The 57671-nt window shown below is 40.3% G+C and carries 45 protein-coding genes (2 of these 45 cut by a window edge); 20 read left to right on the forward strand and 25 right to left on the reverse strand.

What is annotated here, in order from left to right:
• Positions 1 to 2942, forward strand: partial view of a PAS-domain containing protein gene (locus H5120_RS06945; protein ID WP_182673954.1) — the 3' portion only. 499 nt of this gene lie to the left of the window's left edge; the window shows 2942 of its 3441 coding nt (coding positions 500-3441); its start codon lies off the left edge, out of view; the stop codon is at positions 2940 to 2942.
• Positions 2943 to 3059: 117 nt separating this feature from the next.
• Here H5120_RS06945 and H5120_RS06950 read toward each other — a convergent pair whose 3' ends face one another.
• The 4 genes from H5120_RS06950 to H5120_RS06965 all read right to left on the reverse strand — a co-directional run bounded on the left by H5120_RS06950 (position 3060) and on the right by H5120_RS06965 (position 8945).
• Positions 3060 to 5705, reverse strand: a complete 2646-nt coding sequence (locus tag H5120_RS06950; RefSeq protein WP_182673955.1) for a DUF2339 domain-containing protein — start codon at positions 5703 to 5705, stop codon at positions 3060 to 3062.
• Positions 5706 to 5831: 126 nt separating this feature from the next.
• Positions 5832 to 7193 (reverse strand): hypothetical protein, encoded by a 1362-nt coding sequence (locus H5120_RS06955; RefSeq protein ID WP_182672785.1) that lies wholly within the window; start codon positions 7191 to 7193, stop codon positions 5832 to 5834.
• A gap of 217 nt (positions 7194 to 7410) precedes the next feature.
• Complete coding sequence (locus tag H5120_RS06960) at positions 7411 to 8262, reverse strand: GGDEF domain-containing protein (RefSeq protein WP_182673956.1); 852 nt, start codon at positions 8260 to 8262, stop codon at positions 7411 to 7413.
• Between the two features lie 98 nt (positions 8263 to 8360).
• Entirely contained in the window at positions 8361 to 8945 is a 585-nt protein-coding gene (locus H5120_RS06965; RefSeq protein WP_002961545.1) for a YqaA family protein, read from the reverse strand.
• A gap of 194 nt (positions 8946 to 9139) precedes the next feature.
• On the opposite strand from H5120_RS06965, the gene H5120_RS06970 reads away from it, so the two are divergent.
• Complete coding sequence (locus tag H5120_RS06970) at positions 9140 to 10375, forward strand: TMEM143 family protein (protein WP_182673957.1); 1236 nt, start codon at positions 9140 to 9142, stop codon at positions 10373 to 10375.
• A gap of 77 nt (positions 10376 to 10452) precedes the next feature.
• Here H5120_RS06970 and H5120_RS06975 read toward each other — a convergent pair whose 3' ends face one another.
• The 5 genes from H5120_RS06975 to H5120_RS06995 all read right to left on the reverse strand — a co-directional run bounded on the left by H5120_RS06975 (position 10453) and on the right by H5120_RS06995 (position 17464).
• Complete coding sequence (locus H5120_RS06975; protein ID WP_182673958.1) at positions 10453 to 13590, reverse strand: efflux RND transporter permease subunit; 3138 nt, start codon at positions 13588 to 13590, stop codon at positions 10453 to 10455.
• A gap of 8 nt (positions 13591 to 13598) precedes the next feature.
• Positions 13599 to 14846 carry an efflux RND transporter periplasmic adaptor subunit gene (locus tag H5120_RS06980; protein WP_182673959.1) on the reverse strand — a complete coding sequence of 416 codons (1248 nt, stop codon included), beginning with the start codon at positions 14844 to 14846 and terminating at the stop codon, positions 13599 to 13601.
• Positions 14843 to 16105, reverse strand: a complete 1263-nt coding sequence (locus tag H5120_RS06985) for a TolC family protein (RefSeq protein WP_182673960.1) — start codon at positions 16103 to 16105, stop codon at positions 14843 to 14845. Before H5120_RS06985 ends, H5120_RS06980 begins: the two co-directional genes overlap by 4 nt.
• 150 nt (positions 16106 to 16255) lie before the next feature.
• Entirely contained in the window at positions 16256 to 16564 is a 309-nt protein-coding gene (locus H5120_RS06990; protein ID WP_182672791.1) for a hypothetical protein, read from the reverse strand.
• 81 nt (positions 16565 to 16645) lie between these two features.
• Positions 16646 to 17464, reverse strand: coding sequence for an AraC family transcriptional regulator (locus H5120_RS06995; RefSeq protein ID WP_182672792.1), 819 nt, complete (start codon positions 17462 to 17464; stop codon positions 16646 to 16648).
• Between the two features lie 112 nt (positions 17465 to 17576).
• On the opposite strand from H5120_RS06995, the gene H5120_RS07000 reads away from it, so the two are divergent.
• Positions 17577 to 20663, forward strand: coding sequence for a beta-galactosidase (locus H5120_RS07000; RefSeq protein ID WP_182673961.1), 3087 nt, complete (start codon positions 17577 to 17579; stop codon positions 20661 to 20663).
• Positions 20664 to 20715: 52 nt separating this feature from the next.
• Here H5120_RS07000 and H5120_RS07005 read toward each other — a convergent pair whose 3' ends face one another.
• Both H5120_RS07005 and H5120_RS07010 read right to left on the reverse strand, forming a co-directional pair.
• On the reverse strand, positions 20716 to 21162 hold the full coding sequence (locus tag H5120_RS07005) for a DoxX family protein (protein WP_039490309.1): 447 nt from the start codon (positions 21160 to 21162) through the stop codon (positions 20716 to 20718).
• A gap of 217 nt (positions 21163 to 21379) precedes the next feature.
• A complete protein-coding gene (locus tag H5120_RS07010) occupies positions 21380 to 22525 on the reverse strand; it encodes an iron-containing alcohol dehydrogenase (protein ID WP_002962851.1) in 1146 nt (381 codons plus the stop codon).
• A 185-nt stretch (positions 22526 to 22710) separates the two neighbouring features.
• On the opposite strand from H5120_RS07010, the gene H5120_RS07015 reads away from it, so the two are divergent.
• On the forward strand, positions 22711 to 23607 hold the full coding sequence (locus H5120_RS07015) for an AraC family transcriptional regulator (protein ID WP_182673962.1): 897 nt from the start codon (positions 22711 to 22713) through the stop codon (positions 23605 to 23607).
• A 75-nt stretch (positions 23608 to 23682) separates the two neighbouring features.
• Positions 23683 to 25287 carry a diguanylate cyclase gene (locus H5120_RS07020; protein WP_182671558.1) on the forward strand — a complete coding sequence of 535 codons (1605 nt, stop codon included), beginning with the start codon at positions 23683 to 23685 and terminating at the stop codon, positions 25285 to 25287.
• Between the two features lie 96 nt (positions 25288 to 25383).
• Here the strand turns inward: H5120_RS07020 and H5120_RS20210 are convergent, their stop codons facing one another.
• The 3 genes from H5120_RS20210 to H5120_RS07030 all read right to left on the reverse strand — a co-directional run bounded on the left by H5120_RS20210 (position 25384) and on the right by H5120_RS07030 (position 26559).
• A complete protein-coding gene (locus H5120_RS20210; protein ID WP_259397830.1) occupies positions 25384 to 25509 on the reverse strand; it encodes a hypothetical protein in 126 nt (41 codons plus the stop codon).
• Positions 25506 to 25703, reverse strand: coding sequence for a hypothetical protein (locus H5120_RS20215; protein ID WP_259396325.1), 198 nt, complete (start codon positions 25701 to 25703; stop codon positions 25506 to 25508). Before H5120_RS20215 ends, H5120_RS20210 begins: the two co-directional genes overlap by 4 nt.
• Before the next feature lie 436 nt (positions 25704 to 26139).
• Positions 26140 to 26559 (reverse strand): VOC family protein, encoded by a 420-nt coding sequence (locus H5120_RS07030; RefSeq protein WP_010554617.1) that lies wholly within the window; start codon positions 26557 to 26559, stop codon positions 26140 to 26142.
• 273 nt (positions 26560 to 26832) lie between these two features.
• Between H5120_RS07030 and H5120_RS07035 the strand changes: the two genes are divergently transcribed.
• From H5120_RS07035 to H5120_RS07060, 6 genes are all read left to right on the forward strand, one after another.
• Positions 26833 to 27138 carry a hypothetical protein gene (locus H5120_RS07035; protein WP_182674027.1) on the forward strand — a complete coding sequence of 102 codons (306 nt, stop codon included), beginning with the start codon at positions 26833 to 26835 and terminating at the stop codon, positions 27136 to 27138.
• Positions 27135 to 27524, forward strand: coding sequence for a hypothetical protein (locus tag H5120_RS07040; RefSeq protein WP_182673963.1), 390 nt, complete (start codon positions 27135 to 27137; stop codon positions 27522 to 27524). Before H5120_RS07035 ends, H5120_RS07040 begins: the two co-directional genes overlap by 4 nt.
• A 170-nt stretch (positions 27525 to 27694) precedes the next feature.
• Positions 27695 to 28177, forward strand: a complete 483-nt coding sequence (locus H5120_RS07045; protein ID WP_002962856.1) for a DUF3015 domain-containing protein — start codon at positions 27695 to 27697, stop codon at positions 28175 to 28177.
• 79 nt (positions 28178 to 28256) lie between these two features.
• A complete protein-coding gene (locus tag H5120_RS07050; protein ID WP_182673964.1) occupies positions 28257 to 30095 on the forward strand; it encodes a DUF4105 domain-containing protein in 1839 nt (612 codons plus the stop codon).
• Between the two features lie 206 nt (positions 30096 to 30301).
• The gene (locus H5120_RS07055; protein WP_182673965.1) at positions 30302 to 31066 is read left to right on the forward strand and encodes an ABC transporter substrate-binding protein; all 765 of its coding nucleotides are present in this window, start codon (positions 30302 to 30304) and stop codon (positions 31064 to 31066) included.
• Between the two features lie 252 nt (positions 31067 to 31318).
• Entirely contained in the window at positions 31319 to 32416 is a 1098-nt protein-coding gene (locus H5120_RS07060) for a polysaccharide lyase family 7 protein (RefSeq protein ID WP_039490305.1), read from the forward strand.
• On the opposite strand, the gene H5120_RS07065 is transcribed toward H5120_RS07060, so the two are convergent.
• The gene (locus H5120_RS07065; protein ID WP_182673966.1) at positions 32417 to 32818 is read right to left on the reverse strand and encodes an NUDIX hydrolase; all 402 of its coding nucleotides are present in this window, start codon (positions 32816 to 32818) and stop codon (positions 32417 to 32419) included.
• Between the two features lie 186 nt (positions 32819 to 33004).
• Between H5120_RS07065 and H5120_RS07070 the strand changes: the two genes are divergently transcribed.
• Both H5120_RS07070 and H5120_RS07075 read left to right on the forward strand, forming a co-directional pair.
• Positions 33005 to 34888 carry a propionyl-CoA synthetase gene (locus tag H5120_RS07070; RefSeq protein ID WP_182673967.1) on the forward strand — a complete coding sequence of 628 codons (1884 nt, stop codon included), beginning with the start codon at positions 33005 to 33007 and terminating at the stop codon, positions 34886 to 34888.
• 175 nt (positions 34889 to 35063) lie between these two features.
• Positions 35064 to 35921, forward strand: coding sequence for an MBL fold metallo-hydrolase (locus H5120_RS07075; protein WP_182673968.1), 858 nt, complete (start codon positions 35064 to 35066; stop codon positions 35919 to 35921).
• Positions 35922 to 36190: 269 nt separating this feature from the next.
• Here the strand turns inward: H5120_RS07075 and H5120_RS07080 are convergent, their stop codons facing one another.
• The 7 genes from H5120_RS07080 to H5120_RS07110 form a co-directional block, all read right to left on the reverse strand.
• Positions 36191 to 36535, reverse strand: a complete 345-nt coding sequence (locus tag H5120_RS07080; protein WP_182673969.1) for a PDZ domain-containing protein — start codon at positions 36533 to 36535, stop codon at positions 36191 to 36193.
• 77 nt (positions 36536 to 36612) lie between these two features.
• Positions 36613 to 37071 (reverse strand): hypothetical protein, encoded by a 459-nt coding sequence (locus H5120_RS07085; RefSeq protein WP_165725761.1) that lies wholly within the window; start codon positions 37069 to 37071, stop codon positions 36613 to 36615.
• Between the two features lie 211 nt (positions 37072 to 37282).
• Positions 37283 to 38575, reverse strand: a complete 1293-nt coding sequence (locus tag H5120_RS07090) for a HAMP domain-containing sensor histidine kinase (protein ID WP_182673970.1) — start codon at positions 38573 to 38575, stop codon at positions 37283 to 37285.
• Complete coding sequence (locus H5120_RS07095) at positions 38572 to 39255, reverse strand: response regulator transcription factor (protein ID WP_182673971.1); 684 nt, start codon at positions 39253 to 39255, stop codon at positions 38572 to 38574. The genes H5120_RS07090 and H5120_RS07095 overlap by 4 nt, the downstream gene beginning before the upstream one ends.
• On the reverse strand, positions 39255 to 42443 hold the full coding sequence (locus tag H5120_RS07100; RefSeq protein WP_182673972.1) for an efflux RND transporter permease subunit: 3189 nt from the start codon (positions 42441 to 42443) through the stop codon (positions 39255 to 39257). The genes H5120_RS07095 and H5120_RS07100 overlap by 1 nt, the downstream gene beginning before the upstream one ends.
• Positions 42443 to 43588 (reverse strand): efflux RND transporter periplasmic adaptor subunit, encoded by a 1146-nt coding sequence (locus H5120_RS07105; protein WP_182673973.1) that lies wholly within the window; start codon positions 43586 to 43588, stop codon positions 42443 to 42445. Before H5120_RS07105 ends, H5120_RS07100 begins: the two co-directional genes overlap by 1 nt.
• Positions 43585 to 44946, reverse strand: coding sequence for a TolC family protein (locus tag H5120_RS07110; RefSeq protein ID WP_182673974.1), 1362 nt, complete (start codon positions 44944 to 44946; stop codon positions 43585 to 43587). Before H5120_RS07110 ends, H5120_RS07105 begins: the two co-directional genes overlap by 4 nt.
• A gap of 153 nt (positions 44947 to 45099) precedes the next feature.
• Here H5120_RS07110 and H5120_RS07115 point away from each other — a divergent pair, with 153 nt between their 5' ends.
• The 4 genes from H5120_RS07115 (at position 45100) to H5120_RS07130 (ending at position 52489) form a co-directional block, all read left to right on the forward strand.
• Positions 45100 to 45792, forward strand: coding sequence for a hypothetical protein (locus tag H5120_RS07115; protein WP_259397748.1), 693 nt, complete (start codon positions 45100 to 45102; stop codon positions 45790 to 45792).
• A 197-nt stretch (positions 45793 to 45989) separates the two neighbouring features.
• The gene (locus tag H5120_RS07120; RefSeq protein ID WP_182673975.1) at positions 45990 to 48734 is read left to right on the forward strand and encodes a cadherin-like domain-containing protein; all 2745 of its coding nucleotides are present in this window, start codon (positions 45990 to 45992) and stop codon (positions 48732 to 48734) included.
• 16 nt (positions 48735 to 48750) lie between these two features.
• Positions 48751 to 51429 carry a TonB-dependent receptor plug domain-containing protein gene (locus H5120_RS07125; RefSeq protein ID WP_182673976.1) on the forward strand — a complete coding sequence of 893 codons (2679 nt, stop codon included), beginning with the start codon at positions 48751 to 48753 and terminating at the stop codon, positions 51427 to 51429.
• Positions 51422 to 52489, forward strand: coding sequence for a cytochrome-c peroxidase (locus tag H5120_RS07130; RefSeq protein WP_182673977.1), 1068 nt, complete (start codon positions 51422 to 51424; stop codon positions 52487 to 52489). Before H5120_RS07125 ends, H5120_RS07130 begins: the two co-directional genes overlap by 8 nt.
• Here the strand turns inward: H5120_RS07130 and H5120_RS07135 are convergent.
• Entirely contained in the window at positions 52484 to 53401 is a 918-nt protein-coding gene (locus tag H5120_RS07135; protein WP_220487057.1) for a LysR family transcriptional regulator, read from the reverse strand. The two genes, H5120_RS07130 and H5120_RS07135, sit on opposite strands and share 6 nt — an antisense overlap.
• A gap of 80 nt (positions 53402 to 53481) precedes the next feature.
• Between H5120_RS07135 and H5120_RS07140 the strand changes: the two genes are divergently transcribed.
• From H5120_RS07140 to H5120_RS07150, 3 genes are all read left to right on the forward strand, one after another.
• On the forward strand, positions 53482 to 54621 hold the full coding sequence (locus H5120_RS07140) for an alkene reductase (RefSeq protein ID WP_182673978.1): 1140 nt from the start codon (positions 53482 to 53484) through the stop codon (positions 54619 to 54621).
• Positions 54622 to 54866: 245 nt separating this feature from the next.
• Positions 54867 to 55631 (forward strand): DUF6515 family protein, encoded by a 765-nt coding sequence (locus H5120_RS07145; protein WP_182673979.1) that lies wholly within the window; start codon positions 54867 to 54869, stop codon positions 55629 to 55631.
• 170 nt (positions 55632 to 55801) lie between these two features.
• Entirely contained in the window at positions 55802 to 56302 is a 501-nt protein-coding gene (locus H5120_RS07150; protein WP_002962012.1) for an RDD family protein, read from the forward strand.
• Between the two features lie 80 nt (positions 56303 to 56382).
• On the opposite strand, the gene lptG is transcribed toward H5120_RS07150, so the two are convergent.
• Both lptG and lptF read right to left on the reverse strand, forming a co-directional pair.
• Positions 56383 to 57450, reverse strand: a complete 1068-nt coding sequence (gene lptG / locus H5120_RS07155) for an LPS export ABC transporter permease LptG (RefSeq protein ID WP_024603537.1) — start codon at positions 57448 to 57450, stop codon at positions 56383 to 56385.
• Positions 57447 to 57671: the 3' end of an LPS export ABC transporter permease LptF gene (lptF, locus tag H5120_RS07160; RefSeq protein WP_138489600.1), read on the reverse strand. Its footprint extends 888 nt past the window's final position; 225 of the gene's 1113 nt are visible here — the last part of the coding sequence; its start codon lies beyond the right edge, outside the window — the gene reads right to left on this strand; its stop codon occupies positions 57447 to 57449. Before lptF ends, lptG begins: the two co-directional genes overlap by 4 nt.

Consider the following 57671-nt stretch of genomic DNA (forward strand, 5'->3'; position numbering starts at 1 on the left):
CTATATTTTTTGGTACTCGCAAAGTTGATGTAACTGAATATCGCTCTGGGTTAATGCTCGCTGTTGCATTTGAATCTATGATTAAACTTATTGCTCTTATTGCCGTTGCGGGGCTTGCAGTATTTACACTTTTTAATTTACCTGAAGCCACCACGAACAAAGTAACTGAGTCTATTTGGGGTCACTGGAGCGATTTTAACTTTTTTAGCTTTAACTTTATTGGCCAGTCTTTAATGGCTGCAGCGGCTATTATATGTTTGCCTCGCCAGTTTCATGTAACCGTGGTCGACAACCAAAACAAACGCCACTTACTTACCGCTCGCTGGGCTTTTCCGCTGTATTTACTACTAACAGCCGCAATGATTTTACCTATCGCGACGGCGGCCATTCATCCTGAAATTGGCAGCGGCTATTCACCCGACAGCTTTGTACTTGCCCTACCGCTAATTAACGACAACGCTTTTTTAACCACCTTTGTATTTATAGGTGGACTATCGGCCGCCACCGCAATGATAGTGGTAGCAACGCTTACATTAAGCACGATGATCTCAAACGATGTGGTACTGCCGTTAATGCTGCGTAGAAAGTTTAAACGTAACTTAATTACCAGCAGTTATAAGTCTCGTATATTACTTGTAAGGCGCTTTGCTATTGCAGGCATATTAATTTTGGCCTATTTCTATCAGCAATGGTTTGGCCATAGTAGCGCACTGGCCAGTATGGGCTTGGTGGCGTTTTCACTTGTTACCCAATTGCTGCCCTCTATTGTGGGTGGTTTATACTGGCGAAAAGGTCATGCTTATGGGGTATATGCGGGTTTAGTAGCAGGCTTTATTTGCTGGATACTATTTTTAATGCTGCCAATACTCGATGCCGGTACAACCCTTGATAGCGAGCTGCAACAAACGCTTATAACGCGTGGAACCTTGATAGCTTTGTTTGCCAATATTGGTTGTTATATTAGTTTTTCACTCGGGGCTGAGGAACGCTTAATTGATAAAATTCAGGCCGCTGCTTTTGTTAACCCTAAAGATCAGGCTATTTTATCAAGGCGCTTAAATAAAGACGTAAAAGCCACCGTTTACGACTTTAAAATACTACTGCAAACCTTTCTAGGTATTCAGCGCAGCCAACAAGTATTGGCCCATTACGCACTCGCCCATCATTTAAGCGATAACAACGCACACCCAGAGCCTGAATTTATAGCTTACTGCGAGCGCGCATTAACGGGCGTGCTTGGTGCATCGTCAGCGCAAGCATTAATACATACGGTATCGTCGGGTAAACGTATGGCGTTTGAAGAAGTAGTAAACTTTTTTGACGAAACCACACAAGCGCTGCAATTTAATCAAAACCTGTTATTTACCTCACTCGAAAATTTAAGCCACGGTATTTCAGTTGTTGATAAAGATTTAAAACTCGTTGCATGGAACAAACGCTACAATGAAATGTTTGGCTACCCTGAAGGCTTTTTAGAAGTAGGCCAACCTATAGAAGACATTATTAGATACAACGCTAACCGTGGTGAATGTGGCCCCGGTGAAATAGAACGCCAAGTAGAAAAACGTGTACAGCATTTAAAATATGGCAGCTCGCATCATTTTATTCGCCACCGTCGTAATGGCCAAGTATACGAAATGATTGGTAATCCACTGCCCGATGGCGGATTTGTTACCAGCTTTTCGGATATTACAAACCACATAAGTACGCAAAATGCGCTTGAAGAAGTAAACATGGATCTTGAAAATCGCATAGAAGCACGTACTCAAGAAGTACAAACTATTAATAAAGACTTACAAGCTCAAATAGATAGCCGCGTACAAACCGAGCAAGCACTTACTTTAGCTAAACGAGAAGCAGAGCAAGCCAACGACAGTAAAACGCGCTTTTTAGCACTGGCGAGTCACGACATTTTACAGCCGTTAAATGCAGCACGTTTATACCTTGCCGCCATTGACGAAAAACAGCTCGACAGCACTAACCAAAACAGCTTTGAAAAATTAGGCGACAGTCTCGATTCAACCGTACATTTAATGTCGGCATTGCTTGAAATAGCTAAGCTTGAGCAAGGCGCTATGACCCCAACCCCTCGCCACTTCTATATTGAAGATATTTTAGCACCACTACAAAGTGAATACGCTATTTTATCAAGTGATAAAGGCCTTAAACTTGGTGTGCGTTCAAACCAGCAAATTGTGCACAGCGATATAACCTATCTTCGCCGGATTATTCAAAACTTGGTCTCTAATGCAGTTAAATACACCGATAATGGCCGTGTATTAATTGCCTGCAGGAACCGAAAACACAATTTACGAATAGAAGTATGGGATACAGGCCCTGGTATTAGCGAAGTAGAGCAAGCTAAAATATTTAACGACTTTTACCGTGTTGAGTCGGGCGACAACAAAGGCGTAGGCTTAGGCTTAGGTGTTGTAAAACGTATGGCTGACTTATTAAGTTTGCCGCTTGATGTGCATTCTGAGCCAAATAAAGGCAGCCGTTTTAGCATTGAGGTACCTTATGGTGACGAGCAGTTTGTACAACAAAAAAGTACTACAAACAGCCTAATAGAAAACCGTGCAGCAATTAATATTGTTGCCGTAGACGACGACCCTGAAAATTTAGCAGCAATGGCAAGCTTACTTAAAAAGTGGCAAGCTAATTACACCCTGTTTGATAACGTAGATAATGTACTAGCGCATGCTAAGCAAAACGCTGCACCCGATGTTATTTTAATGGACTATCAATTAGGTAATGACTGCGATGGCATAACGCTAATTAAAACCCTGCGCGAAATTTGGCAAAGCCAAGTCCCTGCTATTTTAATTACCGCAGTGCGCGACACCGAGCTTAAACAAGAAACCAAAGCCGCTAATATTCATTATTTAAGTAAGCCAATTAAACCGGGAAAACTAAAGGCACTGCTTAATCACAGTACATAATAAGCTAGTAAAAAGTGATCTAGTTAAAAGTGTTCTAGTTAAAAGCTATCAAGTAATAGCGTAAAACAAAAAGCCCAGTATCTTCACTGGGCTTTGCTTTATAAAGTATTCATAAAGTTAAACTTGATTTACTCGGCTTCTAAGCTTTTGGAACAACCAACTTAACCCCACCAATGAAAGCCCTAATCCAATAAACGAAAGCGCTTTAAGTAAGCCTTCCAAGTTAGCCATATCAATTAAAAACACTTTAACAATAACTGCAGCTAGTATGCCTAGGCCTACTTTTTGTATTAATAATTGATTTTTTAAATGACCAAAAATAACAGTACCCGCACCCAATACTAACCAAATAACAGAGTAGCTATAGAGCTCTGCATTGCTCGCCCCTTTTGATAAGTATATGTAAGGACCTTGCCAGTACTGACGAATAAAGCTGTTTATTGCCAATAATATAAAGCCACCTGCAACGGCTAATATAAATGGCGTAGCTTTAGCATTTATTGGTTTTACAAGCTTGGCCAGCCAAAGCGTTAATCCTGCAGGTACTAACCACAATAGTAATAACCAGTTAAATATTGGCAGCTCACCTATGTAAAGTGATTCAAATAATGGGTTATCGTCAAGTAGTGTTTTAATAGCAAAAAGCCCTGCTAACCCTGCAAGTACAAAGCCCGCCACTTTATATAACTTAGCTAAAGTACCGGCAAGTTTTGCTCTGTGTAAATACACACACCCTAATGCCAGCCAGTTACAAGTAAGGAGTATTTGCTCGTAAAAGTTAAGTGAATCAAATTGCGGATAATGCCCTACTAACTGATAACTTGTTTCGGTAGTAATAAAAAGCGCTAAACAATGAAGAGCTGCACCTTCGAGCCATATTTTAAGTTTTGATGAGTCAAAGCACTTAGCTGCGGCAAAAAATAACGCAATACATAACGGATAAACCACAATACTCCAATGCAAACCAAATACCGTAAGTGCATCGTAACTTGGTGTCCAAGGCGCAAGCGTTAAGCGCAGTAATAACGCAGCAACTAAGGCTTTTATAGGCCAATGCGGCATAGGCACGTTATAGCGTTTTATAAGTACGCTTATAAGTAATACTTGTACAGCAAGTGCAATGGTTAGGCCGCTGTCACTTAATAGCATGGTAATTGCTAACGTAATATTGGCATTAGCCCCTACCCAATAAGTAAAACGCTGAAATAGCGTTGTATTATGCTGCGCGAGCTTTATTAAAATAGCCGCCACTACAAACAATGCAACGGCCCAAAGTGGATATGCAGTACTTAACGCGGAATTAGGAATAAGCGTATATAAAGTCGCTATCATTACAAATGCACTAAATGCCCCCGTAATATGAAACGCTAAACGCTTAATCTGTTTTTTACCGTAATAGAGCCCAAAAGCGGTAAGTAACAATCCGAGTAATAAACCCAAACCGTATTCATTTTTGAATATAAAGAGGGCGTCATCAAATAGGTTTGGCGAAAGATGCGTGCGCTGAGCGCCTAATACTAATAGCGTTGAAATAACTAACGCTACGCCCTGCCAAATATCCCAACGGCTATTTTTAAGGACTAAAAACAACACCAATACAATACTTAACACGCCGATTGCTTGCCACTGCATATCAAAGTGACTGATCAACATAGTAAATATTAAGGGCGCTATAAAAGCGAGTAGTAATGCATGATCTGGAAGCACTTTAAGTAAACGTTTTAAACTGTGCGGGCGATGTTCAATAACATTCAGTTTTAGACCTAAGCGCGGTATAGCAATTAACCCTACAATACTAAGTGAAGCAAATGCCCCCATTAACCAAGCGGTATTAGCTTTAAGTAGCGTAAAACCAACTAAATACCAGCCAATGTGCCCAGCCCATAGTAAATACCATAGCCAAATACGTTGTACTTTATGTGCAACTAACGCAGCCGACAAACTTACAAAGCCAATATACATTAACAGCGCAAATAAGTTACCACTGCCAGTGCTAACCCATATTGGTACGCTGTAAGCGCCAATAATACCAAGCACGGCCAATAGCGGGCCTAACCTAAGCGCCATCGCGCTTGCACTAATTGCTATAATAGCTAACGCAAAAAATGCCACGGTAGGGCTCAGCATGTCGTAACTGCTGTAAGCTAAAAGCGTTAAAGCAAAACAAGTAATAAACCCACCACTTGCAAGCGCTGCGGGTATGTAATTATTAAAGCCTTCAAATACAATGCGTTTATGGTGTAAATAAGCTGCGGCTGCAATTAGGCCAAGCCCAAATAAGCCGCCTAAACTTAGCCTCATTACAGGCGATAGTAATCCCGCTTCTAGGCTATATTTAGCTAAAAAGATGCCCCCAAACGCAAGCGCTATTGCGCCTATCCAGGTCATCCAGTTCTCTTCAAACCCTGCGCGTAATTTATTAAATAGTAATTCTATGGCTGATGCTTCAGCTGGTTTGGCTTTTTTAGGAGGCGCTGATAGCTGATTTATTACAGGTGGCAACGCGTTTTGGGACGTTAAGTTTGGCTGTGCTTTATGAGCAATTGGCTCTGTTATTGAAAGCGCTGCCTGAGCCGTAGATGCTTCACTTTGAGGTTCACTTTGCGATATCGATTTATGTGTTTGTAGATGTGTTATTTTGGCCCTTAAAACAGCAACTTCTTGTTTTAATCCATTTAACTGCACTAGCGCTATTAAGCCGCAAATAGCACCGGCAACTACAACCAGTATTACTATGACGGCTAACCCAACTAAATCATCCATGGCACACTCTTATTAATTATTATGCCCTGAGTGTACCTAATTATTAATGAGTAGGTAAATTTTGTTCAATAAAAAAGCCTAAGTACTTAAAGTGCTTAGGCTTTATGCTACTTAATATGCTTAGGTTTATTCAACACTATCGGTAATAGTGCGCTCTAGGGTCATCTTATAACCTGAGCTTGTTGTTTCATCATGCTCTAAAATCAATATGTAGTTACCCTCTTGTGTAAAGTCCATATCGCTTTGTTGAATAAGCACAATTTGCTGGCCGTTGTCTTCGTAAACAACATAAACCGTGTAAATTTCGTTATCTACAACCTGCTCTTCTTGGTCATACTTATCTAGGCCATCGACTACGTTACTAGTGTCGTCTACCGTTTCGCCGTTAAGTGTAAAGTACACATCTACATCTGAAACCGACTGCCCTGCGTAGCTTTCAATTAGGTTTACAACCGATACCGTATGGCTGTAACTGCTTGGTGTTAGATTTTCTTCAACGCTCATCATACGTAAACCGTTATCTGCGTCGTTATAAAAAATACCCACCGCACTTTGCTCGCGCTCTAGCGTCATTAAAAAGTTATCAGCTAGTTTTGTACCTTCTTCGTCGTACATCGCTACGCTGTAACTATTAGGCGAAAGTTCAACATAATCGGTATAAGAGTCACTAGCGACTGTATTTGTTGTGTTTACAGTTGTACCGCGTGTAGCAGAAAAGCTTACTGGCGAGTAGTCATCAACCGTATTTATAAAACGTAATTGCCCCAGTGCAGATTGATGTTTAAGCTCAGTAACGTAGTTATTATCGGTTACTACATCAAGCGTAATACCACCTTCTTCTGTTGCATAACTTGGGCGGATCATTGCTACATAACTTGCTTCATCGTATAAATAAACAGATGAAGACTCGTACACAACATCACTGCTGCCCGCTTCTGTTATGTAAATAGTGTAATAACCTTCATCAACGCTTTGCAGATCTAACTCACTTAAATATTGAGCCGATGAAAAAAGTGTCGCGCTTTCAAATACGCCATCATCAGTTGCTAAGTAAATATCGTAGCTAGTATCCTCACCTGCAATATTGTAAAACCCTAAGTTAAACTCACCCGTATCGCTTGAGATAGGTACGCTAAGCTCTGTAAATGTAGGCTCATCAAAGTTACCACTCATTACTACTAACTGTGTTTTGTCACCCTTAATAGAAATTTCTTGATCGCTAATTGTTATATAGCTGTCGTTAGCATCTAGGTACTCAAAACTTACATCATAAGTGTCTGTGCTGTAGTTATGGCGAGTAGTTACATCAGCAAAATCAGCGCCTGACCGCTCTGTTTCTTCAACAAACAAACGTGTGTATGGGCTATTGTAAGAGCCGTTATACAATTGGATGTAACCTGTAGAGCTTGAGCTATCGTCAGAGCCACAGCCCGACAAAATAGTAATTAGACTTAAGGGTAATGCAGCTTTTAAAAGGGAGTTGGTCATTAAGGTTATTCCTTATTATTAATATCTCCATTATGACCCAAACATTCTATTTTAATTTCATGATTTACAAAGCATTACCCTCACTGACATTTCCTTACGAAAACGTTAAAAAGTGTAGTAAATGTGCAAACAATAAGGACGTGTTTTTATATAATTAAAACGCTTACGGGGCAATTTCAAAACGATCTCGGCCACTCTTCTTAGCTAAATATAAAGCTTAATCAGCGCGCTTCATTACTTTACCTAAAAGCTCATTAGGCGTTTGCATTGCAACACCTATACTTACTGTTAAGTGACGAGAGTTTTGAATATTTATGGTGTGCGCAAGGTCAATTAATTGCTGCGAAAAATCACACGCTTGCGTCATATTATTTGTAGGTAAGTAGCCACCAAATTCTTCACCACCGAGGCGAGCAAATTCGTTTTGGTGCGTAAAAGCATTGTCGTATTTAGTTGCTAGTTCTTTAAGCACTACATCACCAACATCATGACCAAACTCATCATTGATTGCTTTAAAGTGGTCTATATCGATAATTAAAATAACGTAAGGTGAGTGCTGAGCATCTTTAGCGTGCTGATAAAAATAACGTCTATTATGTACCTTGGTTAAATCGTCAATAATGAGCTCACGCGCTAATCGGTTATTAATACTTTGTACAAAGCGCATAGTTTTAAATAAACCATAGGAAGTTAAAAGCATGCCGCTGGTTCTGCATAAGTCCTCAAAATAAATACTTATCCAATAAGGCTGTACAACTAACTCATCAAGCACGTCTGCCGTGGTGCCAATGCTCCATAGTAATAAACCAAAACTAGAAAAAATATATGCTTTTTTAGATAGCTCAGAGCATTGAACCATCCAAAACAGAAATATAATGACAATTAAATTAATAAAATCGGTAGTAAATCCGTACACATTGTTTTGAACTTGTAAGGGAGGAAAGTTAGTTAGGGAGTAGGCTGAAAAAATAGCAATATAGATCAATAAAGCTAAACTTAAAACTTTATTGATCAAAGGCATTTTATAAAAGTTAGAAAGTTTAACGGTAAGTTTTACTGTGTCAATCATATTAATTGCTAGGTTTTTCAGTACTTCATTTGAAAACTATAGCACAATAATAAAAACCATCACGAAGATGAAAACCGTAATCCCCCTCAAATTTAAACTTAAACTACGGTACTAAGTCCCCACAATCCCAACACTAAAATAGTAATGCCAATCATCGCTTTAGTTTTATGTTTACTAATAATTCGCTCAGCTTCATTACCGGCATAATAAACAATAATAGCCAGGCCAAAGTAACGAATAGAACGCGCAATACCCGAGGCCAATAAAAATAGCCAAATAGAGTACTTAGTCGCGCCTGCTGCAAGCATCGCTATTTGAAATGGAATGGGCACAATGCCCAGTGTTATTACAAACCAAAAGCCTTGATCTTGCATTTTTTGTTTAACGTTTTCAAATTGTTCAGGGCTCGAAAGTGTATTAATAATCCAATCGCCTACTGCATCAAATAAATAGTAACCCAATGCATAACCAAACAATGCACCCACTATGCAGCCCAAGGTCGCCATTAATGCTATAAGCCATAGCTTTTCTCGACGAGCCTGCATAAGAGGCACAAGCACTGCTTCAAGTGGAATAGGAACTATGGTTGACTCTAAAAACGACGCCACTGTAATACCGCTAAGCATATGCTTAGAGTCAATAAAATTACGTGTTTTTTCTTTTAGCTTTTTTTGAATGGCCATAGTAAATCCTTTTCACTTATCAGTAAGAACAAGAGTATTCAATAAACCAATAATTACATATTTAGGTTAATACACGCTGAAAACTGTGTACTAAATTTATCAGGTCCTAGGGTGTTAACAAATTAGTAATATCCATAAGAATATTTTATTATGTGTCAATGCAGTTAAATACCTACCAAAGCAGTTAAAAACTTATGCAAAGTGCGCGTTTTATTCCCTTTAGAAAGCAAGATATTGTTGATATGTGTAGCGAAGAGCTTAAAAGCAGTACACAAAAAACATCGTTTAAACAATTTTGTGATTTACTAGCAAGCCTTATTCATTACGATTACCACACAACACTTGAGTCGCTTAAAAATAACTACGCCCCTTTTGATCCCAATAGTGACACGCGATCATTAGCGCCGGTTTCAAACGATCAAAAAGCGCAGTGCCAACGTGAATTTGCGCGCGACTTTGCCAAGGTGCTCAACGCAGCTAACTTTGAAGTGATCACTAATCAAGATTTAAAAGATGCATTAAACGAAGAGTCACTATTTAAAGTGCGTCTTGAAGTTGAATTTGATGACTTTGAAGAAGTGGTTTTTTATCGCCGTGGCGAGTCGCAACTGACCGAAACCATAACCAGCTTTTGGGGCCTTCGTAAAAAGCCGCTGCACTTTACTAATTACGACCGTGTTGCGGTGTTTATTCGTTTTAAAGATAAAGCCCACTTTGAAGCTAAAAATAAAACACCTTTAGGGTTTGAACCAAGTTCGACCATAGTTAAGCTGTTTCAAAATGTGCCAAAAGCCGATCTCGAAATGCTATTTCCTAATAGCGAGGTACGCATGCGCCCTATTGATAAAGTGATTATTGGCTCATCGGCTTTAGTTGGCGGTGCGGTGGTATTAATTACTAAGCTTGGCGCATCAATTTTATTGTTATTTGCTTTGTTTGCCTTTTGGGGTGGTTTTAGAAGTGAAGCTGTAGAAATGACTCAACAACACTTTATTACTTTTGCTATTGGTATGGGGGTATTTGGCAGCTTTATTTTTAAAGAATGGAGTAAATTTAAAAACCGTAAAATTAAATTTATGAAAGCGCTTAGCGATAACCTCTACTTTAAAAACCTCGATAACAACGCCGGTGTTTTTCACACCCTTATTGACGCCGCCGAAGAAGAAGACATAAAAGAAGCCCTGCTTGCCTATACGTTTTTACTAAAATCAGAAAGTGGCTTAACCGCCCAAACGCTTGATGAACAAATAGAGTATTGGTTTAAAAACAAATACCAGTGCGATCTTGATTTTGAAATTAGCGATGCCCTTGAAAAGTTGGTACGTATGCGCTTAGTGACGAGCACTAATGATGTGTATAGCGCAATAAATTTGGAGCACGCAAAATCTATTTTGGATGAGCGCTGGGATAACTTGTTTCAATATAATTAACCTGCAAAGTTTACTTAACAACAAAAAAGCAGCTGAAACTTCAGCTGCTTTTTACTTTACTTAACTAGGTGCAACTACTAAGCGGCTTGATGCCTATTAAATTTTGCATGTACTAGCTTATAAAGTGCGGGCAATATTAATAACGTAAGTAGGGTTGATGAAATAATCCCCCCTACTACAACCGTCGCCAGCGGCCGTTGTAGCTCAGCGCCGGTGCCTGTATTTAGCGCCATAGGAATAAACCCTAAACTTGCCACTAAAGCGGTCATAAGTACTGGGCGCAGGCGCGAAAGTGCACCTGTTTGTATTGCATCTATTAAGCTAAGCCCATCGGCTCTTAACTGTTTAATAAACGACAGCATCACCACACCATTTAATACCGCGACACCACTTAGCGCTATAAACCCCACGCCTGCCGATATTGATAACGGCATATCGCGTAATAGTAACGCAAGTACACCACCGGTCAGTGCAAGTGGTACGCCGCTAAATATAATTAACGAATCACGAAGTGAATTAAACGCACTGTAAAGCAGGCCAAATATAAGCAATAAAGTAACTGGCACCACCAGCGATAACCGCTTACTTGCCGATTCTAACTGCTCAAACGTGCCGCCGTATTCAATCCAATAACCACTTGGTAAATTAAGATCTGAATTTAAAGCGGCTTGTGCATCACTTACAAAGCTTGCTAAGTCGCGCCCTTCTACATTTGCAGTAACAACAACATTACGCTTACCGCTTTCACGGTTTATTTGATTAGGCCCTTTATCAATACTAATATTTGCAACTTCGCCAAGCGGTACAAATGCAAGGTCTGGGTTGGCACTTTTTGGCACGGCCACTGGCAAACGCGCAAGCTGTGATACATCGCTTGACCAGCGCTCATCTAAACGCACTAATAACGAAAAGCGTTTATCGCCTTCATAAATAAGTCCGGTTTGTACACCGCCTACCGCAGCACTTACACTTTGCTGTATATCGGTTACTGTTAAACCTAACAGTGCCATATGATCGCGAAGCGGCGTTACCGAAAGTGTAGGCAAACCTTCCATTTGCTCAAGGCGTACATCAGTTGCGCCAGTAATGTTTTGCACCAAGGCTGTGGCTTTTTCGCCATACTGTTTTAATGTTGATAAATCATCGCCATAAATACGCATCGCAACGTCGGCTCGCACGCCTGCTATTAACTCGTTAAAACGCATTTCTATAGGTTGCGTAAACTCATAGTTGTTACCTGGTACTTCATTTACTAAATGGCGAATTTGCTTAACCAGTTCTTCTTTACTTAAAGCAGAATTAGGCCATTGTTCGCGCGGCTTTAGCATTAAAAAGGTATCGGCAACGTTAGGTGGCATAGGATCGTTTGCTACATCTGGAGTGCCAATTTTTGAAAATACTTTTTCAACTTCAGGTATGTCTAAAATGGCTTGCTCTAGCTCTTTTTGCATTTTTACCGATTGCTCAATCCCCGTACCGGTGATGCGCAGCGCATGCATAGCTATATCGCCTTCATCAAGCTGCGGTAAAAATTCAGCGCCCATATTTTTAACTTTAAAGCCAAGTGCAATTACAAGCACAGCAGCAATGCTTAACATTACCCACGGCAACTTAAGCGATAAACCAAGCAGTGGTTTGTAGCCTTTTTTAATACCCCGCATAACGGCATTTTCGCTCTCGCTTACTTTTCCTCGCACAAATACCGCAATAGCGGCAGGTACAAAGGTAACAGCAAAAATAAGTGCGCCAACTAGTGCGGCTACAACCGTAAATGCCATTGGCTGAAACATTTTGCCCTCAACCCCACTAAGTGCAAACAGCGGCAAATACACCAGCATAATAATTAAAATGCCAAATACCGCAGGGCTAAATACCTCTTTGGTTGCCGCAGTTACAACACTTAAACGCTCGTTTAGTGTAAGTAGCCGGCCATGTTTATGCTGCGCAAGGCCTAATTGCCTTAAACAGTTTTCAACCACAATTACAGCGCCATCAACGATTAAACCAAAGTCGATTGCGCCTAGGCTCATTAAGTTACCCGACACGCGATTACCTACCATACCGGTAATGGCAAATAGCATACTAAGCGGAATCACCATTGCCGTAATCAATGCGCCAGTTACGTTACCTAATAACAGCAGCAAAATAACAATCACTAGCACCGCGCCTTCGAACAGGTTGGTTTTTACGGTTGCTATGGTTTTATCAACAAGGGTTGTGCGGTCATAAACTGCTTCTACCACAACACCTTCAGGCAAGCTTAGCTGTACGTCTTTGAGTTTATCAGCCATGGCTTTTGCCACTACGCGACTGTTTTCACCAATTAGCATCATGGCGGTGCCAAGCACGGTTTCTTTACCATTATAAGTAGCAGCGCCGGTTCTGAGCTCTTTACCTAAACGCACATTTGCTACATCTTTAATACGTACCGGTGCATCATCGCGCTTAGCAATAACGGTATTGGCTATATCATCAATGCTTTTTAATTGCCCTGGCGAGCGCACTAAATATTGCCCGTCAAAGCGCTCTATAAACCCCGCACCTTGATTACTATTATTTAATTTAAGTGCCGTAATAACATCATTTAGCGAGAGCTTATAAGCGAGTAGCTTTTCAGGCACGGGGGCTACTTGGTACTGACGCTCAAAGCCACCTTGGCTGTTTATTTCGGTAACGCCTTTTACTTTTAATAGCTGCGGGCGAATAACCCAATCTTGCAGGGTACGTAAATCCTCTGCGTTAAATGGCGTGCCATCATCTTTTAATGCACCGTTATTTGCATGCACAGAGTAGGTAAAAATCTCCCCTAGCCCGCTGGCAATTGGCCCTAAGTTTGGCTCAATATTGGCTGGCAAGTCTGAGCGAATACTTTGAATGCGCTCTGATATTTGCTGGCGCGCCCAGTAAATATCGGTGCCTTCGTTAAAAATAACGGTAACTTGCGAAAGCCCATAACGCGAAATAGAACGTGTGTAATCAAGCTTTGGTATGCCCGCCATAGCGGTTTCAATTAAATAGGTAATGCGCTGCTCTGCTTCAAGCGGGGTAAACCCAGGCGCTTTTGTATTTATTTGTACTTGCACATTAGTTATATCGGGTACGGCATCAACGGCTAAATTTTGGGTGTTGTATACACCAAAGCCTGCAAATAAAAGCGTGAGCGCAAGCACCATCATGCGGCGCTTAACCGCAAAAGAAACTATCCAATCAATCATGCTGCCTCCTAGTGTGAGTGGCTTGCGCCGCTTTTTAAAATATCGGCTTTAATCACATAACTGTTTTGCGTTACGTACTCACTATTTGGCGAAAGCCCCTCAAGTACCTCTACCCACTCGCTGTTTTTAGCACCAAGCTTTACAGGGCGTACTTCAAATACATTGCCGCTTTTAATAAACACACTAGGTTTGCCGTTAAATTCCTGCACAGCTGTAGCCTTTACTCGCACTGCAGCATCTACTTTTGCAGTACTAATGTCGCTATTAACGTGCATGCCTGGGCGCCAATGGCCATCTTGATTTTTAAGCTCGATTCGCGCACGCGCAATATGTCCGCCCGTCATCATAGGTGCAATAAAAAACACCTCACCTTGTGCGTTTAAATGATGATGTAAGTCGTACACCTTAGCGCTTTGCCCTATGGCGAGTTTTTCAATATTTTCAGGAAACGCCGAGAGCTCAACCCATACAGTTTCAAGATTGACTATTTGCATCAACGCGCTACTAGCAAGCTCACCGCGCTTTAAATATTGCTCGGTAATAACGCCTGTCATTGGGCTTTTTATGGTGTAATTTTGCAGTGTTTCACGGTTAGTGATACTTGCAAGCTTATCGCCCTTTTTAACGTTTTGACCAATGCTTACAAAAATGTCGTTAACTAAACCGGTATAAGGCGCCATTACTTCCACGGTGCCGTGTGCGGTGGGTGCTATAACACCAAATAAAGTATCGGTTAGTTCAACGCTACCCGCTTTTGCAATCTCTGTTTTAATTCCTGCGCGTTCAATTGCTTGGGAGCTTAGCGTTGTACGCCCTTCTTCTTGCTCATAATGATAATTTATTTCAGCGCCTTTATAACTTGCCATTACATCAAGCTTAAACGAGTGCGGCTCGTTTACGCTCACGGTACTTACTAAATAGTCATTTTCAGCTTTAAAACGAATAAGCTGTGGCTCTTCACTTAAACGCTGCACATTTATGGTTACGTCTAATTGGTTTATATCCACAGCTTTATCGTTATTAAACCCATATATTCGCAGCTCGGTATTACCTGCAAACTGGGTTAGCTTAAGCTCTAAATCAAGGGCGTTATTGGTTAGTAAAAATCCGCCGTGCGGGCCTTTTTGTGTGTGTTCGTCTTTGTGGCCTTCTTCGTGACCTTTTTCGTGATGGCTATCAGATGCCATAGCCGTGCTACTTAATAATGGGAGTGCAAATAATTGCGTTATAAATAATGCGATAAGAGTGTTATTCATGATTGATGAGTCTCAATTAAAGGTTGGCCAGTTAAACGCTCAAGGGTAAGCAGTACTTGATATAGCTCGCTATGGATGTTGATAAGTGCGCGTTTAGAATCAAATAAAGCTTGCTGTGCGTCTAGTAATTGCAACACCGATATTTGCCCTTGTTGATAGCTTTTTAAACTTTGTTTTATAAGCGTTTGTGCTTGTGGAATAACTTGATGTGTTAATAGCTGTGCCTGCGCAGTTTTACCTTGGTAATACGCATACAAGGTACGTATTTGCTGGCGAAGCTGAATACGTAATTGTCCTTGCTGCTCATTAAGTAGCGTTAGTTGATGCTTTGCAGCCTCAATATTTCCGCTATTAGAATTGCTTAATTCCAGCGGCATTGAAAAAGAAAACACCAACGAGCTGGCATCAGTTTGCTGGTTATATCGCACGCCACCACCCAGGGTTAAATCGCTTTGCCCGCTTGAGTGCTGCAGCGACAAATTAGCCGTTTGCTGCATATATTGCTGCTGTAGCAGTGCAAATTCAGGCGCTGTATTTACCGCATCAAGTAGCGCTGCTTCACTTTTAATAGCAGCTATTTGTGATAAATCGCCAGCATAATAATCACTCACTTGTGGCTCTTGCCAAAGCTCGGTTAGAGCTAAGCGCGCACGCTCAAATTCGCTATTTAGCATCAGCGTATTTAAATCTACTTGGCTTAATGCATAACGCATGCGGGTTACATCAGCACTTGAGGCTGCACCCGCTTTAGCGCGTTTTTCAATTGCGTTAAGTGCCTGCTTAACGGTGTTTTTACGCTCACTATTTAAAGCAATTAACGCCTGAAATTTAAGTATTTGGTAATAGCGCTCAGCGGTAGTTGCTAAAAGTGCTAACCGAGTATTTTTATACTCAATTGTTTGCGCTTTTATATTTGCCGTGGCGTAGTTAATGCGGTTTTGGCGTTTATTACCCAGCTCTATTAATTGGCTTAAAGCCAGCGTGTACTGCGCCCCCGAAAACGCATGGGAGCCATGGGTTCCTAAAAAGTTTTCAGCTTCAAAACTCAGCTCAGGATTAGGTGAAAGCGCAGCTTGGGTTTTAAGCGCCGTTAATATTTTTTGATGATACGGGTAGCGTTTAAGCTCAGCATTTTGCTGCTCGGTATTTTTAAGCGCTTGCTCTAGCGTTAATACGTTTTGAGGCTCATTTTTTGCCAAAACGCTCATTGCTGGTAATGCGCACAGTAGCGCCACCAGCATAAGTGGTTTTTTGTTCATATAGCATGTCCGTTTTTTAACAAACATAGTTGACTTAATCACTACGCCTATTTTAAAAACAAGCGCAATTAAGCAACCTAAATATGCACACAACTAGCCTAACAACGCTTATGCGCAGGCAGTTATTTACAAAGTATTTAAAATTAGAAACTAGCTATAAAAATTAGGTGGCGGAACATCTGGTGGGTAATTTAAACCATTGTAACAAGCATTGTTTGTGGCTTGGCTTTGTTCAGGGCTTATTGAATGGTTTATCGTACTGTAGTAGCCACAGTGGCAATGCTGATGGGCATGAATTTCTGTAGGTGATTGCGCATCGTCGTCGTTTGCATTTGTTTGAGAATGAACATGCGTAACGTGATCAACTTCTTCTTGCAGATGATACGCCGCCGCATCACAGCTAATAAAGCTGTGCACAAGCACTAAAAGTATCACGACTAAAAAGTAGTTTGAGCGCATTACCTACCTAAAAACTCTAAAATATAATTTAAGAAATCGCACAATACCTTAAATTTATTCAAATGTAGAGAGCCGCTTACGTTATTTTCTAAATTCACTTGGTGATACACCCACTGATTTTTTAAACCGTTTAGAAAAATTAAATATATTAGGATACCCCACGTAAGCGGCGATATGAGCAACAGGCCAGCGGGTATTTAGTAGTAAGCTTTTAGCTCGTTTAATGCGTAAATAAATAAGCTGCTGCATTGGGCTTTTGCCATATTGCGCTTGGCATAACCTATGTAAATGCGGTGCTGAGTAATGCACGTGTTCGCACATAGCGTCTATTGTCCAATCAAACTGCAGGCGCTCTTCTACCTCTAAAAACAAGCTGGTTAATCTGGTTTGCCCGCCTATTTGTGGCTCGCTTTGAAGCGTAGTGTTTAAATAGTGGCTTAAAATAGGCATAACACCTTCGCGCAAAGTAGTATTACTTTCGCTATATAAAAGCTCCATAGCTAAATGTAATGGCGCTAATTGCTGATTAGTTAATACCTTAGCCTGTGCTAAATTTAAATGTTGCCAACGTTTAGTGTTTGCAAGGTTTAGCCAAATCAAATCCCACTTTTCGCTTGCTATTTTAACCTCAAAACTTTGCCTTGCAGGCAATATAGCTAAGCTATTTTCAGTTAATGAGTATTGATTATTAACTGTTTTAAGTGTGCCCTGACCAGCCAAAGTATAAAAAAGAGTGTGTTCAAGCGGGTTAGTACGTGCAACACAATAGTCACCCAATAAATTAGAGCAACCTGCCAGCTCTATTTCAAGGTTTGGCATTTGCGAAAGCGTGGTTAAATCAATAAACCGCTCTGTACACTCTGGGCCAATATCGAGTACATCTACAATAGTGTTGCGCATAATTTAAAATGATAGCTTTGGACAAATAAAAGAGAGCTTTAAGCATAACCTCAACGCATTATTTTAGCTATATTTAAGCCACTATAATTGCCATACATGCAATAGGACACTAATGAACTCACTACAACACATAATTAACCGCCGTGATTGGGAAAACCCAATTTCAGTACAAGTTAATCAAGTAAAGGCGCACAGCCCACTCAATGGATTTAAAAGCGTTGACCATGCCCGTACTAACACACAATCACAAAAACAAAGTTTAAACGGCCAATGGGATTTTAAATTATTTGATAAACCCGAAACGGTTGATGAATCACTGCTAAGTGAAACACTAAGCAAAGATTGGCAAAGTATTCCAGTGCCTTCTAACTGGCAGTTACACGGCTTTGATAAACCTATTTACTGTAATGTTAAATACCCATTTGCAGTTAACCCGCCATTTGTACCAAGCGATAACCCAACAGGTTGCTACCGCACTGAGTTTACTATTACGGCAGATCAATTAGCGCAACGAAACCATATTATTTTTGAAGGCGTAAACTCGGCGTTTCACCTTTGGTGTAACGGTCAGTGGGTGGGTTATTCGCAAGATAGCCGCTTACCAAGCGAGTTTGATTTAAGCGAGCTGTTAGTGGCAGGTACTAACCGTATTGCGGTTATGGTTATTCGCTGGAGCGATGGCAGTTATTTAGAAGATCAGGACATGTGGTGGCTAAGCGGTATATTTCGCGATGTTAACTTACTTACAAAACCACAAAACCAAATACGTGATGTATTTATAACCCCAGATTTAGACGCCTGCTACCGCGATGCGACTTTGCATGTAAAAACAGCGATTAATGCACCAAATAACTACCAAGTAGCAGTACAGGTTTTTGATGGTGAACAGGCACTGTGTGAGCCACAAATACAAAGCACTAACAATAAACGTGTTGACGAAAAAGGCGGCTGGAGCGATGTAGTATTTCAAACCATTGATATACAAAACCCTAAAAAATGGACCGCCGAGACCCCTTATTTATACCGCTGTGTTGTAAGCCTGTTAGATGAACAAGGCAATACTATAGACGCAGAAGCCTACAATATTGGCTTTAGAAAAGTAGAAATGCTTAACGGGCAACTTTGTTTAAACGGCAAGCCGCTACTCATACGCGGTGTTAATCGCCACGAACACCATCCTGAAAACGGCCATACAGTAAGCACCGCCGACATGATTGAAGATATTAAGCTTATGAAGCAAAATAACTTTAATGCTGTACGTACTGCTCACTATCCTAACCACCCGCGTTTTTACGAATTATGTGACGAGCTAGGTTTATACGTAGTGGACGAAGCAAACATAGAAACCCATGGCATGTTTCCTATGGGTAGGCTTGCCAGCGATCCGCAGTGGGCTGGTGCATTTATGTCGCGTTATACACAAATGGTTGAGCGCGATAAAAACCACGCCTCAATTATTATTTGGTCACTGGGTAACGAATGCGGGCACGGTGCCAACCACGATGCAATGTATGGCTGGTCAAAAAGCTTTGACCCGTCGCGCCCAGTGCAATACGAAGGCGGCGGCGCAAATACAACAGCAACAGACATTATTTGCCCTATGTATGCCCGTGTAGATACGCATGTTGCCGATGACGCCGTACCTAAATACTCTATTAAAAAATGGTTAAGCCTACCGGGTGAAACGCGCCCTCTTATTTTATGCGAGTACGCCCATGCAATGGGTAACAGCCTAGGTAGCTTTGACGATTACTGGCAAGCATTTAGAGAATACCCACGCCTACAAGGTGGCTTTATTTGGGATTGGGTAGACCAAGGTTTATCTAAAACTGATGAAAACGGTGAGCATTACTGGGCCTACGGCGGCGATTTTGGTGATGAACTAAATGACCGCCAATTTTGTATAAATGGCTTATTGTTCCCAGACCGCACGCCGCACCCTAGCCTGTTTGAAGCTAAATACAGCCAGCAGCATTTACAATTTACGCTGCGTGAGCAAACTAAAAATCAATACATCATTGATGTATTTAGCGATTACGTATTTAGACACACCGATAACGAAAAACTGGTTTGGCAGTTAATGCAAAATGGCATCTGTGTTGAACAAGGCGAGCATGTACTTAATATTGCTCCGCAAAGTACACACACGTTAACAATTAAAACTAAAACAACGTTTGAGCAAGGTGCGCAATACCACCTTAATTTAGATGTAGCACTAATTAACGATTGTAGCTTTGCAAGTGCCGAGCATGTATTAAACACCGAGCAGTTTAAGCTTATAAATAGTAATAATTTAAACAGTGAATCATTTACATCAACTACAGAGCAAAGCGCTATAAGTGTTAACGAAACCGACTCTCAACTAAGTATTGAAAACGATAAATTTAAACTTGTTTTTAGTAAGCAATCAGGGCTTATAGAGCAGTGGTTACAAAACGATACTCAGGTTATTAGTAGCCCACTGGTTGATAACTTTTATCGCGCCCCGCTTGATAACGACATAGGCGTAAGCGAAGTAGATAACCTAGACCCTAATGCATGGGAGGCACGTTGGTTACGTGCAGGTATAGGGCAATGGCAGCGCACATGCAGCTCAATTCACGCAGTGCAATCAAGCGTTGATATACGTATTACTTGTGTATTTAATTATGAATTTAACGGCACAGTACAAGCAAAAACACAATGGCTATATACACTAAATAATACCGGCAATATTAGCTTAAATGTTGATGTGCACTTAAACGACACTCTGCCGCCAATGCCGCGTATAGGGCTAAGTACAACGCTTAACAAGCAAAGCGATACAAAAGTAAACTGGCTAGGTTTAGGGCCTTTTGAAAACTACCCAGATCGCAAAGCCGCAGCACGTTTAGGTTATTACAGTTTGAGCTTAAATGAGCTACATACACCGTATATATTCCCAACCGATAACGGCGTGCGTAGTGATTGCCAATTACTTAGAATTAATAACTTAACCGTAACCGGTGCGTTTTTGTTTGCAGCCAGTGAGTATTCGCAAAGTACGCTAACGCAAGCAAAACACACTAACGAACTCATTGCTGATGATTGCGTACATGTACACATTGATCATCAACATATGGGTGTTGGTGGCGATGATTCATGGAGCCCAAGTACCCATAAAGAATATTTACTTGAGCAAAAGCAGTACAGCTATTCTTTAACTTTTTCAGCTAAATAATTTAAACAAAAATAGCGGCCAAATTGGCCGCTATTTTTTTAATTAACACACTCTATTTATTAGCTAGCTTTTTAGCTAATACGTTATCAAGAGAAAAACTTCCCGCTCCTTGAATTGCTAAAACTACAGTTACTACTAGTAAAGTTAATGCGTATTCATAGCCATTGTTTGCCATAAATAAGCCATTACTAATATGTACGCTAAAAATAGCAATCAGCATAGTAAAGCCGGCAACTACAGCAGCTGGGCGAGTTAACAAACCAATTGCTAATGCAATGCCACCAAAAAACTCAGCGCTACCTGCCATCATTGCTAACCAATAGCCAGGCTCTAAACCAATACTCGCCATCCATTGGCCTGTACCTTCAAGCCCGTAACCGCCAAACCAAGCAAATAGCTTTTGTGCACCATGCGCCGCTAAAATAAGGCCAACTGGTACTCGTAAAATTAATGCTGCTACGCCTGCTTTTGAGCTAAGTAATGTGTTTAGTAATTTCATGAGTTTTAGTCCTGTTTAAATTTATTTAATCGTTAGGTTTTTCCTAACCGTTGAGCACAGTTTACTATCATCATTAAAAAACATTAATACGGAACTCATTGGTTAATTAGCAACGCAGTATTTATAATAATCCATAAAAAAACCGCCAACCCAAAGGTTGACGGTTTTTTATTAACGTATTACTTAGTATATTTAAGTAAGCGCTTAGCTTTGAAAATTAAGCAACCGCTTGCTCTAAAATTTCGCGGCTTTCTTTTAGCGTAATAGCTTGGTTTTCGCCAAGAGCAACCATGCCGTGAGCTTCAAGTTTACCAATAATATTGTCAATAGCAGCGGCTTTATCATCGCCATGTTCAGTAAGCTGGGTCGCTACGTCAAGGCTGTGGTAAAACGCTTCAATTGCTGCAATTGTTTTCTCTGCTAAGTCTTCAGATTGCTCAAGACCAAATACGTTTTTACCCATTTGCTCAAGCTTTGCTTTTTTTACTGCAAATTGGTTACGTAATAAAGAAGGCTGAACAATAGCAAGTGAACGTGCATGATCAACACCGTAAGCCGCTGTAAGCTCGTGGCCAATCATGTGTGTTGCCCAATCTTGCGATACACCAGAACCAATTAAACCATTAAGTGCTTGGTTAGCAGCCCACATAAGGTTTGCACGCCATGCGTCATCTTGGTTTTCAAAGTTATCACCTAAAGTTTTAAGCGTTCTTAAAAGTGCTTCAGCGTAACCTTCTTGAACTAATGCTGTTTCAGGGAATGTTAGGTACTGCTCACAGGTGTGAACCCATGCATCTACTAAACCATTCACAAGTTGGCGCTGCGGTAATGTTTTCATTACATCAGGGTCCATAATCGCAAATTTAGGAAGTACTTCTGGTGATGCAAACGGTAGTTTTTGCTTCGTTGCTTCTTTGCTCACAACTGAGTTTTGGTTAGATTCAGAACCCGTTGCAGGCAATGTTAATATTGCACCGATTGGTAATGCACTAGTAATAGTATGCTTACCAGTAGGAATATCCCAACCTTCGCCATCATAAACGGCTGATGCGGCAATGTATTTAACGCCGTCGATCACTGAACCGCCGCCTACGCCTAATACGAAGTCGATATCTTGTTCTTTACAAATTTTTACTGCTTGGTCTAGCACTTCAATTGTTGGGTTAGCGCCAACGCCCGAAAACTCAACCCAGTCAAAGCCTTCAAGTGCTGCTGCAACTTGGTCGTACACGCCGTTCTTTTTAATTGAACCGCCGCCGTACACTACAAGTACTTTTTGATCTTTTGCGATCAAATCAGATAGTGCCGCAATTTGTTGCTGACCGAATTGAATAAGAGTTGGATTTACGTAGCTAAATTTCATTATTTTGCTCCTAGGTGACGGTTAAATACTAAATAGAATGCTTAGTTACTAGCTAAGCCAAATTCCAATGAGTGCATATTAGTAGCAAAACAAACATAAAAAAAGCCCAATAACTCGCAAAAGCTTGCCTAAAACTACCAACATTGTTATTTTACGCAAAATACACTCAATTAAAGATGCCTTTTATGTCCACCATAGCCAATATGTTGCAACAATACGCCGAGCATAATCAATTACTCAGCTTTGAGGGCACCATGGAAACTATCATTCCAGGCGTGTATTTTCATCGAGCAACTAAAAACTCGCCGCGCCAGCCGCTTATATATAACTCAGGTATTATTATTGTTGGGCAAGGTCATAAAATAATTCACTTTCCTGAACATCAAATAAAATACGGCGCAGGCGACTACTTAGTCCTTGGTGTACCGGTGCCATTAGAGTGTGAAGCATTTACTGATAACGACTTACCCGTTATGGGCATTGCCATAGATATAAACCCTGCAATGCTACACAAACTCGTTAATCAAATAATGCGGCATAAGCCTCTTTCAGCGTCATCGTCGTCAGCACAAATTGGCGCAGTACAGTCGGCAACTCTAGATACAGCAATGGAGCTCGTTACTCATCGGTTATTAACTGTTTTAAATAACCCCATTGAGGCTGACATTTTTGGCGAGGATATAGTAAAAGAATTGGTATATCGCGTACTTTGTGGTCCACAAGGACATACTTTAATAGGGCTTGCTATGCATGATGGGCATTATGCACGTATCGCCCGTACGCTCTCAACTATGCACAGTAGTTATGCCAATCAAATTACGGTTGAAGGGTTAGCTGAAGATGTAAACATGAGCGTATCGTCGTTTCATCGTGCTTTTAGGCAAGTAACGTTTGAATCCCCCCTACAGTATTTAAAAAAAGTACGCTTAGCTAAGGCTAAAGAACTTATAACTACTAGTGGAAGTAAAGCCAACGAAGCTGCATTAAAGGTTGGCTATACCAGCCCATCGCAATTTAGCCGCGAATTCAAACGCCACTTTAATAAAACACCTAGCGAAGTATTAACTCAATTACATAGTTAATTTAACTAATTAACTAATAGCTAAATAGGTGGGCTCTGCTAGTATAAAAAAATGTAGTTGAGCTTGGAAGTGCTTATGGCTGACAAAAAACATCATAAAAATACAGTTCCTAATATTTTACACGGAGGTGCTAAATACGTATTTCTTTTTTTTATTTACTTAATAGCATTTAATAGCAATGCAGGCGATTTTTGCGATATTACCCCCTTAAATAGTCAGTCCTCTCCATCATCTTTACAACCTAATACAACTTCTGAACTTCAGGCAAAACGCGGTACAAACCAATTTCAGCTAAACTGCTTGTTAAAGCGTGGCGGCGTACTTTCGTTTTTGCGCCCAGGTCTTGATGATTTTACATGGCAGCAAAACGGTGTAATAAAGCAACCATTAAAATCGGCACAAGTGGCATTTTTAATGGACTCAGGAAACTTTACAGCCATTATTACAATTGAGTCAAAACTTAACTATACACCACGCTTTAAGTGGCAAAATACACAAGTTTTTTTTAAAGAAACACAGCAACACAATCTCATTATGGGTGCTTTTTATGGGCTGTGTATCACACTCATTTTTTACGTATTTATAATGGGCTACAGGCTTCACGACAAGATATTTAAGCTATACAGCGCTTATATTTTTTGTATTGGCAGCTTTATTTTGCTTCAAGAAGGCCAACTCTATTTATTTATAACTGACCACGTTTCATCACTCCTATTTGATTTGTACTTACTCAGCATAGGTTTAACAGTACTCAGTGCTACATGGTTTATGTGCGCATTACTTGAACTAAACAATAGATGGCCAAAAACAAGTAAGATTTTAAAAATTATGGCCGGTATTGTTATGTGCTTTTCTTTAATAAAAATATTGTTCAGTAACACTTTGATTTGGCAAATAGCTGGCAACATCATGGCTTACGGCTCATTAATTATTGTGACTGTTATTTTTGTTTTAGCGGCACAACAGGCTCGCAAAGGAATACGCGAAGCAACGCTTGTTTTTGTAGCATTGAGCTTGGTGCTCGTAAGCATGATATTTAGAGTATTACTTATTAATCAAAGCCCATTTATGCAACGTTACGGATTTATTTTGGCTTTCGCTGTGGAGTCATTTTTACTAGCAGTAGCTGTTTCTAGGCGTATTAGCCGTATGCGAATCGCACAAAAACGCGCCGAAACCGAAGCCGATTACGATCACCTTTGTGGCATTTTAAACCGCCGTGGCTGGGGTAAAAAATCATCAGAGCTGATTGAGCTGCATGCAAAAAAAGGCGGAGTTTTATGTTTAATGTATATAGATTTAGATGACTTTAAACAGATAAACGACAATTATGGGCATGCCGTAGGCGATGAAGCTTTATGTAAAGTAGCCGCCAGTTTAAAAAGTATCGTACGCACCAGCGATGCAGTCGGCCGCTTAGGCGGCGATGAATTTGTAGTACTTGCCCACTTTTACAGCAAAGCGCAAGTAAGCCCAAAAACACACCATCTAAAAATAGAGTTAGATAAACTCGCCATCACGCATAACGACCTGCCTATTGCTATAAAGGCAAGCATTGGTAGCAGCGTATTTAGTGAGCCTCCTAAAAATATTGACGAAATTTTAAAAGCCGGCGACACCGCTATGTATCATGAAAAACTACAGCGTAAAGTAAAGCCGCTCACTTTAGTTGATGGCTAACTTTAAGTATTTAAAACCGTAGCCGGCTTAGCAAACGGCTTACGGTTTATATAGTGGCTAAAAATAATAGTAAATAACGTTGAGGCTTGTTTGTCACTAAAGGGCAACACTGCCCATTACCGCTAAAATAACCGGAAAGGTAGATGTTAACCCGCTCCACGCAGACCCTATATGCTGTGATATAAACGTAACAAGTACGATAAAGCCCGTCACTAATATCATTTTACCAAAAGCTCCCAGCGGGCATTTAATGGTTTTGCATCAACTGATATATTTAGCATTGTAGAGATAATAGCTAAACCGAGTAAAATACAAAGCGAAATCACCCTCGCCACAATAATATTCACTGGTAAAAATAAAGTAATAACGCTAAATACACACCAAATACTCAACGCTGTAAAAAGCGATTTAAGCATTCCAAATCTTCGTGAAAAAACCAAGTAACTAAAACAAAATAAGCCTATACCGCTCATACCATAAAGAGAGGCCACCGCTGAGTTAGCTGCAAATAATTTACTTTGTTCTAATGCTATAAAATAAGAAATAGGCCAGAGGTAATAGGCAAGCCAGGAACTATGCCGCTAACAAAACTACCAAAGCGTTTTTGGGCGAATGTTATTAGTAAATAAGCAAAGGTGCAATTATGAGTTTAAGCAGCATAAATAACAATAAAATATGAGAGCTGAAATTAAGTCTACGTGTCTATACCTACATTGTAGAGTGAATAAAAATCATGTATGTAGCGTAATTTTTTTACCTGTAAATATTAACTAATTTATCAAAACACTAATTAATAGCTATAAAAAAACCACTTATTAAAGTGGTTTTTTAGCTTAACTTAAACAACAGCATTTATACTTTTTTAAATAAAACCTCTGGGTTTACCATGGTTTTCATTTCAAGCACATTGCCATTTGGATCTTCAATAAAAAACGTTTCTTGCTCAAACTCATCACCAATAAAACGGCGGTATGGTTTATCTAGGTATTCAATACCCGCATCTTCAATACGTGTTTTTAACCCGTTAAATTCATCTTCAGATAGGTGAATCCCAAAGTGAGGTACTGCCACAGCTCCCATATCAACATCATGGCGAACTGTTGGTAGGCGCTCAACGCTTTGGTGTAAGGTAAGTTCATTGCCCCAAAAATCTATATCTACCCAGCGACCTTCTTCACTATTACCCGTTTTACAGCCTAGTACGTCACAGTAAAACGCTTTAGCCACTTTTAAATCGCCAGCCGGAATAGCCAGATGCAAACAGTTAGACATAAATAACCCTTGGTTAACACTTTAATACATTAAATTATTGCCATTATACATAATTTGTGATTTATAGAACATTAACAGCAACGATATTAAGCATATTTAATACCTAAAAGTCTTTTAAAAAACACGCTTTTTAAATGTGTAATTACTTATAACATTTATTTGTTAGAGAGTATTAGAAAGCGCAAAAGGATTAGTTTAAAATGCGCCGCTATGATTAAATTCTTACTTTTAAAATTCATTACTTTCTTTTTAGGCTTTGTAGCTTGCTTTGCTATGCACACTACTTTTGCACTGCCTTTAGTAATTTCTGCCGCGCTAACGGGGCTTATTGGCTCTTTTATTCCTTTTCCTGCGCGTTATAAAAACCATCCTTATGCTGCAATTTATGCGGGTAGTTTTGCCGGTATGTGTTCAACCCATTTAATTACCAGTTACTGGGAAATTGCTATTATTTCGCTTATTGGCTCAAGTTTGTATGTGCTTACTATGAATATGTTTACAGGCTTTGGTGGCAAACTTGGCAGTGTCGCTTTTGCAAGCGTGGCACTTTTTGTATTAGCTAAAGGAGTCGTACTATGAGTATTGAATACCCATTCCTTGTACTGCTTGGTGCTTTTTTAACGTTTTACCTAGCTAAACATAGTCGCTTTGATGGTATAAGAGCATCCTCTTCACTTTCTATTATTGCTTACTTAATTTTTAGCGCATTGAATTTAAACCCCGATTTATACGCGATTATATTTTTTGGCGGTACATTTATTGGCATGAGCGCCCCGCATCGTTTTGGTATTTATACGGTAGCAAGCTCATCTGTTTTGTTTTCAATATTATTTGAATTTCTTGTACCAAAACTTGACGGCTACGGTGGTGCACTAGGTATTAGTGCATTTTTATCTGTATGTATTTGCCATACCTGTATTTTGTTAGGTGCCCCAAGAAGTAAAAAACCGCCACCAGTTCAATAAAAAATTATTGAACTGGTCTAGTTTCTCCCAGCATTCGCTTTAATATAGTAGAGAAATTAGAGTGTAAAATATTCATGTTTTAAGCTGTTCTTTTACTTTGCAAGTCTGTTAGAATCTTTCGCGAACTTTATTTACCCTAAATAAAGACAATCATATATGGATTTATGAAAATGAAAAAACTAATCGCAGTAGCAGCTCTATCTTTACTTCCTTTTTCAAACGCAATGGCTGACCAAGATATTGGTTGTGGTCTTGGTTCTATGTTATTTGCAGGTCAGCAAGGTAAAGGCGTTAAAATTTTAGGCGCTACAACAAACGGTACTTCTGGTAACCAAACTTTTGGTATCACTTTTGGTACTTTAGGTTGTGATGGTACTGGTACAGTAACGTCTTCAGAAAAAATTGCTTTATTCATCGACGGTAACATGGAGCAACTTGCTCGTGATATGTCAAAAGGTGAAGGCGAAACTTTAGCTACTCTAGCTGAAGCTTGGGGTGTTGCAGATCAAGATAAAGCAGCATTCAACGCGCTTGCTCAAGCACAGTTTTCTTCAGTATTTACTTCTGAAAACGTAACTTCGCAAACAGTTTTAGAAAACCTAAACACTGTTCTTGCAAGTAACGCACAACTTGCTTCTTATACTCTTTCTTAATCAGCTAAATTAGCCGGTTTTATACGTATAAATAAAGCCGCTGGAGTATTTCTCTAGCGGCTTTTATTGTTTAGTGATTATGAAAAAAATATTCTTTGTTTTATCAATTGCGCTGTTTAGTACTTACGTAAACGCTCAAAGTTTTAAAAATGACACCTTAGCAACCGACCCTTACTGGCTCAAATTAGGTCATTACCGTGGGGCCACATTAGGTGGTTGGAAAAGTGAAGTAGATAGGGCTGAGTTTTTTTTATCTCCTATAGGTAAAACAAGTCCACTGGACGAACTTGAAGCCACTATAGCCGCATTTAGTGGTAAAAATACTGACCCAAAAACAACACAATCTCGCTGTCGGTTTCCAGCACGCTATAAATGGCTAAAAACAAAAATTAAAAATAACTGGCCCGCGCTTAATTGCCCAGAGCTTCAAACGTGGCAAAAAATAATAAACCCAAAAGGGGTTACGTTAGTTTTTCCTACTGCATTTATGAATAGCCCCTCATCAATGTTTGGTCACACCTTACTTCGTATTGATGCAAAAGATCAGACTCGCCATAAAGAGTTGCTCGCATTTGCGGTTAATTTTGCAGCAGAACCAGACGGCTCAGACAATGCAGCTATGTACGCACTAAAAGGCCTGATTGGCAGCTATCCTGGTAAATTTTCGCTTATGCCGTACTATAAAAAAGTACGCGAATATAATGATTTAGAATCTCGTGATATTTGGGAATACAAACTTAATTTATCTGAGCCACAAGTAGAGCTTATTTTATTGCACTTATGGGAGCTACAATCAGCTACATTTGATTACTTTTTTATTGATGAAAACTGCTCTTACCAATTACTTGCATTATTACAACTCGCACAAGAGGACCTTGATTTAACATCGTCATTTAATATGCAAGCTATTCCATCAGATACCGTTGCAGTACTAAGAAATAACAACTTACTACAATCACCTAATTACCGCCCTGCTTTTGGCACTAAGCTTTACCATTACTCTACTCAAATGACTAACGAACAACTTGATGATGCAAGAGAGTTAATACAAGGTGGCTCCCTCAATACTCGTAATTACTCACAGTCGCAATTAGTCGCAATATTAGAAATGGCGTATGAATGGTTAAATTTTGAATTTTACGATAAAGCATTAAAGCGTGAAGAAATTGCCCCGCGACTAACTAAGCTACTACTAATGCGCAGCAAATATAAAGTAGCTTCGCCATTTACTAAGCCAAGTCGTCCTATTGCTTCTCCAGAGCAAGGTCATGGCTCTTCTAAAGTAACGCTTGGAAGAACTGAGTATGCCCATCAAAGTGACTTAACAAGCTTTGCGTATCGCCTTGCATACCATGATTTATTAGATAGCTCAGCTGGATTTATTCCTGGTGCTCAAATTAGCTTTTTTGATATTGAAGGTGCCATAAGCGATAATGGTAACACGCGACTTGAGCATTTTTATTTATTAGATGCTATGTCACTTGCACCCGATAACCGCGTGTTTGATAGCTGGTCTTGGAACTTTAAAATGGGCTTTGATCGTCAGCCTAATAATAATATTCAACAAGGTCGTTGGTTTGCTAAAGGTGGATACGGAAAATCAATCGGTAACCCAAACACGTTACACGGCTATTTACTTGGCCAAGTTGAATTTAATAATGGTGACATAACAGACAACCTAACAACAGGCATTGGTAGTGAAGCAGGTGCAATATGGCAAATAAATAACAGTCATAAACTCGCTCTTACAGCAAACATAACATGGTTAATAGATGGCCAAGCAGATAAACACAGTGACTTTGCAATAAAGTGGAATTACTCTTTATCACGTAATTTATCTATACGTACTGAGCTTAAAAACCAACATTGGTATACAAGTAGTACATCGGCTAAATTTGCAATTCAATACTACTTTTAATCAATGCATATACCCACAAGCGCTTAATTATTTTTACAGCGCTTGTCGGTATATAAAACTTTACTCAATACACGTTCAATTTTCACGTCTTTAATTATGCAATAGACTCTCTATATACCTATTCATTTACTTATTTTATACATTTGAGTATATATTTCAGACAAGACCCTTTAAACTCAAAGTATTGTAGTTAGAAAGATTCTCTTATGTATCTGCGTGTTGTAGTTATCATTTTCGTTTTTATTTTTTGCAGTAATGTAGGGGCAGTAAGCCCTCTTACTTTTATTGCCGAAGATTTACATCCTTACCATTTTAAAAATAAAAGCGGTGAAGCTGACGGAGCTTCCGTTGATATTGCTAAGGCTGTTTTAAAAGAAGCAAAGCTACAAGCTAAATTTGAAATAATGCCAATGGCACGAGCCTTTCATCAGCTAGCAGCTAATCCAAACACAATTATGCTCTCTTTATTAAAAACTCCCGCTAGGCAAAGTCAGTTTAAATGGTTAGGAGCGGTATATTTTACTGATGCCTACCTAGTTAGTTTAAAAAGCCACAAAGACGAAGTAACTCATTTAAATCATGCAAAATTTTATAGAGTAGGCACTATTCGTGGATATTTGAGTGCCAAATATTTAATAAAAATGGGGTTTGAAGAAGATAAAAATTTAATACTAGCTAGTTATTATCAGCAGGCATGGCAAATGCTTTATAAGGGTAGAACTGACTTTGTCCTTATGAATACACTTACCTTAGATAATGAACTAAAAATGTCAGGGCTCGACCCAGACTTAATAACTAAACGACTTCATTTAGCTGATTTTCCTTCAATACTCTATTTTGCTGCTAATAATCAGATTGACGAACAAACAGCAAACTTAATCTCGCAGGCATTAAAAACTATAAAAGTAAGTGGCGAATACCAAGCCATCTTAAAAAAGTGGCAACTCCCTCTTCCTCCTTCTATAAATTAAACCTATTTAAATAAGTATATTAGCAAACATCAAGCGCTACCAAATATGATGATAAACACCTCTATTTAACAATTTCAAATAACATAATAACGTTAACTAGCCCTATTGGTTAACCAAAACACCATCATTGAAATAACAATTAATTATAAAAAACTACAAATTGGTAAGTTTTAATTTTTAAATTGGTATGTTAGATTGGGATTAAGCGACACCTGTACCGCGCAATTTTTACTTCATCACACAGAGACAATAATGATAAAAAATACATCCACATTTAAACTTACGGCTTTAGCCGTTATCACACCTCTACTTTTTACGGCTTGTTCAAGTACCCAAAGCACTAATCAGCAAAGCGATGCGCCGGTACCTGCAACAAAGTTTGATTTATCTCACTGGAAAATAAATGTACCAGTAGATTTAAACAACGACGGTAAAATTGATGAAATAGATGTAGAAGAAATTCAGACTTACGCACACCCTGATTTTTTCTATCTTGATGATAAAGGCTACATGGTATTTACCTCGCCTAATAAAGCGCTTACAAGTGCTAACTCTACTAATACCCGTAGTGAACTTAGACAAATGATCCGTGGATCAAATACTAAAATTAAAACTAAACACTCTAAAAACAACTTTGCTTTAGCTGTTCACCCGCTATCTGACCGATTTGGTTCTGTTGGTGGAAAGATGGAAGCAACGTTAAAAGTAGATCACGTTGCGCTACGTGCAACTGATCCTGATAAAAAAGCGGCTTACTCGGTTGTTGTAGGGCAAATTCACGCAGGTAAAGATCAAGCACTTATTGATACCAAGCTTGGTTATGGCTGGGGCAATGAGCCACTTAAAATATATTACAAAAAATGGCCAGGGCATAAAACAGGCTCAGTTTTTTGGAACTACGAACGTAATTTACCTAAAACCAATCCTGACCGTAAAGACATTACTTACCCAGTTTGGGGTAATACATGGGAAAACCCTAACGAGCCTGGCAGTGCCGGTATTGCACTAGGTGAAGAATTTAGCTACACGGTCAATGTGTATAAAAATGTTATGCACCTTACATTTAGCGCACAAGGCAAAGAAGACGTTAACTACTCTATTAACTTAGGTAATAACGTAGATGCTTATGGCAAAGTGGACGAAAAAGACCATCCACATGGTTACGCTGCAGATTGGCATTACTTTAAAGCCGGCGCTTATAACCAATGTAGTACTAAAAGCGCGAAAGGTATTTGGTACCCAGGTTGTTTAGGTACTGGCGATTGGTCTACAGATAAACAAAATGGCGATTACGCTCAAGTAAGCTTTAGTAAACTAGAGTTAAGCCCAGCGACACCGCCAACAAAATAACTAGGCTAGTACAGCCTCAGATAAGTAATTTTTTAGTGATGTAAACAGTGGCGTTGGTAGATTATTAATATCGCACCAGCGCCACTTTAAACATTTATTAGGCTCTTTAAGCTCAGGCTCTCCGCCTTCAAAATCAGCTTTTACATACAACGTAATATAGTGTTTTTTCTCTGCTGTAAAAATATCATTGGTAAAATCAAGCTTAGTAATTTTACTTACCTTTAAACCTGTTTCTTCAAACACTTCTCGTATTGCACATTGCTCAACACTTTCACCAAACTCTAAATGCCCACCAGGTGTTGCCCATGTATTAGCACCATGCGCGCCAATGCGCTCACCTAGTAAAATTGTGTTTTGGTGCTTTATGATAACCGCTACCCCTACTCTTACTACGTTACTCATATCGTGTTTTCTCTTGTTTTTACTGCCCGCCATGCTGAACCACACACTTTGTATTGTCAATTTTGTATTTTTAAAACCAGTGCATTGATTAACTTTTAGCCGACCAAGGTCGAATAGCTTGCTTGCTAAAAAAAGCCTACATTTTGTAAGGTCTCTCACACACAAATTTAGTTTTAGGAGCCTTACATGTCAGGCGAATATCAACAGCAATATAATGCCTTTAAACAAAACCCAGCCCAATTTTGGCTCGAACAAAGTAAAAATATTCCATGGTATAAAACCCCCGCAAAAGCATACACACAAGACGACGACGGGCTTTACCATTGGTTTAGTGACGGGCAATTAAACACCAGTTTTTTAGCACTAGACCAACACGTTATTGCCGGATTTGGCGAGCAAACAGCACTGATTTACGACTCTCCAGTCACTAATACAAAGCAAACTTATAGCTACTCACAACTACAACAAGAAGTTGCTAAATTTGCAGAAGTAATGCAATCGTTAGGCGTTACAAAAGGCGACCGCGTTGTTATTTATATGCCAATGATCCCACAAGCTGTTATTGGTATGTTGGCGTGCGCTCGCCTTGGTGCTATTCATTCGGTGGTATTTGGTGGGTTTGCTGCACACGAACTGGCTGTACGCATTGATGATGCCAAGCCCAAACTTATACTTAGCGCCTCATGTGGTGTTGAAGTAAACAGCGTTATTGAATACAAACCACTTATTGATAACGCAATAGAATTAGCTGCGCATAAAGTAGAACACTGCGTTATTTATCAGCGTCCACAAGTAACCGCCACTCTTAAGCCTAAGCGAGACATAGATTGGACTCAGGCAATGCAAACGGCTGCAAGCGCAGATCCGGTGCCGGTAAATGGAGATGACCCGCTTTATATTTTATATACCTCAGGCACGACAGGCACACCCAAAGGCGTAGTACGCGAAAATGGCGGTCACGCAGTGGCAATGCAATACAGCATGGCAACCGTTTATGGTATGAAGCCCGGCGACGTATTTTGGGCAGCGTCTGACATTGGCTGGGTAGTTGGGCACTCTTATATAGTTTACGCACCGCTAATGTATCGCTGCGCGACCGTATTATATGAAGGTAAACCCGTTAAAACGCCCGATGCTAGTGCATTTTGGCGCGTGGTAGAAGAATATAAAGTAAGTGCATTATTTAGTGCCCCCACCGCCTTTAGAGCAATCAAAAAAGAAGATCCAAATGCCGATGGTTTTAATCAATACGATACCTCAAGCTTAAAACGTTTATTTTTAGCTGGCGAGCGGTTGGACCCTCCCACTTACGAGTGGCTTAAAGAAAAAACCAAACTGCCAGTGCTCGATCATTGGTGGCAAACAGAAACCGGCTGGGCTATTGCTTGTAACCCTGTAGGGCTTGAGTACTTAGCAACAAAACCTGGCAGCTCTACCGTGCCAACTCCAGGTTTTGACGTGCGAATATTAGATATGGATGGTAATGAATGCGCAGCTAACGAGCAAGGCGCCGTGGTAATTAAGCTGCCACTTCCACCGGGTTGTCTACCAACAATTTGGCAAGATACCCCGCGATTTAAAGCAAGCTACCTAAATGAATACGAGGGTTATTATTTATCTGGCGATGGTGGTTATATTGATGAAGACGGCTACCTATTTATTATGGGCAGAACCGACGACATTATAAATGTAGCAGGACATAGGCTTTCTACCGGCGAAATGGAAGAGATAGTAGCCGCGCACCCTGCTGTTGCTGAATGCGCTGTTTTTGGTGTGAACGATCCTCTAAAGGGGCAACTTCCTATGGGAATGATCGTGCTTAAAAATGATTTTATGGGCTCAAGTACCGACGTGGAAGAAGCGCTTGTTTTAAGTGTTCGTAATCAGATTGGCGCTATTGCGTGCCTTAAAAATATAGTTAGCGTAGATAGGTTGCCCAAAACACGCTCTGGTAAAATACTGCGTAAAAATTTGCGCCAATTGGTTGATGGCGAAGAGCTACAAATACCTTCAACCATAGATGATGCCAGTATCTTTGAAGAAATAAACCAACAACTAACACAAAGATAAACCCAACCAACCTATCTAAAGCCATTTTTATAATGGCTTTTTATTTCATCCTTATATTTGATCCTTTTACTTAAGCTTAAGCTTTAATTTAACCAATAGCTGAAATTTTTTACGGCTTAATGCTTTCTTCTTTTAATAGCGTTATTAATTTAATCAATTTAAAAAGGAATGGTGTATGCCCCGCTTGCTACAAAAACTATTAACCACAACCCTATTGTTTATAGGTTTTTCCACACAAGCCTATGAAATAGAAGACTTAGGAGATGGCTTACACCGCTTTATAGACGACAGACACCGCTCAGTATTTTTAATCACTCCTGAGGGCGCAATTGTTACCGACCCGCTTAATAAAAAAGCCGCCACTTGGTTAAACGAGCAAATTAAAACCCGCTATAACGTACCGGTAAAGTATGTAATTTATAGCCATAATCACAGCGATCATATATACGGCGCCGAGGTATTTAAAAGCCCGCACACCACGTTTGTAGCGCATAAACTCGCTGCGCAAGATATTAAAAACACAAAAATGAAAACGGTAGCGCCCAGCCTTACTTTTGATGACGAGCTACTACTTACTCTTGATGATTCAACAGTAAAGCTTAACTACCATGGTCCAAACGATGGTCGTGGTTCGGTTAGTATATTATTCGAAAAGCAAAAAACGTTATTTGTAGTTGATTGGATTGTTATTGGCAGAATGCCGTGGCAAAAACTGTGGAGTTACGATATTCAAGGCATGATTAACTCAACCCAAGCGGTACTCAAATATGACTTTGATACTTTTGTAGGCGGACATGCCGATATTGGCAGCAAGGCTGATGTAGCGCGTTACTTAAGTTATATAGAGCTTTTATATAGCCAAGTAACAGCAGGCGTTTTAGCTGGTAATACGCTTGACGAAATTAAAAAAAATGTAAAGTTAGACCAATTTAGTGACTTTAAACAGTTTGATACATGGTTACCGCTTAACATAGAAGGCGTGTACGAGCGTTTAATGGAAGAGTCTGGTATGGGTTGGCGCAGCGATTTATAAGCTTTAGTCTAATAATTATTGGTATTGCCGTATTTAACGCAATACCAATGTATTCATTAATTAAATAAGGTTATTACTGATCAAACCTTTTTAATCTATCCCAATTACTTTAAGCAGTAACCTACATATAAACCGAGTAAGTAGTACTCCAAAAGCTCGCTAACGTTGCCAATATTTACTGCGTCTAGCTCATTTACACAAAACCACGCTTTGGGAATAACCATGCTTTATAGGCTGGGTATATTTAGGTATTTTAAAATTGATTAGGCTTACCAAGCATTCATAGGGATTTTTAAAGGTACTTGGCTACCATCTTCATTCTCTAAAAGTAATTGTAAAATCTCTCCAGACTCCTTGCGCATTAATTCTTTTGCTTCACTGGCAGGACAGCCTGGAATTTTACAATTTTCTATAGAAATTATTTTCTGCCCAGCAACAATCCCTGCTTTTTCAGCGGGTGAATTAGGCTCTACTTTTTCAATAACAAATGATGTTACCGTCGGGCTAAAAAAACCATCAGCGCCAACGTTCCCCGAAATTCCAAGTTTAACCTCCTCTGCAGCCAAGGCATTGAAAGAAATAGTTGATATTAAAATAATTATAATTTTGAACATAAAAATAAACACTCCATGTTAGTCAAAACTAAATATGTTGGTATCGTTTTTTGTATTGTTTGCTAAATATATGACTATTAATCATTCTCTGGATCATCGCGTTTGTTATATCGCTCTTTGAATGACTCATAGTCTTCGCTTTCAAGTAATAAAACATTTTGTAAAGTATAACTAGCCGCACCGTATATAAAATCAGCTGATACGGAAACACTTTCCCCTATTTCAAAATCAGAACGATTAAATCCGCTAATTTCAGATTTGTTTATAGCAGCACACAACGAAGCTAACTTCTTTGGACCACTATTTATACTTATGCATAACCCAGATATCGGTTGGCCTTGCTGATCAACTTCGGGATATATTAGTACTACCCAGCTATCGTCCCAATTTTCACTAGTCCCATCAACTAGTCGATGAATGTGTAATTTTTTTGCTTCATCTGAACTCAGTACATTTTCAGAAATAATAAGCGATGTGTTTTCAGCACTACATACCCAGAATGGGCAAAGTAATATAAAAACTAAAAATTTCTGCATACATTTCCTAAAATAAAACATTCAATAATCGCAACTAGTTTGTACTGGATTGCCCTGATTACTATATAGCAATTTCCCATTCCCAGTTACACACTCTACTATCGCATGTTATTTAATCAAATATTTAATTTCACATAAAAAAACCGCGCTAACACTTTATAAAAAAGCTTTAGCGCGGTTATCAATACTTCATACCTAATTAACCAAATAATTAACTAAAATCGACCACCACTTCATAACGCCCAGGCATGTCGTTTACTTCGTATACCCAACCGTGTCGTTTTATTATTTTTTCGCTTAACTCTAATCCTAAACCGTAGCCAATATTAGCGGGCTTGTTTGTGTTATTAGCAGTGTGTGGCGTATCAGTTTGTTCGCTGCTATTTACTATAATCACACGGCTGCCCTGCTGAGTAATTCGCACTTGCCCTTGTTGCGTATGCTGATACGCATTACGTATTAAGTTAGTAAGCACAATGTGGCATGCGGTGGCTTCGGTATTAATAGTCGTATTTTGGTTATCGGTATTTATAAGTACATCAACTTGTTTTGAATTGAGTAAATAATCGAGTTCGTTACCCAAGGTCGTTATTTTTTCGGCTAGGTTTACGGGCTCTGGGCTACTTTGCTGATCTTCGTTGCGGCTTAGCCATAATAACGTCTCGGTTAAATCGCTCATGGTTAAACCGGCGCGCTCTATTCGCTGCAGTGTAAGTTGCTGTTTATCGCTTAAAGGCGCTTTTTCGCTTAAGCGGTTAAGTAACTCAACGTTGCTGCGAATAACCGAAATTGGCGTACGTAACTCGTGGCTCGCATAACTTAAAAAGCGCTGTTCTCGCTCAAGGCTGTCGTGAGCAGAAAGCAAGCTACTGCGTATTAACGTTGCCAAGGTATTTAGTTCGTTATAGGTAAAGTCGGGCGGCGTGTTTTGTAAATTATTTTGATTTAACGACTTAGCCCAACCACGTAGTGATTCAACTGGCTTAGCTATTTTTTTCATTACCATAAACAAAAAGAAGGTAAATAAAGCAATTGCCGTAACCCCTGTTAACGCTATCCATGCCAATTTTTTTATAGGTTTATCGGGTGAGCTTTGTTTTTTAAGGCGTTCTTTTTCAAGCATAATACGTGATACGTAACGGGGCTCCCCTGCAGGGTTTTGAAAATACGCTACAAAATAGAGGTCTTCCGGCATTGAAAAAAACGATGGTTTTACTTTGCTTTTTTGTAGTACGCCAATCTCTGTAGGCTTTGTAAAGCGTTGCTGAATTTCGCCTGGCATGTCTTCCCAGCGACTCGCTATTTTAAAGCCAATCATTTCTGCAGGTTCACCGTTTTTAACCTCAGTAGATTGCGAAAGCGCATGCATTACGCCATTTAACCCTCGGTCTAAGCCATCAATAAAATAATTAACACTTAAAAACGAAAAACCAATTGCCATTAATGAACTTAAAAGCACCATGGTGGCAAAAAAATATAGCCTCAGGCTGGGTCTAATTTTCATGCTTGTGTCTCATTTTTTAATTTTAGCGCAAACCCTACACTGGGTATTGTTTCTAGTACGGCTTGGCAATGCGCCTGCTCTAGCTGTTTACGCAAATGATGAATATGCACTTTTAAGCTATTGCTGTCTGGCTGATCGTCTCCCCATATTGCTTGCATAATTACCTGTCGGGTTACCGGTTTTTGCTGCTCTCGTACAAGCACTTCTAATAACTTAAAAGTAATGGGTGATAACTTTAAACTGTGCGCAGCCACTGTTGCTGTATGCGCGGTTAAATTAAGTGTTAAATTAGCAAAGGTAAGTCGCTTAACCTCTCCACTTTTACGCTTTGCTAATACTTGAACCCGCGCTACTAGCTCTTTCATCGCAAATGGTTTTACTAAATAGTCGTCACTACCGGCTGCAAACCCCTCAAGCTTATTGTCGAGGCTATCGCGCGCTGTTAGCATTAATACAGGTATATCAATGCCTTGCTCACGCAATGATTTACACATGGTTAAACCGTCCATTTTGGGCATGTTTACATCTAATATAATCATTTGATATTGATTACGTTCTATTAAGTTTAAACCCATTACACCATTGCTTGCATGGTCACACTCTATTGACTCAATTTCGAGATAATCAACAATGGTGGTTGCCAAGTCTATGTCGTCTTCAACCAGTAGTACGTTTGTCATTAAGAGGCTACTTCCTGCGTTTTATTTTTAGCACCTAGCGATATTAGCACAGCATCAATACCGCGCTTAGCATCGGTTTGAATCATTAATAATGCTGGTATAAGTATTAAGGTAATAACCGTGGCAAACAAAATACCGTAGCCAAGTGATGCTGCAGCAGGGATTAAAAACTGTGCCTGCATTGAGGTTTCGCTAAGTAGCGGCACTAAGCCTGCGTACGTCGTAATTGAGGTAAGTAATACCGCACGTAATCGGCTCGTACACGACTCAACTATGGCATCGTGCGTGCTCATGCTCTCTTCTTTTACTAGTTCGTTAAAGCGTGAAACAAGTAATAAGCTGTCGTTTACAACTACCCCACTGAGCGCCAAAATACCATTTAACGACAATATACTAATGGTTAAGTCGTTCCACCAATGTCCTAAAATAGCGCCCACAATGCCAAACGGAATTGCTACCATAATCAACATAGGTTGAATGTACGATTTAAGCGGAATAGCCAGCAACACGTAAATAACTAATAAAGCCGCTACAAACATAGTGCTCATTGAGCTGGTGGTTTCGCTTTGTTGCTCTGCCTCTCCTGCAAAATACACACTTAAGTTAGGAAATTGCTGTGTTAACTCAGGAATTAAGTCGCGCTTTAAGTTAGCAACTAACTCGTTTGGAGCAATCACGTTTTTATCCACTTGGGCGCTTAAATAAATTGCACGAAGTCCATCAATGCGGGTTATTTCATCTTGCTGATATTCACTGCTTACTGTGGCTACGTTAACTAAAGGGACAACCGTGCCATCGGGTAGGCGAATACGCGACTGCATTATATCGGCAGGTGTTTTACGAGCATCTTCTGGGTAGCGTACACGTACTTTAACTTCGTCTTTATTACGTTGGTAGCGCTGTACAACTGCACCACCAAAGGCTTGCAGTACTTGCTTTGATAAACTGGCTGTATCCATGCCAAGCGCGCGCCCTTGTGCATTTAGGGTAAATTTAAGCTGTGGCTGACCTGGGTTTAAGTTGTCGTCTATTCCGTTAACGCCTGCGGTATTTTGCAAGCGCTCCTTAAATAGTGCGCCCGCCGCCATTACGGTTTCGTCGTCCCACGCTTTAAGTTCAACTTTAAAGTTATCGACCATTTTACGCGTGGCTAATATTTGTAATTTTTTACTGCCCTCAAGGCTACCTGCTACGCGCTGCCATTCTTGAGCAAATTCGCTTGCTGTAAAAGCGCCTTCGTTTAATAGCTCAACGCTTACTTCACCGCTGGTGTCGCTGCTACTAATGACTTGTAGGCTGGTTATTTCGCTTTTGTCAGAGCTCAACTTAGTCATTAAGTTTTGCTCAGCTTGTAATGCACTTTGCTCAAGCGTTAGTAAGTTTGTGTTTGTTTGCCCATAAGCGGCGTCGTTTTGCATAACCAAATCGGCTGTTACGGTATCGCCTGCAATACTTGGGAAAAAACCAACTTTAACTGTGCCTGTCATCGGCATGCCAATAACTAATATAAAAAAGGCGATAAACGCAGCCACTACGGCGTATCTAAAGCGCAGTGAAAATTCAATAACCTTGCAGTAAATGTTTTTGCTAAACCAGCTTAAGCCGCTATCAGCACCATGTTGTATTTTTGACCACAGACCTGCTAAGCCTTTTTTAACTTGGCGTTTAGTACTAATGTGGGCTAAATGCGAGGGTAAAATAAGTTTTGATTCAACAACTGAAAGTAGTAAACAAATGGTCACTACAGTGGCAAATTGAGAATAAATTTTACCTAAGTTACCTGACACATTCGAAAGCGCCACAAACGCGGCAACGGTGGTTAACACCCCAAATATTGTTGGCACAGCAACTTTCATAGTACCTAAAACTGTATTATTTAATGTATCGCCATGTTTTTTACGTGTGGTGTAAATACTCTCGCCTACAACAACGGCATCGTCTACCACTATGCCCAGCGCCATAATAAAGCCAAAGGTGGTCATTTCGTTTATGGTTAGTGCGGTGTAGCCATCGGTCATAAAATAAAGCGTACCAAAAAATACAAATGGCAAGCCACCAGCCACCCATAGCGCTACGCGTACGTTTAAAAATATGGCAAGTATTACAAACACCATAATAATACCGGTCACCGCGTTTTTAGTAAGTAGCGATAAACGCTCGGTGATCATGGTGCTTTTGTCGTGCCAGCTTTCAAGCTCTACGTTTTGAGGTAATAAACCGCTTTCGTGCCATTTATCTATTACGCTATTAGCTTGCTTAACAATGGTAGTTATATCGCTGTTATCGCCCATTAAAATTTCAACGCCTACGGCATTTTGTTGGTTATAACGGCTTAATGAGTTGCTATCTTCGGCAAATGAGTCGGTAACGGTTGCTACATCGCCTAACTTAATTTGTGTGCCTAATGCGGTTGTTAACAATACAATATTGGCAAAGTCGCGCTGCCAGTAAGCTTGGTCGGCGGCTTTTAAGCGTATAATTTTACTGCTATCGCGCAAACTAGTCGAAAGCGGGCTTGATGACTCATTATTAATGACCTCACTTACATCACTAATAGTTAAGCCATACGCTTGTAATTTACCTTTGTCGATTTCTATGGACATCATCGGGTCGAGCACACCCGATTGCGCTACGTCGCTAATGCCTGATTGCGCTAATAAATCGGCTTTAAGTTTTTCACCCAGGTTTTGTAATGTATGGCGATCTGCATCCCCAAAAAGTTGCAGCGTTAATGCATGATCTTGCCTACGGGCTTTATCAATAACAGGTTGCTCAGCATCTGCCGGAAAGTTATTAATAGCGTCAACTTGGTTTTTAACGTCAACAAGTAACTCATCGAGTGAGTAATCAGTACTTTTTTCAATGCTTACATGGCTGCCGCTAGCATCGGATGTAGAAGTAATACGTTTAATACCCGATACGGTTTCGAGCGCTTCTTCTATTTTTAACGCTATTCCTTCTTCGGCTTGCAATGCATCGCCACTGTCGTAAACCACCGATACCGAAATAGTATCTGGCTCTAAACTAGGAAAAGCCTCTTTACGTAAAGTCGTAAGCGACATAATACCCATTACAATCACACTAACTAACAATAAGTTAGCGGCAACAGAGTTATTTGCAAACCAATTAATAATACCGTGCAGCGGGTTATTATTACTGGGTATTTGAGGTGGTTGATGAGGGCTCATTATTGTATCTCCTCAACTATTGGATTTACTTTCATGTCGTTTAAGTAACTAACAAGTGGGCGCGCCACCACTTTTAGATTTTTAGCACCATCTACTGGCGTAATATATACGTAATCCCCACGCTCAAATACTTTATTAGCGTGTGTGCTTACTAAGCTATTTTGATCATTTACGTACCAAATTAAGCCATCTTGAGATACCGCCGAAGCAGGCAGTTTTATTACGTTACTTAACTGCTTACCGGCAATTTCTACCGCTAAAAATGTGCCTGGCAGTAACGGCGTTGTTTGCTCAAACGGTTTATCTAAGGCAACAATTACGCTGCGTTGACGCGAACTGTCATCAAGGTGTTGCTCAAAACGTGAAATATAACCGTTCCATTTAGTATTAGTGGTTACTTCAGTTAAAATAACATCGCCTGATTTATTATTTGCTAGGTTTTGCCACTGACTTAATGAAAGCGGTACCGTTATTTCTACTTTGTTAGTGCTGTTTAGCGTGGCAAGCGTATCGCCAATACTCACATAAGTACCTAAATCTATATCGCGCGATAAAATAACAGCGTCAAATGGTGCACTTAACTGGGTGTTATTTACATCACGCTGTGCGGTTTTAAGTGCATATTGTGCTTTCTCGAGCGTAGCTTGCGCGGCTTCTAACTGCAGCGTTCTAAATACAAGCGGCGAGCTTGGCGCTTGCGTAACGCCTGAGCGATCCCATTCTCGTTTTGCTTGATTACCTAAATCTTGTTCTTCTTGCAGTGCTAGTTTTGCATCAGCCAATGTTGCTTTTGCGCTAGCTAGAGCTTGTAAGTATTCGGTGTCATCAATTTGTGCAAACACCTGCCCTTTAGTTATTAAGTTACCGGTCGCAAATTGCTCGCTCATACTGGTTACTTCGCCTTTAACTTGTGCTTTTAAGCTAAGTGACCAATGCGCTTTAGCTTCACCGTGGCCGCTAACATAAGCCTGATAAGTGCTCGGAGCTGCATTAATCACCGATACATTTGGGGCAATAGCTTTAATAGCGGCAGGTTGTGGACTATTTGCTTTTTCAACCATTTTTTGACCGTTATACATAATAGCAAGCCCTATACAAACAATAGCAACAAGCGTTACAACAACCGGTGTTGGCGAAATTTTCATGACGATACTCCAAGGCCCAAAGCGAGGCCTAAATCTATGCGGTTAGTTAAAAGGGTGTAGTTTATTTGGCTAAGCTGGGCTTGCAGGTCGTATACTTTTTGTTGCACTGTTAGCAAATCTAAAATATCAACCAAACCTTGTTGATACTTACTTTGATAGTTACTAAAGCTGCGTTTAGCGCTAGCAAGTGCATTGCTAATTTGCAGTTGCTGCTCGGTTAATGATTGCTCCTGCCCGAGTGCATTTTCAACTTCGTTTACCGCACTTAGCAGCGTATCTTGGTACTGCCAAAACGCTTGCTCGGCATTTAATTTTGCAATATCAACTTGCGCACGCAGTGCTCCACCTTCAAATAAAGGGGCACTTAAACTGCCTAATAAACTCCACACTGGGCTGGTTAATAATGCTTGGCTTGGCGTGCTTGCAAAATCACTCAGTGATGTCGAAAGCGAAATACTCGGTAGTAGCTCTTTGTACGATACATCAACCAAGTAATGCTTTGCCTGAATGTTGTAATAGGCACTTTGTAAGTCAGGTCGGCGCGCTAAATCTTGCTCTGGTAATGTACTTAATGGCTCAATAACGCTTGGTAGAGTTAATGTACTTGGCAGGTTTTGAAGTTTATCAGTGCCTACAATTAGCATTAAAGCACGCTTTGCTTTTGCTATTTGTTCTTTGTAATCGGCAATGGTTGCGCGAGTAGATGCCGTGCTAGTACGGGCGGTATCAAGCGCTTCTAAATCACCTAACCCATATTGGTAGCGCTCTACAATACTTTGCTCATTATTTTGTAAAACAACTAAACGTTGCTTCTCTATATCGAGCAAATTTTGCTGCAAAATAATATTTAAATAAGTACGAATAACACTCGCTACTAATGTGTCTTTAGCGCCTTGATAAGTAGCTTGGTTACTGGCAATAGTCATATCTTGCGCGGCTACGTTGTCAGCAATTTTTTTCCATATATCGGCTTCCCAGCTTATACCTACTGATGAGCTATATTGCGTGCCTTCGGTTTCACTGCGCTGCGCGTCAAATCCTGCATCTACACTAAACCACTGACTTGCAGCAGTTACATCACGCTGCGCATAAGCTAATTTTAATGCAACATGCACTTGATTAAACGATGGGTTATTAGTAACAGCTTGCTCAATAAGCGAATCAAGCCCTTCAATATCCACCAAATCGGTAACGTAATTTACTTGCTGTGCGTTACTTTGCGTGTACTGCCAGTTTGTATGTTGTTTTAGCGACTGCTCAGTACTATTACCTTGATAGCTTGGCTGACTACTACATGCAGCAAGTGTGCAACTAAGTGCAAGTAAAAAACCGGTTGAGTGCTTTTTAAAATAAACCATTGAACTATGCCTAATTCGTACTATTACACATAGCTTATTAGGTCGAGGGTTAAGAAGGGGTTAAAAGGAGTTAACTTACTTTAGACAAATTAGTATTTGCCTCGCTTAGCCAAATTACGTAGCCTTTGGCAAAAATACTCATTCAAAACCCACATGCAAAAATTAATTTTTACTCTTTTTTTAATATTCCCAGCTTTATTACAGGCTAAAGTCACTTTAAGCGATAAAACGCTTATTTATAGTGGTCAAATCAACAAACAAAATAACAATACAGCAGCTGAGCTGTTAAAAAACAATCCCACAATTAATACCTTTACTATTACCAGCGGCGGCGGAAACATAGCTTTAGGAATGGATTTAGCCGAGCTAATTTTGGCGCATAAATTAACCGTAAATATAAAGCAGTTTTGTTTTTCATCGTGTGCTAATTATGTGTTGCTTGCTGGGCACCCTACTACAATAGAACCTAATGCAATTATCGGTTGGCATGGAGATGCAGCCTCAGCAAAATGGTTAGACAGTGATATTGATGCCATGGTAAAGCATTTAGAAGAGCCGCAAAAAAGCCAAAAGTGGGAAGAATTACGTGCTCATTACGATGAGGTAATTAATAAAGCAAGCCTGCGCGAAAAAGCCCTATACAAAAAATTAAACGTAAATCATGATTTACTCACTGTAGGGTTAAAACCCAATTTACGCAGCGCAGCTATAAAGCAACATGCCCGTGGCTGGACGTATTCACCTAAAGTGCTTAACTATTTTGGAATTAGCAATATTAGCTATAATAATTGGCAACCTCGCTCAGCTAAAAACTTCCCCCTTCTTATTATTAACGATCTTAAATAATTAATTGGTTCCCCTCCATTTAGTAACACTCTCTTATTTGCAATATAAACCCTGTTAAGCGCAGGGTTTCGCTTTTTAGGGACATTTTCAACTTCAATTGAATACTCACTATTTATAATACAAATACAGATTAAACTTTTAAATCTAATTGATATCAGTTATCATTCGCAACATCATTAACTTTTATATTAACAATAATGAACAAGCTAATTAAGTTTACCCCAATATTATGCGCCCTTGCTTTAACTGGCTGTGGTGGTGGCTCTGGCAACACAGCCCCGCAGTTTGCACAACCTAATTTAAGCTTTACTGTAAACGAAGACACTTCATTTACTGCTCAAGTAACAGCCACCGACGACGAGGCACTTAGCTATACGCTTGCCAATGCACCAAGCAATGGCATCATAGCAGTTGAAGCAAATGGTGAGTTTACGTATACGCCTTTTAGTAATTACTATGGCGAAGATAGCGCGACTATTAGCGCAAGCGATGGCAGCTTAACCGCAAATGTTGTGGTACGTTTTAGCGTAGAAAATGTTAATGATGCACCACAGCTACTAACCACTAATGTGTTTGTTACCTCTTCAACCACCACGCAAGGGATTATTACTACGCAAGATTTAGATGGTGACACCGTAACTATTAGCTTAATTACACCACCGAGTAATGGCGTAATGAGCATAAATAGCACCACGGGTGAATTTACCTATGAAGCACAAACGCTAAGCAGCATTGATGAGCAATTTGAAATTAGTTACACCGATGGCCTAATTAGCGAGCCGTTAACTGCAATTATTTCACTAAGCCCTTCTTATGTAACTAACGAAGATAAACTTAATTATTACTACAGCTCTAGCCTATCTCACTTAAAACAAGCTGATGAGCTAAGCGCCAATATTGCTGATGAACTGTCTCGTTACGATATATACGCAACACAAGCTGCCGCCTATGCGCGTGCAGGATTTTTAGATACAGCTAACGACTACCTAGCGCTTATAAACGAGCAAACAGCACGTTCTTCGGCACTAAAAGATGTAGCGCAAGCACTTGATGAAATAGGCCAAACAGAACAAGCAAACGATTACCGCGACCAAGCGGTGGCGGCCTACAACCAATACTTAGCTGATAAAGGCTTCGATAATATTGCCTCATCAGACGCATCAGCGCTTTACTCTTTAGTAAAAAGCTATCTAGGCGCTAATCAAGTCTCACAAGCAAGTAATTTGTTAAACACAATTTCGTTATACGCTGAGCAAGTACGCGAAGACGAATACACATCAAGCTATGGCTACTTTTTAAATGGCGTACGCTTATCAATAGATGATGCCCTACAAAGCTATGCGCAAAGCCTAGATGAAAGTGATTTAACGCAAGCTAAATTACTTGCCAATAACTACGCGCAACTTGCGGTAAAAGCGGGTTACAGGCTGGTACGTAGCGGCGAATACGAAGGCCAACCATACGAGCAATACAAAACGTTGCACGGGGCATGGTCTGCGCAATACCTTTATAGAGCTGGCGAATTTGAAGCGGCAAAAGACTATACCAACCAAGTACTTGCTATGTATGGCTCTACTGGTTTTGATAGTAATTATGCCTATTCTGCATCGCCATATAGCGCCGCTACTTTAGATAACTACACCTACCCTATTCAATTTTTAGCGGGCTTAATTGAAGGCTTATACCAAAGCGACGAAAACCCTGCAATAACGCTGTCAGACAGCGAAACCGATATAAATAACGCGCAAGAACAAGTGTATGGTTTTAATATAGCTAACCGCCTACTTGCTGGTGAAGATATAACGAGTGCCGCAGCACAAGCTCGCAGCTTTTTCACTGAAAATGGTGATTACAACGAATTTTTTAGAGCGCTAACATCGCTTGATAACGTCCCTGGTACAGGCCTAATTTTAAGTGAAGCCGGCAGAAACGATCTAGCACAGCAAGTATTTACCTATGCTGGCGACTTTATAGCCTCGGATGACTACATAAGCAAAGAATCATCAAGCACGCTTTTAACCGGTTCCAAGGGCTGTAAATTGTTAGTTGATTTAACTGCGCAAGTCGGTGGTGATACAGCAAATGCCGCTAATAAATGCTTAACCATGCTTAATACGCTCAATGCAGGCGATATACGTACGCTAAGTAATACCTCATCAATTACAGCTCATAATCAAGTAATAGTATCGCTTATTAAAGGCGGCTTAGCGGAGCAAGTAGCTGGTGTACACAATCAACTACTTAGCTACATTGCCCTAGATGAAGATACCGAAGACAGGTTTGAAGCCCGCTTAGAAACCTTAGGTTACTTAGTTAATGCAAACCAAACATCACTGGCAAGTACCACTTTAAATGATGCTATTACTGAAATAACCCCTGAGCTAAATGCATTAACAAGCGATCAGCTAGAAACTATTTTAGCCGCTGTTAAAGCCGAAGTAATTGGCTTAGAAGAAGCTCAAACAGGTGAATTTGAACGTTATTCTATGCTTTCAAGTATGGGCACTAACGCGGCGAATATTAGCGATTTTTCAGCAAACTATAGCAATGCAAAAACACAAGCTAGCACGCTTTTAAATACGCTTGAGGCACTTATTTTAAACTTTGCCGATACAATTATTGCCGACAACATGGAAGATTTAGTAAACAGTTTTACGCTAATTAACGATATTAGCAAAGCACAAAGCTTAATTAGTAACGGGGTTAATGGCGAGGCCGACCAGCTTGAGCTTTACATAGGCATGACCAACTTAGTCGCCTCTCGCGATGACTTTAGAGGCATAGCGATAGCAAGCGTAGATACCGACCACGACGGCCTACCTAACTTCTTTTTACCTAACACCAGCGATGAAGACATAGCCTTAGCAGGATTAATTGCCGACCAAGATGCTGATAACGATGGCGTCATTGATAGCGAAGACACTACCCCACTAGGTATTTAAATAAGAGCCGTAATAAATGCAGACACCGACTACCCTCGCGTGTCTGCTTTTGCTTTCTCAGGGTGTATACGCCGCAGAGCAGCAACAGCAGACCGAACCAAAGCCACAGCCATGTAACGAACTTAAAAATGAACAAAAAGAGCGCTGTGAAGCACTTGAGCATATTGAAGTAAAGGGCCAGTACATAGGCATAGAAGTACCCGAAGTTATTGGGCGTTCTTATTTAAACCGTGATTTTATAAACGCCACACCTAAAGGCAATGGCGATATAAATGAGCTAATTGCATTGCTCCCTGGCGTGCAGCTAAGTAACGAAGCGTACTCTATTGGTAGCTTAGCTGAGATCAGCGCGCCAGAAATATCAATCTCAGGGGCGCAGCCTTGGCAAACAGGGTTTTCGTTAGATGGGTTAAATTACAATAACCGCATAGACCCAGCAAGCAGCAGCCGATTAAGCTCTTCATCAGACGATGTGTCGGGTGGCGTACAAAGTATGAACGTGAACTCCGATATAGTTGAATCAATCACAGTTTACGACCATAACATACCGGCTGAATTTGGTGGTTTTTCGGGTGGTATTGTTGATAGTAAAACCAAAAGCGTATTTGCAAACAACAGCTTTAGTTTTGGCGTGCGGGGGAATCAAAGTAGCTGGGGGAGTTATCATTTTATTGAGGCTGATCAAGACAGTTCACAGCAAAATGTTGACCAAAGTACGCTTGAAGAGCCTAAATACGAAAAAATTAGCTATAACCTGCGTGCTAATAAACAAATTAATGAGCGCCATGGATTAATGATGAGCGTTAATTACTTAACCAGCGACATCAGCGATTTATCGCTAGGGGAAGTAAAAACCCAAAGCAGAACAAACATAAATGCGATTGTGAAGTATGGCTACCGAAATGGCTGGGTAGATGCACTAGATTTAACACTAATGTACTCCCCCTACGAAGTTGATAACTTTATAACGGATGCCAAAGACAGTAACTTTCATTTAGAAGGCGGTGCTATTGGCGCCGTTGCGGCATTAACCGAGCATTTTGACTTTGCATCGTGGCACAGTAATCTTAATTTTAGTATGAGTGACAGCAGCCGAGAAGGCCCAGCTCACTTTTATAGCTGGCTACAAGCAAAAGGGAAAGATTGGGGGCAATACGCCGACCAAGGCGATGCACAAACACGTTACTCTCGCCAAGGGGGATATGGCGCCCTAGATAATACCCAATACACCACCAGCTGGAAAAACACCCTTGATTTTAAAACGCTGAAGTTTGCAGGCACTGAGCACCGCATTAAAGCCGGTATTGAACTTATTCGCCAAGAAGTAGAACGCGAGCGCATACAAAATAGCTACAGCTACGACTCCCCTATTATATGGTCTAGCGCTAGCACACCTCTTAATTGCAGTGGTTATACGCTTGATTGCCAAGCACTTCAAACCACTATATCTATTGACGAACTTGCAGCGCAGCTAGGGGGCGAAATTGATTTTAATAATCAAGCGCATATTACAGCCTACACAAATAATGTAACCGCAACTGCACAGTATTTTAATGGCCGTTTAGTCACCCCTGCAGAGTATATAAATGTGGCGTTAAATCGCGCGTCTTTTTATGCAACCGACCACATCACATTAGGGCAATTAAACCTAAATTTAGGTATGCGATACGAATATGATGACTTTTTAGCTAATCATAATATTGCGCCACGTATATCGCTGGGTTACGACGTATTTAACGACAACCGCACTATTATTAGCGCAGGCGTTAACCGCTATTACGACTCTGCTATTATCGGTTATAAAGTAAAAGAACAGCAGCGTTTTTCGTACCGAGAATACCGCCCAATTGAAAACGGTTACCTTCAAGGGTGGTTGCCTTCTAACTATACTGGGGCGTTTAAATACCGCTTTGATGATGTAAACACCCCGTACGATGACGAACTCGCATTAGGTATTGCACATTCATTTGAAAAAGCAGGTAATGTATCGCTTAAATATGTCAAACGTAAAAAGCAGCAGCAATTTTCTCAGGTTACCGATGAAGAAGCTGCTAGCGATGGATATAAATATATTCGTATGACCAACGAAGGTGATGGTAGCTCAGAGCGCTATTCTATTTCGTGGAGCGCGCAGTTTGGTAGCCATTCATTATGGGCTAACGCCTCATACGCTGAAAACAAAGTCTCTAACGACGACTACAATGCCACTGCTGAAAATACCCCCCTTGACGAACTCGTTTACTACGTAAATGCAAGTGGCAGCGGCGAGCTTGTAACGCTTGGACAACTTGATCAAATTCGTACAAACTTTGGCACTCCGATTACCGGTGCGCTAGGTTGGAATGTTGATTGGAGCAATTCATTAAGCACAGGGCTTAACGTAACCTTCAGTGATAGCTACACCAGCGCAGTGAGCACCGGCGCAAGCGAAAGCATAGGCCTTGAACAGAGCTGTGCGAATTGTCCTGCAGAATCAACACTTGTTGATATATACGAAGAACAAGAAATTCGTGCCAGAACCATGCTAGGCCTTAGCCTGCGCTATAGCCACAACCTAACAAAAACCCAGTCAGTTGAAATAAGAGCAGATATTTCTAACTTGTTGAATGCACGTACTTACACAGTAAACGAAGGCGCATCTGGTATTGAGCCTGGGCGTATGTTTTGGCTAGGAGTTAGCTATAACTATGACTAGGTTATTAAGCATTTTTTTTCTGTGCTCATTTAGCTTAAACGCCACACCAACAAGTAGTCACGATTTACGCTCACTGTATAGCAAAGGCCAAGCACACTGGCCTGCTATTCAAACCAGTGATGGCAGAAGCGTTGAGCCCATGTCGCTTTTGCCTGTAGCCTCGCCAAAACCTGAGCATGTTGCTTTAGGTGACAAGCTCTTTCATGATGTGCAGCTCTCGCGTAATAATACCGTTAGCTGCGCAACCTGCCATGAGCACGACAAAGGCTTTCATGATGGCCGCACAACCGCAGTGGGTATTGATGGGAAAATAGGCACACGCAATACCCCTGCAATTTTTGGTATAGATCAGTGGCAAAGTTTTTTTTGGGATGGTCGCGCTAAAACAGCTGAGCAACAAGCACTTATGCCCATTAGCAACCCAATTGAAATGGACTTAGATCCACAAAAAGCTTTAATGCGGGTCAATAAAGATAAAAGCTATACGGCATTTAATAAAAGTGCTTTTAATTCAAATACGCTCTCTATGGCACAAATGGCAGAAGCCCTCGTTGCATTTGAGCGAACACTCATTGCACCTAATACTCGCTTTAAATCATTTATTAATGAGGTTCAGAGTAATCCAAAAAAAGCGCTTAGACGTTTATCCGATAATGAATTAAACGGATTACATTTATTTAGAACCAAAGCAAAATGTATGACTTGCCACAATGGCGCACTATTAAGTGACAACCAATTTCATGGCACTGGCCTTCATTACTACGGCCGTAGTTTTGAAGATAAAGGGCGGTTTAATTTTACAAATAATCCAAGTGATATAGGGTTATTTAGAACCCCTTCTCTACTTGGTTTAACTGAAACATTTCCTTGGATGCACAATGGGCTTTTTGATGACCTACTAGGCATAGTAAACATGTACAACCATGGTGGAGCAAGACCTAAGCCTAGGAAAAGCCAATTAAACGATCCACACTTTCCTAAAACGACGAAACTGTTAAAACCATTAAAACTCACCAAGCAAGAGCGTTTAGATCTTGTTGCATTTTTACGGATTTTATAAGTTTTGTAATTGCTCTATCAACCATTTATGAATAGGGCTGTTATTAGTACGCGGATGCCATGCGGCTATTACTTTAAATGTAGGGGGCAGAGCTTCTATTTTTAGCTGTTTAACTTTGCTGTTAGGTAATAATCTTGATGGGTAAAACGCGAGCATATCGGTTGTATGTAAAATGTCGGGCACCGCAGAAAAACTTGGTACCGACATTACAATATTACGTTTTAGCCCTTGGCTTTCAAACCACTGATCGTGCGAACCACGCAAATTAGCACGCGATGGCGACACCACTAGCTGTGAATGCTTTGCAAATTGCGCCAAACTCAAAGGTTCAGTGTAAGTAGTGTTACCTATACCGGTAATACACAAATGCTGTTCTTCAAACAAAGTGATATAAGAAAGGTTGTCGGGTATAAATTCTGGAAAGCTTATCAGCAAATCAAGCTCGCCTGCCGTTATAAGTTGATTAACGTTATCTGATGCAAAGTCGCGCACAATCAACTTTAAACCCGGTGCTTCGCGGCGGGTAATATTAAATAATTGCGGCAATAAAGCCTGCGTGGCGTAGTCGGTTGCGCTTATGGTAAACACACCTTTATAAGTTTGCGGGCTAAACTGCTCGGGCTCTAGTAACGACTCTAATTGCTTTAAAATATGATTAACAGGCGCCTTGAGTCCTTGCGCTTTAGGAGTAGCAACCATGTTATTGCCTTGGCGTATAAACAAGCGATCGTCAAATAAATCTCGTAGCTTTCGTAGTTGCTCACTAATGGCTTGTTGCGTTAACCCCATTTTTTTGGCTACTTGCGAAAGATTTTGCAGTTCTAATAAGCTACTGAGTACTCTTAACTGTTTTATATCGAGCCGACTAATACCATTCATAATTGTATGCTGCACAAAAAAGTGTTGTTTCAAATTGTATCCTTAAATCTCTATGCTGCCAATGTTGCTTAACCACTATTTAAGCCTTTGTTTGCTTTATAAGAGAATTTAAAATGAAATCAGAATTAGTTAATACCGCCCCTTTATTCTCATCAATTGAGCTTGGCCCTTTTACACTTAAAAACCGTATTGTGATGCCACCTCTTACTCGCTCTCGCAGCACTCAGCCTGGCAATATTCCTAATGAATTAATGGCTGAGTATTATGCGCAGCGGGCATCGGCTGGTTTTATGGTTACCGAAGGCACACAAATAGAACCTCGTGGACAAGGCTACGCTTGGACCCCAGGTATTCACTCGCAAGCACAAATTGAAGGCTGGAAAAAAGTAACACACGCGGTACACGCTAAAGGCGGTGTTATTTTTGCTCAGCTTTGGCATGTAGGGCGCGTATCGCACGCCACACTACAACCAAATTCAGGTAAACCGGTTGGTCCTTCAGACATTGCAGCTGACAATGTAAAAGTATTTATTGAAACCGCACCTGGTGAAGGCGCATTGGCTGACCCAAGTGAGCCTCGTGCGCTAACAACAACTGAAGTTGGCGAACTGGTAAACATGTATGCTCAAGCTGCACGCAATGCTCTAGAAGCTGGCTTTGATGGTGTGGAGCTTCATTGTGCTAACGGCTATTTAGTTAATCAGTTTATTTCTGAGCATACTAATAACCGTGACGATCAATACGGTGGAACGCTTAGTAATCGCCTGCGCTTTTTAAAAGAGATAGTTGAAGCGGTAAGTGACGTTGTAGGCTCTGATCGTTTAGGTGTTCGCTTTGCTCCTTTATTTGAAAGCACAGATGAAACACGAGTGTATTTAGGACTTGTTGAATCAAACCCTCATCACACTTATATCCAGGCCGTTAAAGTGCTTGAGCAAGCAGGTATTGCTTACTTATCGATTGCGGAAGCTGATTGGGATCACGCTCCCGATTTACCACAAGAATTTTATAAAGCAGTCCGAGCTGAATTTTCAGGGCGCATTATTTATGCAGGTAAATACACAGTAGAAAAAGCAGTGCGTATTTTAGGTGAAGGTTACGGTGACTTATTTGCATTTGGTCGCCCATTTATAGCTAACCCTGATTTACCAGAGCGTATAGCAAATAATTGGACGTTTAACGAAGCTGATGCAGCCACTATGTATGGCGGTACTGAAGTAGGTTATAGCGATTATCCTTTTTATCAAAAGTAATTAACCAGCAAAGCCAAGGAAGGCTTAATTACTAATTTAATAGCTATTTTTTGTGATACCACTAATCATTTTGGTGTATCAAAATATTCCTAAAATCGTCAAAAACTAGAGATTACGTCAAGAACCGTCAGTAAAATGTAAAAAGCTGTAAGCATAACTCCGTTTGCTGTTGTATGTCAGTTAACATTCAGTTTGAGCCGCTAGTATTGAACCCAGTTATGTAAAAACATAAACGAGGCAATACTATGAAACTTACTTTTTTACTACCTGCCCTGCTCGCCATTGGCGCAGTATCAGGCTCTGCGCTTGGAGCACAAAACGAGCGAGAGAATGATAAAAGCTTTAAACGCGATCACGACAAACGTGTTGAATATAAACGCGATGAACGCCGCCATGAAAAAAAGCAGCGTATTGAGCATAAAAAAGAAAAACGAGAAGACCGTAAGCAAGAAAAACGTAAACTTGCTAAGTACAAACAGGAAAAGCGTGAACTACACCGCTACAACCAGCGAAAATATAACTACTTAACAAGCCATCACAATTCAGTCGCTTACAGACAAAATCGATTTATAAACCATTTACCACGCAATAGCGCATCAATCAGATTTAATGGTATTTCGTTTACGTTTAACGACGGCCTTTATTACCGTAAAGCTAAAAGAGGCTACCATGTTGTTAAACCACCTAGAGGCCTGCGTATAAATACGCTACCAAGAAATTACAGGCATTTTAAACACCATAATACGACTTACTACACTTATCAAAATGTGTACTACATTGCAGATAATAATGGTTATACGGTTGTTGATGAGCCATCAACTCGCCTTAATCAGGCAATAAAAGTGGGTAATGTGAATGATTATAGCTTGGGCCAAACTTACGACTCACTGCCTCAGGCAGCACAGGCCGTAATAATTAACTCACAGCAGTATTTTAAATACGGCGATATTTATTTTTTACCGCAAATAAGTGGTGACGACATAAAATACCTTGCCATTAAGCTAGGTTAAACTCGCTATAAATTAAAAGGCCTTACTGTAAATAGTAGGGTCTTTTTCATTCCCCTCCGTAGGTAGTAATTTACAGCAATAAAATCAATTCTCTCTAAACATTAACATGTCTTAGTATTTGTAAGCTTTTTTGTTAAACTAGCTCGCATATTAATAGTGAGAGTGTATTTATGTCGGGTGAGTTTCCACGTGCTGGTTTTTGGCGCCGTTTTGCGTCGTTGGTCTACGATACGTTAGCCATTATTGCGTTTGCGATGTTAACTGTAGTGCTGTATTTATTTGCAGTACAGGGGCTTATTTCTCTCGATGTAATTAGTTTAAATGGCGCAGAGGATGTATCTGCATTTATTCAAAATTCAAATCTTCTTTCGGGTATTCGTACCGCTCTTTTAATTATTGTTAGCTTAGTATTTTTTGGTTACTTTTGGACTAAAAGCGGGCAAACCATTGGCATGCGTGCATGGCGTTTAAAAGTACAAACTCTTGAAGGTAATTTAATTAGCTGGCCGCAATCAATTATCCGCAGCGTTAGCGCTTTACTCGGTTTAGGTAATTTGGTGGTGTTAGTCGATTTTAAAAACAAAAAAGCACTGCAAGATTACATCTCTAAAACAGAAGTTATTGCACTTACTAAAGAAGAAAACAGACGTATTTATAGTGAGCTTGATTAATACCAGCTTTCCAAAACTGGAAATTAAAAAGCAAAAAGGGTGACCACTGGTCACCCTTTTTAATGCTTTGAATGGGTACTCTATACCCGTTTATTCATCAAATATGTCGCAAAGCCTATAAATATAATACTGGGTAATACCGCCCCTATAATAGCGGGTATTTGGTAAACCATAACTACAGGGCCAAATATTTCATTAGTTAAGTGAAACACAATCCCCGTTACAACACCCATAATAATACGTGCGCCCATAGTAACGGTACGCAGTGGGCCAAATATAAACGAGAGCGCCACCAGCAGCATTACCGCTACAGATACAGGCTGCATAAGCTTACGCCACAGAGCAAGCTCGTAGGTACTGGTGTCTTGTTCGTTTTGCTCTAAGTAAGTTAAATACGACCAAAGCCCAGTAAATGAAAGTGACTCTGGTTTTACCGAAACAACCCCTAACTTTTCAGCGGTCAATTGTGAAGGGTAAAACTCTTCTGGTAGTTGCTCTGTTGTGGTTTTTTCGCTCGTAATAATAACCTTATTTACATCACGAAGTAGCCAGCCTTCTTTTCGGCTCAGTGCATCTTTTGCTTTAGTGATTTGGGTAAGCTCTAACGATTTGTCAAAGTGGTACATGTGTACCCCATTGAGCCTGCCGTTTTCGTCAACATCTTCAATATTAATAAAATTGCTGCCGTCTTTAGCCCATACACCTTTTTGTGTGTTAAATACATCGCCGCCATGTATTGCTTGGTTACGCATTTCTTTAGCGTGTAATTGCGCTTCAGGTGCACCCCATTCGCCAAGTGCCATCATGCATACAGCCATAAATATGGCCGTTTTCATCACAGAGCCAATTATTTGTAAGCGCGACATACCAGCCGCTTGCATCACTACCAGCTCACTGTTTGAGGCAAGTGCCCCCAAACCCGTTAGGCCACCAATTAGCGCAGCCATCGGAAAAAACACCACTAAATCGCCAGGTATTGTGTAAAGCGTGTAAAGCATTGCGGTCATTAAATCGTAACTGCCACGCCCTACCGACTTTAGCTGGTCGATAAACTTAATTAAGGTGCTAATACCAACAAGTACTAACAATGCAAAGCCGGTAGTTTGTAAAATACTGCGGCCTAAATACCAATCAAGCGTTTTCATCATGAGCCTAACTCCCGCTTAGTTACAACGGCTTTAAGCCAAGCGCCCAGCGGTCGCCCTTTTATAATTAATAATCCACCTATAAACAAGGCACTTAGGTGAATCCACCACAAGCCAATTGAAGGCGGAATTTTTCCATCTTCAACTGCAAATTTAGCGGCATTTAGTAAAATAAAATAGCCTAAGTACAAGCTTATAGCAGGCACTAGTTTTGCAAATTTACC

The sequence above is a fragment of the Pseudoalteromonas sp. SR43-2 genome (assembly GCF_014163885.1).
GTDB classification, from domain to species: Bacteria; Pseudomonadota; Gammaproteobacteria; order Enterobacterales; family Alteromonadaceae; genus Pseudoalteromonas; species Pseudoalteromonas distincta.

Coding starts and splice junctions, on each gene's coding strand:
- H5120_RS06950 (WP_182673955.1), bottom strand. CDS start 5,705: ATGGATGATTTAGTTGGGTTAGCCGTCATAGTAATACTGGTTGTAGTT.
- H5120_RS06955 (WP_182672785.1), bottom strand. CDS start 7,193: ATGACCAACTCCCTTTTAAAAGCTGCATTACCCTTAAGTCTAATTACT.
- H5120_RS06960 (WP_182673956.1), bottom strand. CDS start 8,262: ATGATTGACACAGTAAAACTTACCGTTAAACTTTCTAACTTTTATAAA.
- H5120_RS06965 (WP_002961545.1), bottom strand. CDS start 8,945: ATGGCCATTCAAAAAAAGCTAAAAGAAAAAACACGTAATTTTATTGAC.
- H5120_RS06970 (WP_182673957.1), top strand. CDS start 9,140: ATGCAAAGTGCGCGTTTTATTCCCTTTAGAAAGCAAGATATTGTTGAT.
- H5120_RS06975 (WP_182673958.1), bottom strand. CDS start 13,590: ATGATTGATTGGATAGTTTCTTTTGCGGTTAAGCGCCGCATGATGGTG.
- H5120_RS06980 (WP_182673959.1), bottom strand. CDS start 14,846: ATGAATAACACTCTTATCGCATTATTTATAACGCAATTATTTGCACTC.
- H5120_RS06985 (WP_182673960.1), bottom strand. CDS start 16,105: ATGAACAAAAAACCACTTATGCTGGTGGCGCTACTGTGCGCATTACCA.
- H5120_RS06990 (WP_182672791.1), bottom strand. CDS start 16,564: ATGCGCTCAAACTACTTTTTAGTCGTGATACTTTTAGTGCTTGTGCAC.
- H5120_RS06995 (WP_182672792.1), bottom strand. CDS start 17,464: ATGCGCAACACTATTGTAGATGTACTCGATATTGGCCCAGAGTGTACA.
- H5120_RS07000 (WP_182673961.1), top strand. CDS start 17,577: ATGAACTCACTACAACACATAATTAACCGCCGTGATTGGGAAAACCCA.
- H5120_RS07005 (WP_039490309.1), bottom strand. CDS start 21,162: ATGAAATTACTAAACACATTACTTAGCTCAAAAGCAGGCGTAGCAGCA.
- H5120_RS07010 (WP_002962851.1), bottom strand. CDS start 22,525: ATGAAATTTAGCTACGTAAATCCAACTCTTATTCAATTCGGTCAGCAA.
- H5120_RS07015 (WP_182673962.1), top strand. CDS start 22,711: ATGTCCACCATAGCCAATATGTTGCAACAATACGCCGAGCATAATCAA.
- H5120_RS07020 (WP_182671558.1), top strand. CDS start 23,683: ATGGCTGACAAAAAACATCATAAAAATACAGTTCCTAATATTTTACAC.
- H5120_RS20210 (WP_259397830.1), bottom strand. CDS start 25,509: ATGATATTAGTGACGGGCTTTATCGTACTTGTTACGTTTATATCACAG.
- H5120_RS20215 (WP_259396325.1), bottom strand. CDS start 25,703: ATGCTTAAATCGCTTTTTACAGCGTTGAGTATTTGGTGTGTATTTAGC.
- H5120_RS07030 (WP_010554617.1), bottom strand. CDS start 26,559: ATGTCTAACTGTTTGCATCTGGCTATTCCGGCTGGCGATTTAAAAGTG.
- H5120_RS07035 (WP_182674027.1), top strand. CDS start 26,833: ATGCACACTACTTTTGCACTGCCTTTAGTAATTTCTGCCGCGCTAACG.
- H5120_RS07040 (WP_182673963.1), top strand. CDS start 27,135: ATGAGTATTGAATACCCATTCCTTGTACTGCTTGGTGCTTTTTTAACG.
- H5120_RS07045 (WP_002962856.1), top strand. CDS start 27,695: ATGAAAAAACTAATCGCAGTAGCAGCTCTATCTTTACTTCCTTTTTCA.
- H5120_RS07050 (WP_182673964.1), top strand. CDS start 28,257: ATGAAAAAAATATTCTTTGTTTTATCAATTGCGCTGTTTAGTACTTAC.
- H5120_RS07055 (WP_182673965.1), top strand. CDS start 30,302: ATGTATCTGCGTGTTGTAGTTATCATTTTCGTTTTTATTTTTTGCAGT.
- H5120_RS07060 (WP_039490305.1), top strand. CDS start 31,319: ATGATAAAAAATACATCCACATTTAAACTTACGGCTTTAGCCGTTATC.
- H5120_RS07065 (WP_182673966.1), bottom strand. CDS start 32,818: ATGAGTAACGTAGTAAGAGTAGGGGTAGCGGTTATCATAAAGCACCAA.
- H5120_RS07070 (WP_182673967.1), top strand. CDS start 33,005: ATGTCAGGCGAATATCAACAGCAATATAATGCCTTTAAACAAAACCCA.
- H5120_RS07075 (WP_182673968.1), top strand. CDS start 35,064: ATGCCCCGCTTGCTACAAAAACTATTAACCACAACCCTATTGTTTATA.
- H5120_RS07080 (WP_182673969.1), bottom strand. CDS start 36,535: ATGTTCAAAATTATAATTATTTTAATATCAACTATTTCTTTCAATGCC.
- H5120_RS07085 (WP_165725761.1), bottom strand. CDS start 37,071: ATGCAGAAATTTTTAGTTTTTATATTACTTTGCCCATTCTGGGTATGT.
- H5120_RS07090 (WP_182673970.1), bottom strand. CDS start 38,575: ATGAAAATTAGACCCAGCCTGAGGCTATATTTTTTTGCCACCATGGTG.
- H5120_RS07095 (WP_182673971.1), bottom strand. CDS start 39,255: ATGACAAACGTACTACTGGTTGAAGACGACATAGACTTGGCAACCACC.
- H5120_RS07100 (WP_182673972.1), bottom strand. CDS start 42,443: ATGAGCCCTCATCAACCACCTCAAATACCCAGTAATAATAACCCGCTG.
- H5120_RS07105 (WP_182673973.1), bottom strand. CDS start 43,588: ATGAAAATTTCGCCAACACCGGTTGTTGTAACGCTTGTTGCTATTGTT.
- H5120_RS07110 (WP_182673974.1), bottom strand. CDS start 44,946: ATGGTTTATTTTAAAAAGCACTCAACCGGTTTTTTACTTGCACTTAGT.
- H5120_RS07115 (WP_259397748.1), top strand. CDS start 45,100: ATGCAAAAATTAATTTTTACTCTTTTTTTAATATTCCCAGCTTTATTA.
- H5120_RS07120 (WP_182673975.1), top strand. CDS start 45,990: ATGAACAAGCTAATTAAGTTTACCCCAATATTATGCGCCCTTGCTTTA.
- H5120_RS07125 (WP_182673976.1), top strand. CDS start 48,751: ATGCAGACACCGACTACCCTCGCGTGTCTGCTTTTGCTTTCTCAGGGT.
- H5120_RS07130 (WP_182673977.1), top strand. CDS start 51,422: ATGACTAGGTTATTAAGCATTTTTTTTCTGTGCTCATTTAGCTTAAAC.
- H5120_RS07140 (WP_182673978.1), top strand. CDS start 53,482: ATGAAATCAGAATTAGTTAATACCGCCCCTTTATTCTCATCAATTGAG.
- H5120_RS07145 (WP_182673979.1), top strand. CDS start 54,867: ATGAAACTTACTTTTTTACTACCTGCCCTGCTCGCCATTGGCGCAGTA.
- H5120_RS07150 (WP_002962012.1), top strand. CDS start 55,802: ATGTCGGGTGAGTTTCCACGTGCTGGTTTTTGGCGCCGTTTTGCGTCG.
- lptG (WP_024603537.1), bottom strand. CDS start 57,450: ATGATGAAAACGCTTGATTGGTATTTAGGCCGCAGTATTTTACAAACT.